Genomic DNA, 57,671 nt, shown 5'->3' with positions numbered 1-57,671 from the left:
TGTGCATCGCGAGCTCTGGTATCACGAGCAGGGCGACCGCTCGTGGCTGATCGTCACCCGCAACACGCTGACCCACGAGATCTTGGGCGCCGAGCTTGCAATTAACGCGGAGGGCGCGAAATGAGCCGTTTGTCTGGCGGTCTGGTGGACCGCAATGCGCCGCTGAATTTCCGCTTTGACGGGGCCGAGTATTCGGGGTTTCAGGGCGATACGCTGGCCTCGGCGCTTCTGGCCAATGGTGTGCAGCTTATGGGGCGCTCGTTCAAATATCACCGCCCGCGCGGTGTGGTGGCGGCAGGTTCGGAGGAACCCAATGCGCTGGTGACCCTGCGCACCGGCGCCTATGCCGAGCCCAATACCCGCGCCACCGTGGCAGAGCTTTATGATGGGCTGGAAGCGTCCTCGCAGAATTATGCAGGCGCGCTCGAGCGCGACTGGCTGGCGGTGAATGATCTCCTGTCGCCCTTCTTTGCGGCGGGGTTCTACTACAAGACCTTCATGTGGCCGCGCGCCTTCTGGGAGAAACTCTACGAGCCGATGATCCGCAAGGCGGCGGGGCTCGGGGCGCTGTCGGGCCTGCCCGACCCTGATGCCTATGATCGCGGATACCTGCATTGCGACCTTCTGGTGGTCGGTGGTGGTGCGGCGGGCCTGATGGCGGCGCTGACCGCGGGCCGTGCGGGGGCCAAGGTCATTCTGGCCGATGAAGATTTCGCTTTGGGCGGGCGGCTTCTGGCCGAAAGCCATACGCTGGATGACGCGCCCGCGACCGATTGGCTGCGCGCCACCGAGGCCGAGTTGCGCGCGATGCCCAATGTGCGGGTGATGACGCGGATGACGGTGTTCGGCACCTATGATCACGGCGTTTACGGCGCGGTCGAACGCGTGTCGGACCATCTGGCGGAGGCGGGCGGGAAAGTCCGCCAGACGCTCTGGCGGATCACCGCGCGGCGCACCGTGCTGGCCGCAGGTGCTACCGAGCGGCATATTCCCTTTGCCGATAATGACCGTCCGGGCATCATGCTGGCGGGCGCGATGCGCGCCTATGCCAACCGTTGGGCGGTGGCGCCCGTGCGGCAGGCGGGCGACGGGATCGCGATCTTCACAAATAATGACGATGGTCACCGGACGGCGCTCGATCTTCTGGCCAGAGGTGCCAAGGTGGCGGGCGTGGTGGATGTGCGCACCGATGCCAAGGCTCTGGGTGACTATCGCCTTTATGCCGGATCGGTGGTGACGGGCAGCAAGGGGCGGCTCGGGCTGAAGCGGATCGAGATCCGCTCGGGGCATAAGGCCGAGTGGCTCGATTGCGGCGCTTTGGGCGTGTCGGGCGGCTGGAACCCCAATGTGCATCTGGCCTCGCATCATCGCGGGCGTCCGGTCTGGAACGAGGATCTGCTGGCCTTCGTGCCGGGTGAGGGCGGGCCTGCGGGGCTGATCCCCGCAGGAGCCTGCAATGGTGAGGGCTCGACCGCGCAGGCGATGGCGTCTGGCGCGCGGGCGGCGGCGCGCGCGCTCCGCGATCTCGGGATCGCGGCTTCTGTGCCCGATCTGCCCAAGGCCGAGGATATACCGCTGGAGCAGGCGGCCTTCTGGCATGTGCCGGGCAAAAAACGGGCCTGGGTCGATTTCCAGAATGATGTGACGGTGAAGGACATCGCGCTGGCCCATAAGGAGAATATGCGCCCCGTCGAGCATCTCAAACGTTGGACGACGCTTGGCATGGCCACCGATCAGGGCAAGACGGCCAATGTCTCGGCGCTGGCGGTCATGGCTGAACTTACCGGCAAACCGATCCCAGAGACCGGCACCACCATCTTCCGCCCGCCCTATACCGGCGTGTCTCTGGGGGTGCTCGGCGGAGGCGATACGGGGCCGCATTTCCGCCCGACGCGGCTGACGCCCACGCATGAATGGGCCAAGGCGCGCGGGGCGAAATTTGTCGAGGTCGGGCAATGGATGCGCGCGCAATATTTCCCGCAAGGCGCGGAGACAAACTGGCGCGAGAGTGTGGACCGTGAAGTGCTGGCCGTGCGTGCGGGCGTTGGGCTATGCGACGTGACCACGCTCGGCAAGGTCGATGTGCAGGGTGCGGACGCGGGCGAGTTTTTGAACCGGATCTATGCCAATATGATGGGCACGCTGCCGGTGGGCCGTGTGCGATACGGGATCATGTTGCGCGAGGATGGCCATATCTATGATGACGGCACCTGCGCGCGGCTGGCCGAGGATCACTATGTGGTCACCACGACCACCGCCAATGCGGGGCTGTGCTACCGGCAGATGGAATTCGCGCGGCAATGTCTGTGGCCCGATCTGGATGTGCAACTGATCTCCACCACCGAGGCTTGGGCGCAGATTGCCGTGGCGGGGCCGAAATCGCGTGAGCTTCTGTCGCGGATCGTCGACGGGTTCGACTTGTCGAACGAGGCCTTCCCCTTCATGGGCTGTGCAGAGCTGACCATTTGCGGCGGCCTGCGGGCGCGGCTCTTCCGGATCTCTTTCTCGGGTGAATTGGCCTACGAGATCGCGGTGCCGGCACGTTTCGGCCATGCGCTGATGGAGCGGTTGATGGAGACGGGCGCCGATCTTGGTGTGACGCCCTATGGCACAGAGACGCTGGCTGTGCTGCGGATCGAGAAGGGCCATGCGGCGGGGGCGGAGCTGAATGGCCAGACCACCGCGCAGATGCTGGGTCTGGGCAGGATGGTCTCGGCCAAGAAAGACTCGATCGGTGCAATCATGTCGCGCCGCGAGGGGCTGGCTGCCGACAAGCGCCGCCTTGTGGGGCTGCAACCGCTCAACCCTGAGGAACGGATCTTTGCGGGCTCGCATTTGTTCACCCGTGGCGACCGTCGCACGATGGATACCGATCAGGGCTGGGTGACCTCGGCCTGCTACTCGCCCCATGTCAAAAGCCATATCGCGCTTGGTTTTGTGGAACATGGCGAGACGCGCATGGGTGAGGTGATTGTTGCCTATAATCCGTTGGAAAATCAGGGCTGTGATTGCCGCATCGTGCCTGCCCATTTTGTTGACCCAGAGGGGGAGCGCCTCCGTGACTAAGCCCGTGAAAGATCTGATTGCACTGACCGCTTTGGGGAACGACGCGCCCAAAACCGAAACTCTGGGCGCACTGACCCTGACCGAACGTCCAGATATCGCGCTGGCCTCGCTGGCCATGCGGCGCGGGCAGAGCTTGAGCGAGCTGGCAGGGATGGTCCTGCCCGCACCCGGCGCGCTCGTGCAGGGCGCAGGTCTGACCGCCTTCTGGGCGGGGCAGGGACAGTGGATGATCGAAGGGCTATCCCGCGCGCATGAGGATTTCGCCGCATGGGTCAAAACGCAGGCCGAGGGCGCCTCGGTGACCGAGCAGACCGATGGCTGGGCGGCGTTTGACGTAACGGGCGAGGATGTCGAGGCGCTCCTCGAGCGGCTGGTCAACCTGCCTGACGCGGCCAAGGCCACCGGCATGGCAACCCGCACCGGCCTGCACCATATGTCGGTCTTTCTGTTGCGGCTTGCGCCCGATCACTGCCGGATCTGGGGTATGCGCTCCTATGCCGGCAGTCTCTGGCATACGCTTCATGAGGCCGCTGCGCGCCTTGGCTGATGTTTTAGGGTAGTGTCCCTGCCTCTTCTCTTCCTGCGGCCGATCGGTCATATCTGATCGGGCGAAAGATTTCTGGATATAGTCATGACCAAATATTGCCTGACCGTCACCTGCCCCACCAAACGCGGGATTGTCGCTGCCATTTCCGGTTTTCTGGCCGATAAAGGGTGTAATATCACCGATAGCGCCCAGTTCGACGATCTGGAGACGGGCAATTTCTTCATGCGGGTGAGTTTTGCCTCGGAGACCGGCAATGATGCCGACAGCCTGCGCGCCGAGTTCGCCCCCGTGGCCTCCGGCTTCGGGATGGATTTTGCCTTCCATGACGAGGCGACCAAGATGAAGGTCGTCATCATGGTCTCGCGCTTCGGGCATTGCCTGAACGATCTGCTGTATCGTGCCCGTATCGGGGCGCTGCCGGTAGAGATCGTGGCCGTGATCTCGAACCATATGGATTACCAGAAGGTCGTGGTGAACCACGATATTCCCTTCCATTGCATCAAGGTGACCAAAGAAAACAAGCCCGAGGCCGAGGCCCGCATCATGCAGGTGGTCGAGGAGGCAGGCGCCGAGCTGATCGTTCTGGCACGCTACATGCAGATCCTCTCGGACGAGATGTGCCAGAAGATGTCGGGGCGGATCATCAATATCCACCATTCCTTCCTGCCGTCGTTCAAGGGCGCGAACCCCTATAAGCAGGCCTTTGCCCGCGGGGTGAAGCTGATCGGGGCGACCTCGCATTATGTGACCGCCGATCTCGATGAGGGCCCGATCATCGAGCAGGACACGGTGCGCGTGACCCATGCGCAATCGCCCGAGGATTATGTCTCGCTGGGGCGCGATGTGGAAAGCGCGGTTCTGGCGCGGGCGATCCATGCCCATGCCCATCGTCGGGTCTTTATCAACGGCTCGAAAACGGTGGTCTTCCCCGCCTCTCCGGGCTCGTTCTCCTCCGAGCGTATGGGCTGAGCGGTAAGAGCTTCCTCCTAGATATAGTGGTGTGCATCTTCCATGGCCGTCCCCCGGGGCGGCCATCGGGCATTTGAGGCGTGATGTTGACGTAGGGGACAGGCGAGCGGATCCGTGCTAGGCTCGTGCTCTGGGCGACCGGTCCTGTGGACGAATCCGCGCCCGCGATTCGAGTTGCAGAACCCCCGTCTTTCGTCCAGCCCAACAATTATTTTTTTCGGTCTTTGCTTCCGGCGGTCTTCTTTGTAGCCAGAGCTCCAACGATTCAGGCGGTTGCGCGCTGTCGGGGATGCGGGGTATTCCGCCCCTAGGGAAGCGCGGGGAATGGCTAAAAACCTCTGGACTTCAGACGCAATTCAGCTACTATATATAGCGCATCAGATGGAACCGGATACCATATCCGCTCCGTGTAGAGGTCCGGAAGTCAAGCCGGACCCTCCGTAGGGTGAGTTGCTTTTCAGGTCCTGGGGGACTGTTGTGGCACTAGACGGAGAATAGAGCGGGCCTTATGGGCGCCTCCTGCGGATCTGATGAGTGATAATGTCCACGGGCGGTATGTCCGGGGGGAGTTTGGCAGAAATGCGATCCACCTTCCGAATGTCCGCCCCTTTGCTTCGGGGTCGAGAGCCTATGTCTATTACGGTTTATTCCAAACCTGCCTGCGTCCAATGCACTGCCACCATTCGCGCGCTCAATGCCCGCGGGATCGAGCATGATGTGATCGACCTGACGCTGGATGCGGAGGCGATGGAAAAAGTGACCGGCCTTGGCTACCGTCAGGCCCCAGTTGTGGTGACCGACGCTGATCATTGGGCAGGTTTCCGTCCGGATCGTATCGCGACCCTCGTCGCCTGATCGCAAGCCGATGACCGGACTGGCCTATTTTTCCTCGGCCACCGGAAACACGCATCGCTTCGTCACCCGGCTCGGTCTGCCTGCTATACGCATCGGGGGCACCGAAGATCGCTCGGCCAGTTTGGCCGAGCTGCCTTTTGTGCTGATATGCCCGTCTTATAGCGATGGCGAGGGCCGGGGAGCGGTTCCGAAACCCGTGATCCATGCTTTGAACAACCCCGAGATACGCAAGAATATCAGGGGTGTGATCGGCACTGGAAACACCAATTTCGGGATCTACTATGGCTATGCGGGCAAAGTGATCGCCGAGAAATGCAAGATCCCGCTGCTCTACCGGTTCGAGTTGAGCGGCACCGACCTAGATATTGCCCGCGTCAGAGACGGGCTCGAGAAATTCTGGAGAGCACAATGCTTGACAAAGCAGACGCCGTAAAAGGGCTCGATCACCACGCGCTGAACGCGCTGTTGAACCTTTACGATGCGGATGGGAAAATCCGTTTCGAGGCAGACCGTCAGGCCGCGCGCGCCTATTTCCTCAACCATGTGAACCAGAACACCGTGTTCTTCCATTCGCTGGACGAGAAGCTCGATTACCTCGTTGACGAGGGCTATTACGATGCCGCCGTGCTGGAGCTCTATGATCGCGACTTCTGCCGCCAGATCTGGGATGCCGCCTATAAGAAGAAGTTCCGCTTCCCGACCTTCCTTGGCGCATTCAAATATTACACCGCCTATACGCTGAAGACCCGCGACGGCCAGCGCTACCTCGAGCGTTACGAGGACCGTGTGGTGATGGTCGCGCTGGCGCTGGCGCGCGGTGACCGCAAGATGGCGCTGTCGCTGACCGAAGAGATGCTGGCGGGCCGCTTCCAGCCGGCAACGCCGACCTTCCTCAACGCGGGCAAGAAGAGCCGCGGCGAGCTGGTGTCCTGCTTCCTGCTGCGTCTCGAAGACAACATGGAATCGATCGGTCGCTCGATCAATTCGGCGCTGCAGCTGTCGAAGCGCGGCGGTGGTGTGGCCTTGATGCTCACCAACCTGCGCGAAGCAGGCGCGCCGATCAAGGGCATCGAGAACCAGTCCTCGGGCGTCATTCCGGTGATGAAACTGCTCGAAGACAGCTTCTCCTATGCCAACCAGCTGGGCGCGCGTCAGGGGGCAGGGGCCGTTTACCTCAACGCCCACCACCCGGACATCCTGAAATTCCTCGACACCAAGCGCGAGAATGCCGACGAGAAGATCCGCATCAAGACGCTGTCGCTGGGCGTGGTGATCCCCGATATCACCTTCGAGCTGGCCAAGCGCGATGCCGAGATGTATCTCTTCTCGCCGCATGATATCCAGAAAGTCTATGGCTGCGCCTTCTCCGAGATCTCGGTCACCGAGAAATATGACGAGCTGGTGGCCGATGCCCGTATCCGCAAGACCAAGATGCGTGCACGCCGCTTCTTCGAGATTCTTGCCGAGATCCAGTTCGAATCCGGTTACCCCTATCTGATGTTCGAAGACACGGTGAACCGCGCCAACCCGATCGACGGGCGCATCACCATGTCGAACCTCTGCTCCGAGATCCTGCAGGTGGCCGAGCCCTCGACTTTCCACGAGGATCTGAGCTACGACCATATGGGCACCGATATCTCGTGTAACCTCGGCTCGCTCAACATCGCGCGCGCGATGGATGGCGGCGATCTGGGCGCGACCGTGGAGGCCGCGATCCGCGCGCTGACGGCTGTGTCGGAAATGTCGGCGATTGATGCAGTGCCCTCGATCCGCAAGGGTAATGACCAGAGCCACGCGATTGGTCTGGGCCAGATGAACCTGCACGGGTTCCTTGCGCGCGAGCGCATTCATTACGGCTCGGAAGAGGGGATCGATTTTACCTCGGCCTATTTCGCGGCTGTGGCCTATCACGCACTGCGGGCCTCGAACCTGATCGCCCGCGAGAAGGGCGAGAGCTTCGTGAATTTCGAGAAGTCGGATTATGCCAATGGCAGCTTCTTCGAGAAATATGTGACCCGCGACTGGCTGCCGGAAACCGAGACCGTCACGGCGCTCTTCGAGAAATTCGGCATCACCCTGCCGACCCGCGCCGATTGGGCCGAGCTGCGTGAGGCGGTGATGGCACATGGGCTCTATAACCGTAACCTGCAGGCCGTGCCGCCGACCGGTTCGATCAGCTATATCAACAATGCGACCGCCTCGATCCACCCGATCACCGCGCGCATCGAGATCCGCAAAGAAGGCAAGATCGGCCGCGTCTACTATCCGGCGCCCTATATGTCGAATGACAACCTTGAATATTACAAGGATGCCTACGAGATCGGTCCCGAAAAGCTGATCGACACCTATGCGGCGGCCACCGAGCATGTCGATCAGGGCCTGTCGCTCACGCTGTTCTTCCCCGATAGCGCGACGACCCGCGATATCAACCGTGCACAGATCCGTGCATGGAAATCTGGGATTAAGACCATCTATTACATCCGGCTCCGCCAAGCCGTGCTCGAAGGCACGGAAGTGCAGGGCTGCGTCTCCTGCAGCCTGTAACTGTCGGGAAAGGAAAGAGTTTCATGCTTGACCAAATGAAGAAAGCGCCGCTCAAGGCGGTGAATTGGAACCGGCTTCAGGATGATAAGGATCTTGAGGTCTGGAACCGTCTGACGTCGAATTTCTGGCTGCCGGAAAAGGTGCCGCTGTCCAATGACGTGCCCTCCTGGGCCAATCTGACGCAACACGAGCGCCAGCTGACAATCCGTGTGTTCACGGGTCTGACGCTTCTGGATACCGTCCAGAACACCGTCGGTGCGCCGACGCTGATGGAAGATGCGGTCACGCCCCATGAAGAGGCGGTTCTGTCGAATATCGCCTTCATGGAAGCCGTGCATGCGCGGAGCTATTCCTCGATCTTCTCGACGCTGTGCATGACCGCAGAGGTGGACGAGGCCTTCCGCTGGGCTGAGGAAAACCCGCATCTGCAGCGCAAGGCAAACCTGATCCTCAAGGAATACAAGGCCGAGGATCCGCTGCGCAAGAAAGTGGCCTCGGTCTTCCTCGAGAGCTTCCTGTTCTATTCGGGCTTCTATCTGCCGATGTGGTGGTCGAGCCGCGCCAAGCTGACCAACACCGCCGATATGATCCGCCTTATCATCCGCGACGAGGCGGTGCATGGTTATTACATCGGCTACAAGTTCCAGCGCGCTCTGGAGAAGGTCTCCGAAGAGGAACGTGCGGCCGTCAAGGATTTCGCCTTCGCGCTGATGTTCGACCTCTACGAGGTGGAAACGCAGTATACGGCGGAGCTTTATGACGATATCGGCCTGACCGAGGATGTCCGCCACTTCCTGCATTACAACGCCAATAAGGCGCTGATGAATCTGGGATACGAGCCGCTCTTCCCGCCGGAAGCCTGTGAGGTGAACCCCGCGATCATGGCGGCCCTCTCGCCCGATAGCGAGAACCACGACTTCTTCTCGGGCTCCGGTTCAAGCTATGTCATCGGTAAGGCCGTGGCCACCGAAGACGAAGACTGGGATTTCTGATCCTCGCGCCTCGCTCCACCAGAGCGGGGCGTTTTATAGACCCCGCGTAAAACAAAGCCCCTGACGACCTGTCGGGGGCTGATGCGTTTGAAGGTAGGGGAGGGGTGATCCCGACCAGGGCCCGAGCCAGAGGCGCAATCGCCATATGCCGGGGCCGGTCGTATCATCTGCCCGATCCGGAGGCCGGATCGTGGCGATCAGATCGCGCCGAAGCGCTGGAATTGACGGTATTTTGCCGTCGCCGCATAAGCATAGGAACGGATCCGGTCCGCCATTCCCTTGCGGGCAGATACGGGGGCCACGAAGGTATCCGCCAAGGTCCAGTCATGACCGGCTGCGGCGTTTTCGGGTTTGATCCGCACATAATACTGGCCGTTTTCGACGGTCAGGTGGAAAGGTTGGCCATCAAGCTCGCCTGTGGCGTGATGGTTCGTCAGTTCAGTCAGTTTAAGTCCCATTCGGGTATCCTTTATTCTTGTGAGACACGGGGCATTGTGTCAGTCAGGTGCGCCCCTGGGTTGCGTTCATCATGTGAACTTCACGGAGTATGCGCTGGGAATCTTTCCAACTCGGAAACAGATCCATGACATTTCCATGAAATTTCCAGCCCGATCGGCACAGGGCCGACCTGCATACCAGGCAAAAACCGGATATGCGGCACCACCTACAGGAGCAGCTGTAGCGTGGTAGGTCACTTCTGACCGGAAATCGTAACGCCGTTCGGTGGGCGTGATCGGGGATATCCCCGATGGATCGAGAGCAGCCATAGGCTTCCCACTATCCTCTCTAGCATCTGGTATTTTTGATCCTTAAGTCAAGATTTATCTCCGAAATATTCACCATTATCCTGCTCACGGCAAAATTTTGAAAAATCCCGAAACCCAAGCGGAGGCAGACGCGTTGACCGGGTATACCCGCGGGTCGCGGGAAGTTTTCTTATATTATAAGAGGTTGTAGCATGACAGATGATGTGTTTCTGGGGCTTGAACATGTGGCGCTGACCGTTCCCGATATTACCGAAGCCGAGGTGTTTTTCGAGAAGGCCTTTGGCGCGACAATCCTGTTCCGTGCCAAAACCAAAGACGAGGATCCGATTACCGGTCCTGAAATGAACCCGATCAACGATCTGGCGATGGAAAGTGCCGTGAAGGCGATCACCATGATTCGGATTGGATCCGGTCCGAATATCGAGCTGTTCGAGGTAGAGAATACCGGCCGTAAGGACCAGCCTCGCTTCGAGGATCAGGGCTATCATCATATCTGCATCTATTGCCGTGACATGCAGGAGGCGATTGCCAAATTGAAGGCCGCTGGTGCCGAGATCCTGAAAGGCCCGATTGACGGGGGAGGGCCGGAAGAGGGGCCCGGAAACCAGTCCCAATTCTGCAAAACGCCTTGGGGATTGATCATCGAGTTCAATCACATGCCGTCGCCGATGCACTACGCGAAAGAAGCGACGCAGACCCGCTATTTCCCGGACTAAAAAAGAAAGATATCAATGCTCCCTTTCCAATCACAGGAAAGGGAGCATGTCGTGATTTCTTAAGGCAAACGTCACAAAACCTTTTCATTGGCTCATTAACTCCTCGCTCATCAAGTGAAACGAGGAACGCCAAAATGACGAAGCTGCCTCCGCATAAGATGCCCGCCGATGAGTGGGATGAGCTGCATTTTCCCCGCCCCGAAGAGAACGAATTCGACCGTGTGGTCGAGCGCGCCATCTCGCGCCGTGGCTTCCTGAGTGGCCTCGTGGCCTTCGGTTCCGGCGCGGTTGCAATGGGCACCGGCCTTCTGAACTCGACCTCGGCGCAGGCCCAGGCCGCCTCGCGTTTCCCCTTCACCCCGATCGACGCACAGACCGATATGACGGTGCATGTGCCCGAGGGCTGGAACTGGAAAACCATGGTCAGCTGGGGCGACCCGCTCTTCGATAATGTGGCCGATTTCGATGCCACCAACGGTGTGACCGCGGCGGATTCGGACAAGGTCTTCGGCGAGAATACCGACGGGATGGAGACGTTCCAGATCGGATCGCACGAGATCATCGCGATCAACAATGAATATGTGAATTCCGAGATCAACCTCCCCCATACCCCCGATGGCGTTCCGCAATCGGCCGAGGATGTGCGCACGCTCCAGAACTTCCAGGGCGTGACGGTGATGGAGATCGCCGAGGGCGAGAACGGCTATGCACCGGTGAAGAACTCGCGCTTTAACCGCCGCCTGCACCATAATGCGGAGATGGCGATCTCGGGTCCGGCCGCAGGCCATGCGCTGATGCAGACCGCGGCAGACAGCACCGGCACCAAGGTATTGGGCACGATGGGCAATTGCGGCGCGGGCAAGACGCCGTGGGGCACCTATCTGACCTGCGAGGAAAACTTCAACGGCTATTTCGGCGGCATGGCGACCGGTATCTCCGATACGGTCAAGGCGGGGTATGACCGCTATGGTCTGGGCGACGAGAGCCAGTATGGCTACGAGAAATTCGATCCGCGCTTTGATCTGGGCCAGAACCCCAACGAGCCGCACCGCTTCGGCTGGGTGGTCGAGATCGACCCGACCAACCCCGAGAGTACGCCGGTCAAACGCACCGCTCTGGGCCGTTTCAAACACGAGAATGCCGAAGTCACGCTGGCGCCCGACGGGCGTGTGGTGGTCTATCTGGGCGATGACGAGCGCGGCGAGTTCCTCTACCGCTATGTCTCGACCAACCCCTATGTCGCGGGTCAGCCGACGGACGGTCTTCTGGATGACGGCATCCTTTATGTGGCCAAGTTCCACGATGACCAGACCGGCGAGTGGCTCGCCATGACCCCCGAGACCACCGGCATGGAGATGGCAGAGATGCTGATCTTCGCCCGTCAGGCGGCCTCGAAAGTGGGCGCGACCACGATGGACCGCCCCGAATGGATTGCCGTAAACCCCTATGCGGTCGAGGCCTATTGCTGCCTGACCAATAACAAGAACCGCGGCGTGAAGCCGAATGCCGGTGGCGATGACACCGCCGTCAACGGTCCGAACCCGCGCAATGCCAATAACTACGGCCAGATCGTGCGCTGGTATCCGAGCGACGACAACCATGCCGGAGAGACGTTCAAATGGGATCTCTTCGTGATGGCGGGCAATCCGGAGGTGCATTCGGATGCCTATGCAGGCTCGAAGAATGTCACCGGCGGCAATATGTTCAACTCGCCCGATGGCATGACTTTCGATAGCGCGGGCCTGTTGTGGATCCAGACCGATGGCGAGGATAGCAACGAGGGCGATTATGCCGGTATGGGCAATAACCAGCAGCTCGCGGGCGACCCGACCACCGGCGAGATCGCGCGCTTCCTGACCGGCCCTAATGGCTGCGAGATCACCGGCCTTTGCTGGTCGGCGGACCGCCGCACCATGTTCGTGGGCATCCAGCACCCGGGCGGGAGCTGGCCTGCCGAGAGCGGTCTGCCGCGCTCGAGCGTGATCGCGGTGAAACGCGATGACGGTCAGCTGGTCGGCTGAGCCACCCGCTCAATACCGAACCCTCCGGCCTGCGCCGGAGGGTTTTTCCATGGCCGATCAGGCCGCCAGAACGGGGCGCAGCGCAAGTGCGGGGGCACCGCCAATGATATCGAGCAGGCGGTCGATATTGGGGTGCGAGCCGCGATGGGATTTCGCCTCCTCGCCATGTTCGGCAAACACAGCCACCGCATGTGCCGCCGCCTTGGCATCCAGCGCCTCGAAGGTGCCTGCGATATAGTTGTAGACGGCCAGAGAGCCTTTCCGGCCCGCTTCGTTCTCGATCGTGTCCACCACCGTGCCGGTAGCATCGAGCAGCTCGATCCGTGCGAGTGCGTCGATCGGCGGCAGCTGTTGCAGATTGTCTTTGAAGGAGGCGCTTGGCTGGATCATGGGGTCATCCTTTCGGGTTGGTTTGCGCGGGCTTATCAGGTTGGCGTGCGCGCGCCTAGAGACCCGAAAGCAAGATCACACCCGCCACCAGAATAGCGCAGCCCGCAAGCCGCCCCGCGCCCACCGGCTCCTTCAGGAGCACCATGCCCAGAAGTGCGCCCACCATCATCGAGCTTTCGCGCAACGGCGCCACATGGCTGAGCGGCGCGCCCTGCGAGATGGCGGTCAGCACAAGAATATAGGCCAGCGGAGAAAATAGCCCGATCAGGGCGGCGCGCCCCCAATGCCCCTGCATCCTCGCCCGCATATGGTCGGGGTGGCGCAGCACGGCCGGTGCCAGAAGCCCCACCCGCATCAGGTTACACACCCAGTCGAGCATCACGGGCGCAATGCCCAATAGCTTCACGGCAGAGGCATCGGTCACGGTATAACAGGCGATCAGACTTCCGGTCGCCAGCCCCCAGAGGAGACCGGTCTTGCCGCCGGGTCTCGTGAAGACCGCGAGACGGCCTTGGGTGGCGATCAGGAAGATCCCCGCGACCACACAGAGCATTCCCGCGACCCCGCCTGCCGTAGGTTGCTCCCCTAGCAGCAAGAACGCCCCGAGCACCGACAGGAGCGGGCCTGTGCCGCGCGCCACCGGATAGACGACCGAGAGATCGGCCTTCGCATAGCCCTGTTGCAGGCAGAGATTATAGCCCAGATGGATAACGCCGCTTGCGACCATCACGGCAAGCCCCAAGGCGCTCCATGTGAAGGTGCCATCGGCCATGATCCAGAACACCCATGGCGCATAGAAAAGGCAGGCAAAGCCCGAGTAGACAAACACGAAAACCGGCCCGACTTTGGCGCTTCGTTTGGCAATCAGGTTCCAGCTGGCATGGAGGAGGGCGGCGCAAAGCACCATCAGGACGGAAGATACAGTCATAGAGACCCCCTTTGAGCGCCCCGGAACGGGACGTTGGTTGATCTCGACGTCTCCTCCTCTGGGATTTTCCCCCTCGGGTGCAGCCACGGAAGGAAGCCCGTGGTCTCTGCAACGCTCGGTCGCTGGCAGCGCGATACGCCCGGAACCCTAGTTGCCACTCTGTCGATCGCGCCGAGGCTATCGCGGTTACATTTGGGTGACAAGAGGGGGCTTGCGTCCTTGGTTGGAGTATGATTGTTATAGTATAACATAACTGGATATGGCACAAAAGGAATGACCCATCATGTCAGTCGAAGACAGCCGCTTGCCGGTCACCGTGCTCTCGGGATTTCTGGGGGCCGGAAAAACCACCTTGCTGAATTCCATCCTCAATAACCGCGAGGGCCGCCGCGTTGCGGTGATCGTCAATGATATGTCCGAGGTGAATATCGATGCCGATCTCGTCCGTTCTGGCGGGGCCGCGCTGAGCCAGGCCGAGGAAAAACTGGTCGAGATGACCAATGGCTGCATCTGCTGCACCCTGCGCGACGATCTTCTGGCCGAGGTGCGCCGTCTGGCCGCCGAGAAGCGCTTCGATTATCTGCTGATCGAGGGCACGGGCATTGCCGAGCCGCTTCCGGTGGCCGCGACCTTCGAGTTCCGCGACGAGGACGGGCAGAGCCTCTCGGATGTCGCGCGACTCGATACGATGGTGACGGTGGTCGATACCGCGAACCTGCTCAATGATTATTCGAGCCATGATTTCATTGCCGATCGCGGCGAGAGCATGGGGGAGGGCGATGAGCGCCGGATCGTCGATCTGCTTGTTGAGCAGATCGAGTTTGCCGATGTCGTGGTGCTCAACAAGGTCAGCGATGCGGGGCCTTCCAAGGTCGATGCGGCCCGCAAGATCGTCACATCGCTCAATCCCGATGCACAGATCATCGAGACCGACCATTCCAAGGTCGCGCCCGAGCGGATTCTCGATACCGGCCTCTTTGATTTCGACACCGCGCATGAGCATCCGCTCTGGGCCAAGGAGCTTTATGGTTTTGCCGATCATGTGCCGGAAACCGAGGAATATGGCGTGTCGTCCTTCGTCTATCGCGCGCGCCTGCCTTTCCATCCGCAGCGTATCCACGATGTGCTGAACGGGCCGCTGCGCGGGGTGATCCGCGCCAAGGGCCATTTCTGGCTGGCGACCCGTCCCGACTGGCTGGCGGAGTTCTCGCTGGCAGGGGCGCTGTCGGCGGTGAAGCCGATGGGGATCTGGTGGGCCTCGCTGCCGCAGGAACGCTGGCCGGACCATCCGTCGGCACGCAGCTATCTGGAGCAGCACTGGCAGGAACCCTATGGCGACCGGCGTCAGGAGCTGGTGTTTATCGGGGCGGGGCTGGACGAGGCGGGGATCACCCGCGCACTCGATAGCGCCCTGATCGATCCCGAAGAGATCCCGCCGCACAGCTGGGCGGATCTGCCCGATCCCTTCCCGCGCTGGTGTCAGCCTGAAGCGGCCTGAGCCCCCCGGATTTCCGCGTCGCCCCTGCCCGTGACGACGGGCGGTGCGGATCTGGAACGCCTCCGTCCCTTCCCGAGACGGGGGCGTTCTGCTGTTGTCAGAAGTCAGATCGCGATGGCCAGAATGACCGCGCCGAGCACCATTTCGAAGAACCGTCCCGCGATGCCGAGCCACGGGCGGTCGGGCCTGCGGGCGAAGCGGCTGCCCATATGGCCTGCCGCCAGCGCGATGGCCAGCGTCACGACCGCCGTGCCAACCCCCATCGCCAGAACCGCCCAGGCGCCCGCCCATGGGGCACCGATCAGCCATGCCAGCAGCATGACGAACAGCCCGCCCGTGCAGGGCCGGAACGCGACCGACCCGATCAGCAGAAGGGCCTGGGGCAGGCTTGCGCGGGCCGATTTTTCGGGATCGGGTGCATGGGCATGGCTGCAACCGCAGCCTTCGTGATGATGGTGGAGTTGGGTGCGGGGTTTGCGTAGGCTCCGCCAGAGCCCCACAAGAGCGCGCGCCATCAGATAGGCCCCGAGCGCCCCGATCAGGATATTGCTGAGCTGCGTCACCGGCCCTTCGGCGAGTTCGGTCAGTGCCTGCCGCCCAAGCCCCAGAACCGAGGCGCCGATCACCACGATCCCGATGGCGCAGAGCGATTGCGCAAGGCTTGCGGTCAGCGTGATCCCCGCCACCCTCGCAAGCCGCGCCTTGGAGGCAAAGGCCCAGCTGCCCAGCACCATCTTGCCATGGCCGGGCCCTGCGGCATGGACCACACCGTAGAGGAAACTCAGCCAGATCAGGCTCGCGCGCGCCCCCGGATGATCGGCCTTGAGCGCGCGCATCGCCCGCGCCAATACGCTCTGGAAACTACGCTGTATGTCCAGAAGCGCGAAGTGCAGCCCCTGGAATACGCCCAACCCCCAAAGCGCCGCAAACCCCAGGATCACCGCACAGGCGGCCAGCATTACCCACCGCATGTAATCTCCACGGTCTGGGCGAAATACTGGCCGACATTGGGGAGCCCCGCCTGCTCGGGCGTCTGGTCGGCGGGCAGATTGGCGATGGCCGCGGCGGTCTTGGCCGAGATCTGGTGCGGCTTGGGCTGCACGATCTTGGCCTTGCAGTCGTTGCGGCCCTCGAAAGTGGGGGTCTTCGTTACCTCGTAATCGACGTAGAAATAGGGGTCGTAATTCTGCAGGACGATCCCTTTGGACACATCGAGCGGGGTCTCCAGCTTGACCGTATGGATGGAGACCGCGCGCCCGTCATGCCATTCGGCGGCCCAATCGGTGGGGCCGTCCAGCGCCTGATCCTTGCCATCGGCATGGATGACCAGATCACCGCCGAAATCGGGCGGCCAGTTGGCATCCCAGAGCCGGAAGGCCTCCAGCTCGTCGCCGGTGACATCACCATCGCCATTGGTGTCGTATTTGCCGTCCTCCACCATCAGCATGGTGAACATCTCGTCATAATCCCATGTCACCCGCACAGCCGTCAGGCGGCCCTGATCATCGAAGATCAGCTTGTGCGAGGCATCGACAAAGATATGCGGATGGGCCTCGGCCCATTGCGGCAGGGCCATGAGAAGGCCCAATGTGAGAAGGATCTTGCGCATGGTCCCACCTAGCCGCGCGGATGGGGTTTTGGCAATGCCCGCCCGCTTACGGGCGAACACAAAGCCGTATCCTCAGCCCAGATGGATCTCGCCCTTGGGATAGCGCAGCCGTGGCACCGAATGGGTGGCAAGGAAGAAGCCCAGTGTCAGCGGCCCGACACGCCCGAGGAACATCACGGCAATGATCACTGCGCGCCCGAACTCGTTCAGATGGCTGGTATAGTCGCGCGAGAGCCCGACGGTGCCGAAGGCGCTCGAGACCTCGAAGGCCACATCGAGGAACCGCCCGTCATGGGTGATCAGGATCAGGAAGGTGGCCACGAACACCAGAACGGTGCTGATCGCGGTCAGCGCCATCACCTTCAGCACGGCCTCGAACCCAATCGAGCGGCCGAAGGCGTTGAGCTGGGTCTGGCGGCGGAAAAAGGCCACCGTGGCCAGCAGCATGACCACGAAGGTCGTCACCTTGATGCCGCCTGCGGTCGAGGCCGGCCCCCCGCCGATCAGCATGAGCGAGATGAACATCAGCGAGGTGCTGTCATGCATGGCCGCGATATCGGTGGTGTTGAAGCCCGCCGTGCGGGTCGTTACCCCCTGGAACCAGCTGATCATCAGCTTGGCCCAGACGGTATGGCCGCCCAGCGTGCCGGGATTGGTCCATTCGAGCGCGGCAAACATCACCACCGACCACGGGATCAGGATGGCCGTGCCCAGAAGCACGATCTTGGTCGAGAGGCTGAAGCGTTTCCAGCCCTTGCCCGAGCCCAGCTCGCGCAGCACCGTATAGCCGATCCCGCCGATGATGAAGAGGGCAGGGATCACCAGATTGATGATCGGATCGGTCGCATAGCCGATCAGCCCGTTGGAAAAGGTCGAGAAGCCCGCATTGTTGAAGGCCGAGACGGAATGGAAGATCGCCTGCCAGACCCCGTCGCGCAGCCCGAGCCGTGGCACGAAGCTGAAGCAGAGGGCGACGGCACCGATCGCCTCGCAGATCAGCACGGCCTTAAGGATCACGCGCACCAGCTGCATCAGGCGGTGCATGGAGTTCTGGTTGAGGTCCTCGCGCAGATAGATCTGTCCGGTCAGTCCGATCGGCAGGCCCAAAGCCCCCAGCACCAGCACGGCAAAGGTCATCAGCCCGAGCCCGCCCAGCTGGATCAGGAAGGCCAGCACCATCTGTCCGAAGAGGCTCAGGCTGGTGCCGATATCGAAGACCACGAGCCCCGTCACTGTCACTGCCGAGGTGGCGGTGAAGAGCGCATCCGACCAGCTGATCTGGGCATGGCGCGAGAAGGGCAGCATCAGTGCGCAGGCGCCCAGAAGGATCGCCGAGGCATAGAGCACGGCCAGCAGGAGCGGCGGTGGCATATGCGTCAGGCGGCGCTGGCATTTGTGCCAGAGCATACGCGTCGAGGGTTTCACAACGCATCCCCGAAGCTGCGCAGATCGGGCCTGCGGCCCAGCACAAGAAGCTTGTCCTGGGGTGCAAGCTCCAGCCCCTCGGTCTCGCAGGGATGGAACTCTGTGCCCCGCATCAAGCCCAGAAGCCGCAGATCGTAATGTTCGAAATCCAGCGAGGAGAGCAGACGCCCCTTCAGCCTCTCGGGCACGGCCATGGTCACCACGCTGAACCCGTTGCCGAGGTTGACGTAATCCTGCACCACGGGATTGTTCAGGCGCTGCGCCACATGACGGCCCATCTCCTGCTCGGGCAGGATGATCCGGTCGGCGCCGAGCTTGGACAGGATGCGGTGATGGGTCTTGTTGATCGCCTTCACCCAGAGCTGGTCCACGCCCAGCACGCGCACATTCATCGTGGCCAGAATGCTCGATTCGATATCATGGCCGATGGCCACGAGTGCCACGTCATAGCGGTCGACGCCCGCCTCGCGCAGGGCCTGCTCGTCGGTGGCGTCCAGAATAACGGTAGAGGTCAGTGCATCGGCCAGTTTGGCCACGCGGGCCTCGTCCTGATCGATGCCCATGACGGTGTTGCCAAATCTCGCCAGTTCGCTTGCTACCGCAGAGCCGAAGGCTCCGAGGCCGATAATCGCGAAGGTGCGGGTTTCTTTGGGCATGTTGGTTCCGTAAGCCGTTTCAGATCCGCCAGAGGTTGGCGCGAATTTGCGGAAAGTCAATCTGTTACGCGACTTGCCCGAAACGTGGGCACTCGGCGCGCGTGATAATTAGACTTTGCTGTCGTTTGCGCGGCAGTGTCGCATATAAACAAGTCAGGTCGCTCAGGGATTTGACAGGGGCTGCGGGGCGGATTTGCCTTGGGATAGCCCGCATAGGTTGCGGCTACCGGAGGATTCCCATGCGCGACGACCCTTTATTGCAGCCTTTCACGCTCAAACATCTGACCCTGAAAAACCGGATTTTCATCAGCTCGCACGAGCCTGCCTATGCCGAGAACGGGATGCCGACCGAGCGCTACCGCGCCTATCATCTCGAGCGCGCCCGCGCGGGGATCGCGATGACCATGACCGCGGGTTCGGCCAGCGTCGCCGCCGACAGCCCGCCCGCTTTCAACAATATCCTCGCCTATAAGGACGAGATCGTGGGCCATATGGGCAAGCTTGCGCAGGAATGTCATGACGAGGGCTGCGCGGTGATGATCCAGCTGACCCATCTGGGCCGCCGCACCCGCTGGGACCGTGGCGACTGGCTGCCCACCGTCGCCCCCGGCACCGTCCGCGAGCCTGCCCACCGCGCGATGCCCAAGCTGATCGAGGATTGGGACATCACCCGCATCATCACCGATTATGCGGATGCCGCCGAGCGGATGAAACATGCAGGGCTCGACGGGATCGAGCTGGAGGCTTACGGCCATCTGATGGACCAGTTCTGGTCGCCGCAATGGAACGAGCTGGACGGCCCCTATGGCGCGCAGAGCCTTGAAAGCCGCATGAAATTCTCGATGGAGGTGCTTCAGGCGATCCGTGACCGCGTGGGGCCCGAATTCATCGTGGGGGTGCGCGGTGTGGTCGATGAGGACCTGCCGCAGGGGATCAATGCGGGTGAGGGGCGCGAGATTGCCAAGCGCCTGACCGAAAGCGGGCTGATCGATTTCTTCAACGTTATCCGTGGCCATATCGACACCGATGCGGGTCTTACCGATGTGATCCCGATCCAGGGCTCGCGCTCGGCCCCGCATCTGGATCTTGCGGGCGAGGTGAAGGCGCAGGTCCGGCTGCCGGTGCTGCATGCCGCGCGCATCCCCGATCTGTCGACCGCGCGCCATGCCATTGCCTCGGGCAAGCTGGATATGGTCGGCATGACCCGCGCCCATATCGCCGATCCGCATCTGGTGGCCAAGTTGGTGGCGGGTCAAGAAGAGCGTATCCGGCCCTGTGTCGGCGCGAATTTCTGTATCGATCGCATCTATCAGGCGGGCGGGGCGCTATGTATGCACAATCCCTCCTCGGGCCGCGAGATCGAGCTGCCGCACCGGATCGATCCTGCCGAGGCACCCTTGCGGGTGACGGTTGTGGGGGCAGGGCCTGCGGGGCTTGAGGCCGCACGGGTCGCGGCGCTGCGTGGCCATAAGGTCACCGTTCTGGAAGCCGCCAACGAGGCGGGCGGCCAGATCCGGCTGACCGCACAGGACCCACGCCGCCGCGAGATGCTCGCGGTCACCGAATGGCGGATGAGCGAATGCGATACGCTGGGGGTCAGCTTCAAATTCAACTGTTTCGCCGAAGGCGAGGATGTGCTGGCGCAGGAGCCGCAGGTGGTCGTTGTGGCGACAGGCGGTCTGCCGCGCACAGATCTGGGCCAGCCCGGCGCGGATCTGGCGATCAGCGCATGGGATATCCTCTCGGGGGATGTGACGCCGGCCTCCGAGGTGCTGATCTTCGATGAGGCGGGCGATCATGCAGGGCTGATGGCGGCCGAGAGGATTACCGCGGCTGGTGGCAAGGTCGAACTGGTCTCGGCGGATCGGGCCTTGGCGCCCGAGGTCATGGCGATGAACCTCACCCCCTATATCCGCGCGCTGCAGGGGCGCGATTTCAGGACCACGCTGACATGGCGGCTGAAGGCGGCCACGCGCGAGGGCAACCGGATCAAGGTCACGCTGGGTTCGGATTACGGGCCGGAGGAGGAGGAACGTCTGGTCGATCAGCTGGTGGTGAATTCCGGCACGCTGCCGCTCGATGATCTCTATTTCGATCTCAAGGGGCAGTCCTCCAATCTGGGGCAGGTCGATTACGAGGCGTTGATCGCGGGCCGCCCGCAGACGCTTGCCCCCAATGCGGATGGGAGGTTCAAGCTGTTCCGCATCGGGGATGCGGTCTCGGCGCGCAACACTCATGCGGCGGTGCTGGACGGGATGCGCCTGATGCGGGCGATGTAAGGGCTCAGTTCTTGCGGGTGCCGGCCCTGTCGGCCTGCGGAGGCGTGCCGAACCGCGCGTGATAGCGGGTGGTGAAATGCGCCTGCGAGGAAAACCCCGTCATCTGGGCGATTTCGGCCAGAGGCTGGGCGCTGCGCTGCACCAGTGCGCGGGCCACATCGAGGCGCATCTGGCGGTAGATCTCCATCACCGGCGCACCGAGGGCCGCGTTGAACTGGCGTTGCAGCTGGCGCTCGGAGAGCCCCGCCAGCTGGGCCAGCTGCGCGGGGCTGAGCGGGTCGGCGATATGCGCCTCCATCAGTTCCAGCGCCGCCTCCACCATCGGTGGCAGAACCCCGTAACGGGCGCTGATCGACCCTTTCTGGGGTGTTTCGGAGGGGCGCACCTGCGCCTGGATGAACCAGTCGGAAATCTCGTGCGCGAAATGTGCCCCGTGATCGCGCGCGATCAGCATATGGATCATGTCGAGCGGGGCCGATCCCCCTGCGCAGGTATAGCGGTCGCGGTCGATCACGAAGAGCCGGCGCTCCAGCAGGAGCGTCGGGTCGATCTCCTCGATATCGCTGTAATGATGCCAATGCACGGTGAAGCGCCGCCCCGACAGGAGCCCCGCCCGCGCCAGCAGCACCGCGCCCCCCGAGATCCCGCCCAGCTCGATCCCCGCCCGATCCGCGCGGCGTAGCCATGTGTCGATATCGGGGCGGCGCAACCGCATCGGGTCGCCCCCCGCCACCACAAAGACCAGATCGAATTCCATCCCCGCCTGCGCCAGAGGCACCGCATCGAACCGCCCGCCTAGTGACGAGGTCGCGACATGGCCTTCGGGCGTCAGCAGGGTGATCTCGTAGAGTGTGCGTCCCGCGAAACTATTGGCAGCGCGCAGCGGATCGAGCGCGGCGGCCGTCGACAGCATCGCGTATCCGTCGATCAGCAGGAAACCGATACGTCTGATCATGATGGCCCTATAATGAAAAGAAATGTCTTTATAATGAAAGTAACAGCGTTTGGCGGGCGCTACTATCCCCCTCGTTCCAGTGGCAATGCAGGCCGATCAAGTGCCTGTATAAGTAAGGAGATTGCCCCGATGACCCACGCTGACACCCAAGACCGTCACGCAGCCCGGATGGCCCGTGAGACCCGTATCGGGACAACCACCCTGTCGGAGCGCTCCGATATGGCGCTGGTCTCGCTTGGTGTGAAGCGGGGCGCGCAGGTGCCGGTGCCTATGGGGGTCTCCCTGCCTGGGCCGGGCAACTGGCATGGCGGGCGCGGGCTTGGCGCGTTCTGGACGGGGCCGGGCCAATGGATGCTCGAGGCCGAGAACGTCTCCGAAGCCGACATGACCCGTAATCTGCGGCACGGGATGCCGGGCCTGTCGATCAGCGCGCAGGGGGCGAGCCGGGTCATGCTTGAACTGGTGGCCTGCGATGCCAGCACGATCGAGGATCTAATAATTCGCCTGACCGATCTCGATGTGGCAAGCTTCGCGCCCGGATCGGCCCGCTCGGCCCGTATTGGCGGAGCCGAGATCTTTGCCATTCGCCGTAGTTTCAACCGGCTGGCGCTTCTGGTGCCGCGTCATGACAGCGGGCATATCTGGCAGGTGGTGAACCGCGCGATGGTGGCGCGTGCTGCCGCCCCCCGTTGTGTCGCGAACGCGCTGGAACCGGCTCTGTAACGGGACGGTCCGGCAGGGTGGCTACCTGCCGGACCGTAACCTCAGGCTCTGGCGCGAGTGCGCCAGAAGGGTTTGGTCTGCGTGCTATAATAGCCGCTGTAGTAGAATTCCTGACGGTTTTTCGGGTCGATCCGGTTCAGGATCACCCCTCCCAGCTTGCGCCCCGATGTATGTAGCGCCCCGATGCCGTCGCGGACCTGCTGTTTTGTGGTCATGTTCCAGTTGACCACAAACAGCGCGCGGTCGCAGCCTTGCAAGATGATGCGTGTGTCGGGCACGCAAAGCACGGGGGGCGTGTCGATGATGATGTAATCATACTGCTCGCGCGCCTCGTCCAGCAGTGCCAGAAAGGCATTCGACGCGAAGATATCCGCCGGATTGCCGGGGGGCTTCGCCCCTACCAGCACATCGATCCCGCTATAGGGATCAGCACAAACGGCGCCTTGCAGGGATGTCTCGCCGGTCAGAGCGCCCAACAGGGTCTGTGGGCATTTGAGCCCCAGATACTCCATGAAGACCCTACGGCGCAGATCGCCCTCGATCACCAGCACGCGTTTGCCAAGGCTCGCCATCTGCCGCGCCAGCCCCAGAGAAAGCGTTGTTTTGCCCTCCTGCGGATTGGCGGAGGTAATCGCGATAATCTTCTGACCCAGCAGCAGCTGGTCGAGCACGATATTGGTGCGCAGCGCGCGCAGTGCTTCGGCGGCGGGGCTGTCGGGATGGTCATGGAGATAGGCAAGCCCGCTCTGGCCACGGCGCTGGGGCAGGCGCGGCAGCTGTCCAATCACCTTCTGGCCGGTCAGATCCTGCAGATCCTGCGCCGAGCGCACGGTCTGGCGCAGCGCCTGCCACAAGAGCAGTAGGGTCAGGCCAACTGCGGCTCCCGCCATCGCACTCATCGACAGGACAAGGGGCGCGCGGGGCAGATAGGGCATGGAGGGCATGACCGCCGGTGCCAGAAGACGGCTATCGGCCAGTTGCCGCCCCTCGCGCGCGATGGTGTCTTTCAGCCGAGTCAGAAAATGCCCATAGACCAAGAGATCGGTCTCGTTCTGTTGTTCCAGCAGTTTCTGGCGGGTTGCGGATTCGGTCTCGTCACGCAGCCCCGCCTCGAGATCGCGATATTGCCGCTCGAGATTGCGCAACGTGGCGGCATCGATCGAGACCTGCGCGGCACGGCTCTCATGCGCGGCCTCGGAGGCGGTGGCGGGGAGGGTCTCGAGCGCCTTGCGCGAGGCGTCGAGCGCCGCGCGCGCCTGCGTCAGATCACCGTCAAGTTTTTGTAACCGGCGGGTCTGGACCAGCGTGCGCGTGGTTTCCGCATTGGTGGTGTCGAGTTTCGACAATTCGGCATTCGAAGTTTCGATCTGGTGCTGCAGGTCGCTCACCCGTTGGCCCAGCCAGCGGATCGCCTCATCGCTTTCCGCCCGCTTGCGGGTGATCTGCTCGCGGATGTAATTCTGGGCAAGCTGATCGGCGATACGGGTGGATTTCTCCGCTTCGCTGGTGACCGCGCTCAGTTCGAACACCAGACTGGGGGCCAGATTTCGGATCGAGATAGAATTCGCGAGCAGCGAGATCGCGGTTTCACGCGCCTCTGTCGCGCCTTTTTCCCGATCGGTTTTCTCGAGCGGGATCAGGGATTTGATCCGCGCGGACGCACTTTCAGGGCGTAACGCGGGATTGAATTCCGGGTCCCCGACCAGTCGCAGATCATCGACCACGGTGCCCAGAAGAGGGCGGCCGCGCAGGATTTCGACCTCGGTCCGGCGGATGGTCTCGTCGATGGGCTGCATGCGTTCGGTAACCGGATTGGGGTCGGTGAACTGTTCTGTTCGTGGGTCGAGCAGGATGCTGGCGGTCGCTTTGTAAAGCGGCCTAGCCATCGTGCTCAGCCAGAGCTGCGCGAGACCCAACGCGACCAGCGTGGCCGCGAGGATCAGCCATCGCCCGCCCCAAACCATCCGCAGCAGGGCAATGATCTGCCCGTCCTCGACTATGGCCGTCTCCTGAACGGCGCTAAGCGTCAGATGTGGCTGGGTGGTGCGGAAATTCGGTTGCACGCTCATGGCAGGTCTCCCCCATCATGAACAGGGCGCGATGCGCGGATATAAGCCAAGCAATCCATCAACAAAATATCTACCATTCAAGCCCCGTAAAACGTCGTCAGATGCGGGTTGACCATAAGTTAGTCTTAGGAATGGCGGGGCTCAGTTAATTCGTGCTTAATGCCGTTAGGGTAAATGAATCGCATTCGATCTATCTGTCACGAGTCCCATGTCCCGTTCCTTTCTCTATATCCATGTTCCTAAATGCGGCGGCACCAGTTTCGGTGCGGCCCTGCGCCTTGCCTATTGGCCCTCGCAGGCCACGATCGATATCGACAGGACAAGACGTCTGGCTCAGGCGCTCGCGCCAGAGGCAACGGGAACGGAGCTGATTCTGGCTGATTATGCGCAGCGCCGCGTGGAACTGGCGCAGATGCTCGACCGGCGGGTGCGCTGTATTTCGGCCCATGTCCGGTTTAGCGACACGGTGCTCTCGACGCTCGATCCGGCGCGGGCCTGCGTGACCTTGCTGCGCGATCCGGTGGCGCGGTTCCTGTCGCATTACGCCTATGTCCAGCGCCACCACCCCGATCCATCGCGTGCCGGAACGCTCGATGCCTTTCTCGGGACGGAGGCGGCCCAGCGTTTCGGCTCGCAATATCTGTTCTATTTTGCCGAGACCTATCAACATCATAGTGCCGATGTCGCGGGTGACACGCAGCGCGCCTGTCGCGCGTTGGAGCGGTTCTCGCTGGTGGGGTTTCTGGAGGAGGGGGCCGCTTTCCGCCGCGCGCTGCAGCGTCTGGCGGGCCGTCCTCTTGTGCCACTCTCACGCAACCGCCGCCCCGATCCTGCACCGGAGCTGCCTGCCGCGTTGCGGGCACGGGTCGAGGCGGTTTGCGCGCCCGATCTGGACATCTATCACCATATCCGTTCCGCCGCGACCGCCGGCTTCTATCAGGGCGGGGTCTGAGCCATGTCGAAGGGCCTCTGGTCACTGGTTCTGCAAATGTCGCGTCTGGGCGGAAACGTGGTGTTTTTCCTTGCTATGGCGCGACTTTTGCCGGTGGCGGATCTCGGGGCCTTCGCAACGGGACTTGCGCTTTTCCGCTGGATGCAGGTTGTCCATAAGGGGGGGATTGCCGATGCGGTCGTCCTGACTGCACCCGGCGATATGCGCCGCATGGACGCGCTCTTCTGGCTCGCGCAACTGATGACACTGGGCATCTGTCTGCTGGCGCTGGGGCTGATGGTGCTTGCGGCGTGGGGGATCGGGGCGCTGGCGGGAATGGGACCGGTGATCGCCACGTTGATGCTGGTGCCACTGTTCCAGGGGCTGAGTGCCGTGCAGGAGGCGCAATTGCGGCAGGCTTTGCGACTGAAGGCGCTCGCCTGCCGCACGGCCTTCGTGCAGCTGGTCTCGGCACTGGGGGGATTTGCGCTCTATGCGCTGGGGGCCGGGCTGTGGTCGCTCGTGGGGTTTGCGGTGCTCAACGCGGCGCTCTCGGCGGTCCTGTCATGGCGGATGGCCCGCTGGTGGCCGCAGGCAGGACCGGATCGCGGGGCCATCCGCGCGATCGCGCCCGAGGTTTTTGCCATCGCGGGGCGCGGGCTGGTGGCGGGGGCCGCGTTGCCCTTGCTCCAACTGGCGCTGGGGCTCGTCTATGGCGGGGCCGTGGCGGGGGGCTTCCAGATCGCGCAGCGGATCTTCCAGCTTCTGGACGCCGTCACCCTTGCGCCGATCCGGTTTCTGGTGCTGCCGATGCTCTGGCGGGCCAAAGGGCAGGGCCCTGCGCTGGTCCGGCGGGTGATCGGGGCGGCGGCGTCCCTGTCCGCTCCGTTCTATGTGATGGCGGCGCTCTGGGCCCAGCCTGTGCTGGTCTGGCTTCTGGGGCGTCCGGCGGGAGAGATGGCGGCGCCGATGGTGCAGATCATGGCCGCTCTGGGGCCGGTGGCAAGCCTCGTGCTGGCGCTCGATCAGGCGCTTGTCGCGCAGAAATCGGCTGGACGGGCGCTCTGGCGGGCCTGTCTGACGCTGGCATTTACCGTGGTCTTCGTGGCGCTGGCCCTGCCGGTCTCGGCCTATGCCGGCATTGGCAGCTATGTTCTGGCCGCTTATCTTGCGCTGGCGGTCACGCTGGGGCGAAGCCTGCGGCTGATCGGCGTCAGGCCGCAGGATGTGGCGCGGGCTTTGGCGCTACCCTATATACTATCGGCGGGGCTCGGGGTCTGCCTGTGGCGTCTGGGCACGCTCGTGGCGGAGTGGCCGCTGCTGTGGCAGCTCATGGGGCAGGGGGCGCTGATGCTTGTGGCCTGCCTGCCGTTCTGGGCGGTGGTGCTCCGGCGCTCGCGCGGGCGGTCTATGCCGCCACACGCTTGACAAGAAGATCCGCCAGCGCCGCGCCCGAGGCTTCCCATGTGAACCGGCAGGCGCGGTTATGGCCCTCCATCACCATGGCATCGCGTGCTTTGGCGGACAGCCGGAGGAATCTCGTGATCGTCTGCGCGATCGCCCCGCTATCTTCGGGATTGAAGTAAAGCGGTGCATGTTCGAGCACTTCGGGCATGGCGGTGGTGTTGGATGACAGCACCGGCGTGCCGAAGCGCATCGCCTCCAGAGGCGGTATCCCGAATCCCTCGCGCAGCGGCGGCCAGATGAAGGCCCGCGCGCCTGCATAAAGCGCGGCGAGCGTCGCGTCATCAATCCGTCCCAGAAAACGGACATGTTCCGGCGGGCAGGGACCTTTCGGCCCCGTATCTGTTGCAAGCCCCGCAGCACTGGCCCCCGCTACGACCAGCGGCACCGGATGACCGGCCTCGGCCATCGCCGCGATCAGTCGCGCGAGATTCTTGTTGGGCGAGAGATTGCCCACCGCCAGAAAGAAGCCGTTCTTGGTCAGACCCAGATCACGCATCACCTTCGCGGTATTTTCGGGCGGTGGAAGGTGGTCGGAGCCGTTGGGGATTACGCGGAACCTGAGTTCGGGCTGTGCCAGAACCTCGGCCAGCTCGCTTGCCGAGAACTGGCTGACGGTGCCCAGATCGCGCGCGCGCCGTGCCAGACAGGGCCGGACCGTTTTATGGAAGGTGCGGTAGCGGCGCGAGAAGGCTTCGGGGAGTTTCCAGACATTGGCATCATGGATCACCAGAAGCTGCTCGGCATGGCTGAGCGGACCCGAGCCCGTCAGGTTGAGCAGATAGGCTCCCTTGCAGGCGCGTGGTAGGGTGATCTGTTCCCATAGATGCCCCGCGAACGGCCATGGGCTGCTTAGGGGCATGAGCCGGATATGACGCCAGTCAGGGCGGATCTGCAGCCGCGCGCCTGCCGGATAATAGGCGGTAACAGGTCCGATGGCCTCGGCCAGCGCGCCCTGTCCGAGTTTCTGGTCCAATGCGCTCAGCAGATTGAACGCATAGCGCTGCACGCCAGATTGGGCCTGGGTCAGGAAGCGGGCATTGACCGCACAGCGGTTCGGCAGATGTGTCATTGAATGACCCCTTTTGCCAGATGGGCCGCAGCGCGGCGCTGGTGGCGGGCCTGACGGGCCTGCCATGCCAGCACGCTCTGGCGGGTGCTCTCGCGCCCCAGCCGGTCGAGCGCCCAGTTCGATAGATCGGTCTCTTGCGCGCCTTGCGCGAGACGCGCCAGATGCGCGGGCCCGTCCAGCAGCGCATCGATCATGCCGATCATTGCGGGCAGGTCATCGGGTGGGGCGATCAGCCCGTTCACCCCATCGGTGAGGACCTCGCGAAGTGCGGGCAGATCGGTCGAGACCACCGGACACCCCCCCGCCAGCGATTGCACGATCACCCGTGGCAGCCCTTCATTGGTCGAGCAGAGGATACTCAGATCGGCGCGCGCGATCAGCGCCTCCGGATCGGGGCGATGGCCCAACATCAACACATGATCCCCGAGCCCCATCCGCGCGATCTGCGCGCGGATCGCGGCCTCTTCGGGACCTTTGCCGGCGAAACACAGGCGCAGATCGGGGTGGCGGGCCAGAAGCGGCGGGAGCGCCTCGAGAAAGGCGGCATGGCGCTTGCGGGGCTCGAAGGCCGCCAGCATCACGATCATCGGCCCGTCAGAGGGCAGATCCGGCGCCGGACCTGCCGTGGTGAAACGTGCCAGATCCATCCCCGAATGGATGGTTGTAACCTCGCGGGCAATACCCGCCTGCAGATAGGCGCGGCCGGTCGCATCTGAGACGGCGACGAAGCGGTCGCTGAAGCGTGCCGCTATATGTTCGAGCCCGAGAAACAGCCCGCGTTTCGGCCATGACGATGTCTGGAAGGACACGATATGCAGCCCGCGCAGCACCGCCATATGCGGGCAGGCGGGGGCGGCCAGTGCCCCTAGCACGCCCGCCTTGCTCTGATGGGTATGCAGCACATCCGGATCGAGTTTGCGCAGCAGCCCGCGCAGCGCGAGGACCGCCCGCAGATCGGTCAGCGGGGCCACCGGATGGACCATATCGGGCAGCGTATGGAAGGCCATCAGATGCCCGTATTCGGCTGCCCAGCCCCGATCGGGATCGGGGCCGTGGATGATATGGACCTCGTGCCCGTGTTGGGCCTGCCACAGGGCAGTCGACAGGGTGTTCTCTTCCGAACCCGCGCGAAGCAGGCGTGTCAGGATATGGGCAATTCGCATTATCTGGCTCTTTGCAGTGGCGTGATCGCGGGGCGACCAGCGTTCTGCTGGCTCAGGTGGCAGGCGCGTCCCAGAAAGGCGGTCAGCGCAAGACCCGTAACGAAATTTACATTGGTGAAATACTGGACATGGGTAGAGAGCATAAAGCCCGCCGCGAGATGGGCATAAAGTGTGGCCGCCGTCAGCCCGAAATGCCCGCGATGGAACGCGATGGCCGTTGCAATGGCGAAGACCGCCAGCAGCACCAGCGCACCGGCGATGCCGAAATCGACATAGGGCGTGGTCAGCATCGACCATTCGCCACCGCCGCGCACCACCTCGATCCGTTCCAGCCGTTCCGGTATCAGGCCATCAACCGCATCGCGGCTCTGGGTCAGGATCAGCAGGAAATGGAAGCTGAAATATCCCAGCATGTGGTCGAACTCTTGCGTGAACGGCAGCAGAGAATTGAGGAAGTCATTCGAGATATAGAAGACCAGCTTCTGCAGGCCGATCTCGAGGGCGGAATGATTGTCGATCGTAGGATTTGTCACAGCCTCGCGCAGCACCCATGTCGTCAGGAATAGCGTGGCCCCCAGGATCAGCTGTGGCAGCGCCACGATGCGCTGATGGACCATGCACAGCCCGAAATAGGAGGCCAGCATGAGGTGCAAAAGCAGGATACGCTGTGACATCACGATCGGCAGAAGGGCCAGCGCCACCAAATCCGATATCAGCACGAGGATCAGGATCCGGCGCGCGAAGGGCGACATCGTCCCGAATTTCCGGCCAGCGGCCAGCATGACACAGGCCATGGCTCCGATGGCCGGCAGGGCACCGTAAAACAACCGCATCCCGCTGAACAGTTTGTTCTCCAGCATCTGGTCGCGCAGGCTGCTGGCATCGCTCTGGGCGCTCTCGATCAGCGCGCCGATTCCGCCCATCTGCACCGCACTGCTGAGCACCCAGACCAGCGTGATCCCGAGACAGACGAGATTGGCACGGAAGATCCGCCGTGCCATACGCTCGAAATCGGTCAGGGCGCGGGTGTCGGGCAGGTCCCTGGCGCGCAGGAGCGTCAGAGCGTTGAGCGCCACAAAGAAAAGAAGTGCCGCGGCGATCCATGCAAGCCCCATCAGGGTGATCGCCTCTGCACCCAGTTCCTCGCGCGAGAGGAAATAGAGTGCGAGCGAGAAACTGTCGGGATAGAGAAAGGGCAGCACGCCGATCCCGAGCGTCAGAACCCAGGCAAGTCCCAACAGCGAGATCGGCGAGAGCAGCCAGAGTTTCGGTCTCATGGGTGGGGGCCGTGCAGAGAGGGATCGTGCATGCAAGAGAGCTGCGCCAGCGGATCCTCCGCGCCATTGGCGGCAGGCATTCCGCTCCGTTGATCCGCCATCCGCCCGTTCTCCACCTGACGGTGGATCCCCGGAAGCACCGAGAGCAGCCGGTCGGTCAGGCGGGACCAGTCCTCGATCTCGGGATCACCCGCCACACGGCGCAGCCCAGCCACGCGTTCGGTCGCCAGGCGGATGCTGTCGGGATCATGGGCATCATAGCCTGCGCCATGCAGCGCGATGCCGCCAAAGACGCGATGCGGCCCGAGGATCGGTAGCCCGAAATACCGGTAAAGCAGCATACGGTTGCTGTGATGGGCCTGATATTCCGCGCCTGCCTTGTCCTGATAGAGCGCCAACCCGATATCGGCAAAGCGGATATAGGCGGCGGAGACCTCGTAAGGCACCTCGCCATGCAGGATCAGGTTCGCCGGCAGATCGGCGGGCACATCCGCGATGCGTCCCAGAATATGGAAGCGCCAGTCAGGGCGGGCCTCGGCCATGATCCGCGCCGTCGCCAGATCGATCTGGGTCGTGCCCGCACAGACCGCCTGTTTGCCGAATTTGCCCAGAAACGGATTGATCATCGGCGCTTCGAGCACGGCGCGTGGCACGCCGATCGGGTCGATCTCGGTTTGGGGATGCTCGTCGAAACGCGCCGCGATCTGCGGCCCCGCAATACTGATGCGGTCGAACAGATGCGCCTGTGCCATTTCGGCGCGGCGCACGATCTGCGGCAGGCCGAGCGCCTTCACATCATCGCTGATGCGGTAGATGAACTTGGCATGGGGCGCGGCCGATTTGGCGATATCGGCCAGCAGCACCGGAGGGCCGCTTTCGATGATGACCAGATCGGCCTGCGCCAGCAGCGCGGGCAGCCGTCGGGCCCAAAAGTGCCGGAATAGCGTCATCAACGGCGCGGCCAGCGTGTCGAGCTTGCGGTTGCGCAGGCTGAACGGGTGGATCGGTGCATAGCCGAAATAGGCGTCGAAACTAGGAGTGATCCGGCGGTAGCCCTCGGGCACCGGCCCGTCCACCTGCATCAGGCGGCGGTCCTTGCGCCATTTCGAGATCCAGCTATAGCCCACGCTGACCATGGTCACATGACCGCCGCGTTTCTGCACATCCTCGCAGAACCACTGCATCGAGGCCTTACGCTTCTGGAGCGGCAGATGGCCCGTGATCAGCACCACTCTGAGCCCGCGCGCATGCACATGGCGCAGGGTCTTGGCGGTTTTGGCGAGTTTGGGAGAGAAGGCGTTCATAATGTGTCTCTTGGCGCAAGGGGCTGGGGAGGGGCGTTACTCGCCGGTTCCGCGCAGCACCACTGCGACGGTCAGAAGGATCAGGCCGATATCCATGAAAAGGGAGCATTTCTGCAGATAGGCCATGTCCATCTCGACGCGCAGCGCATAGGGCAGATCGGAGCGGCCCAGCACCTGCCAGAAACCGGTGACACCGGGACGCTGGCTGAGATAGGCCTGACGGCGATGGCGGTAGAGGGTCAGTTCGTCCTCTGTGACGGGGCGCGCGCCCACAAAGCTCATCTCGCCGCGCAGGATGTTCCAGATCTGGGGCAACTCGTCGAGAGATGTCTTGCGCAGGAACCGGCCCAGCCGGGTCACGCGCGGGTCGTTTTTCAACTTGCGCGACAGTTCCCACTCGATGGCGGCATCGGCATCGGTGGCCAGCAACAAGGCCAGTCTGCGCTCGGCATCGGGCACCATCGTGCGGATCTTCCAGCAGCGGAAGGGGCGGCCATCCTTCCCGATACGGGTATGGCCATAGAAACCGGAGCCCCCGTCCAGACGGGCCAGCGCCCAGAACACGGCGATGACGGGCATGAGGACGGGGGCAAGAGCGAGCGCCAGACACAGGTCGAAAACCGGTTTCATCCGGCGGTGATAGATACGGCGCTTGGAAATCTGCACGATCGCGTCATCGCCAAGCGCCTTGGATAGGGAAACCGAATGCTGCATCTGGAGCCTGAAAAAAATGAACTCGTAACGTCTCCGCCCTGTCGAGCGGATGAGTGCAGATTTGGCCGATAACCGATAACGTTCGGTAAATGCCGTTAAGTTACATCTTGTGGGTGTATTTGGCAGGCTGCCGCCCCCGCCTGCAGTTGCCGTTTGGGAAGGTGTGTCCCTCAAGGCGCGAATTTTATACGGATTTTCGTGCCACGGTAGTGGTAGGGATTAGCGCTATTACGAATCAGAAAGGCGCCCGATAAGGACGCCTTTCCATGGATCTGGTATCGGGACGCGGTCTCATGCTCAGAGGAAGGGGATCGTCACCCCGAAGAACTCCGCCAGCAGCACGAAGTTCAGCGTCAGGACCAGCAACGCGCCCAGAATGGAAAGGCAGCGGGTCAGCATGGACGTCGCGAATTCGCCCATGATATCGCGTCGCGACACGAAGATGACGAGTGCGATCATCGGCACCGGCAGCGAGATCGAGAGCACGACCTGCGACCAGATCAGCGCCTGTGTCGGGTTCACCCCCAAAGCCACTACGGCAAAGGCAGGCGCCATCGTGACCAGACGGCGCAGCCAGATCGGCACGCGGAAGTGCAGGAAGCCCTGCATGATCATCTGTCCTGCCATTGTGCCCACGACCGAGCTGGAGATCCCCGAGCAGATCAGCGAGGTCAGGAACATCCCCGCCGCCGCCGCTCCCAGCAAGGGCGTCAGCGTGTGATAGGCGGTCTCGATCTCGGCCACCTGCGAATGGCCCTCGTGGAAGGCACTCGCCGCCATCATCACCATCGCCATATTGATCATGCCCGCCACAGCCAGCGCCAGCACGACCTCGACATTGGAAAACCGCACAAGGCGTCGTTTATGTTCGATCTTCTGGGTGGGCATACGGTTCTGGGTCAGGCCGGAATGCAGATAGATCGCATGTGGCATAACGGTCGCGCCGATAATCCCCACCGCAATCGCCAGCGCTGCGGTATCGGGCATATCGGGCGTGACCAGCCCGCGGGCCGTGGCGCTCCAGTCTACGGGTGCGATCAGCACCTCGGCCAGATAGCACAGCCCGATCACCCCGACAAAGGCCCCGATAATCAGCTCCATCGGGCGGTAGCCACGGCCCTCGAACAGTAACAGACCATAGGTGATGATTGCGGTGATGATCATCCCCACGAAAAGCGGCAGGTCGAACAGAAGCGCCAGACCGATCGCCCCGCCGAGGAATTCGGCCAGATCAGTGGCCATTGCCGCGATCTCGGAAACCACCCACATCACCCAGACGACAGGACGGGGAAAATTGTCGCGCGACAGCTCGGCCAGATTTTTGCCGGTGACAATTCCCAGACGGGCCGAAAGCGCCTGAAACAGCATCGCGATCAGATTGGCCAGCAACACGACCCACAGAAGCTTGTAGCCATAGCCCGCGCCCGCCTGGATATTGGTCGCGTAATTGCCCGGATCCATATAGGCGACCGAGGCGATAACCGCAGGGCCCAGAAACATCAGACGCGCCTTCCAGCCGATCGTGGGGCTCGATAGCACCTCGTCGATCCGGCTTTGCGCTTTGCTGGCGAGAGAACTCATGGAATGGCCTTCATTGACAGGGGCGAATGGAGGGGAGGCCCCGATATTGCACTTTGTCAGAAATATAGCCTGTGCTAACTTTCTTGCAAGGGTAAATATGTAATGCTCAGGCTGGCTCCGTTCTGCACCATGTGGTATCTGGGGCGCTCGCACGCGGCGTCGATGCCCAAGACGCGCAGCGCCCCAAGAAGGAGAGACCCGTGCCGCAGGATCAGACGCCCCCCGAAGAGATGGCCGACCGTTTCACGCGCGCGCGCGAGGTGCAGGCGAAGGCCCTTCTCGAGGATTATGTCGAGCTGATCGGGGATCTGATCGCCGAGATGGGCGAGGCGCGCGTGGCCGATATCGCAGCGCGGATGGGGGTGGCACAGCCCACCGCCACCAAGGCGATCTCGCGGCTCAAACGCGAGGGGCTGGCCACCGCGCGGCCCTATCGCGGGGTGTTCCTGACCGATGAGGGGGCCGCTCTGGCCGACCGTGTCCGGGCGCGCCACCGGACGGTGGTGGCGCTCCTGATGGCGGTAGGGGTGCCGGAGGCTGTGGCCGAGCTCGATGCCGAAGGGATCGAACATCATGTCTGTGACGAGACGCTGAGCGCTTTTGAAGCCTTTCTGGCGGCCTGCGGTTAGGTCAGCACATTCAGGGGCTTACCCTCCATGAACCCCTCGATCACCTGACAGAGCTGCGCGGCCAGCGCTGATTGGGCGGCCTCCGATGCCCATGCCACATGCGGCGTGACGATGACGCGCGGATCCTTTGCCAGCTGCATCAGCAGATCATCGGCGGGGGGTGGCTCCTGATCGGCCACATCAATCCCCGCGCCCGAAATCCGCCCCGCCTCCAGCGCGCCAGAGAGCGCCGCCAGATCGATCAACCCGCCACGACCGGTATTGAGGATCACCGGTTTGCGCGCCATTTTGGCAAAGGCATCAGGCCCCAGCAGCCCCCGCGTCTCGGGCGTCAGCGGACAATGGAGCGAGATCACATCGGCGCGCTCGAGCATCTCGTCGAAACCGATCCGCTCATCCTGCGCCACCTGTCCGGGACGGGCGGCAAAACAGACCTCCATCCCGAAAGCGCGGGCAAGCATTGCCACCTTCTGTCCGATCTGTCCGCGCCCGACGATGCCCATCGTGCTGCCTGCCAGATCCTGGATCGGATGGTCGAAGAAGCAAAACTGTCCGCTCTCCTGCCAGCGGCCCGCGCCAACATCGCGCGCATAGGGGATCAGGTTGCGCCGGAGCGCCAGCAGCAGCGCCATGACATGTTCGGGCACGGTATTGACCGAATATCCACGGATATTGCACACGGTCACGCCGCGCGCACGGGCCGCCTCCAGATCGACGCAATCGAAGCCTGTCGCGGCAATCGCCACCAGCTTCAGCTCGGGGCAGGCCGCCAGCACCTCGGCGGTGATCCTCACCTTGTTGGTGATCGCGATCATGGCCCCTGCCAGCCGCGAGGTGACCTCCTCGGGGCGGGTGCGGTCATATTGCACCCAATCCACATCGCCCACTGGTCGTGGCACGGTGATCTGCGGCGCGATGGTCGCGCGGTCGAGGAAAACGATACGGGTCATGGAGGCTCCTTAAGGGGCGGGGGTCAGATGCAGGCGCTGGCCGCCCAGATCGCGGAAGGCACGCTGGCGGCAGGTGAGGACGATGACCTGCAGATCGCCCGCCTGACGGTTGAGCGCATCGAACATCTTCTCGATGCGCTCGTCATCAGTATAGACCAGCGCATCATCGAGGATCACCGGTGCCCCGCGCCCCGCCTCCTGCAACAGTCGTGCGAACGCCAGACGCACCATCAGCGCGATCTGCTCCTGCGTGCCGCCCGAGAGAATGTCGATAGGCTCGGACTGGCCTGCGCGCACCAGCGCCTCGGGCAACAGCTTGTCCTGCGCCCATTCCAGCTGGGCTTCCGGCCACAGAAGCCCCAGAAGCGGGCGCAGCGCCTTGGCGACAGGGGCGAAATACTGCTCGCGGGCGGCGCTGCGCGCGGCCTCGAGCGCGGCCTGCAGCCGGTGCAGCACCGCGACCTCATGGGTCAGGCGTGCTTCGGTCGCGCGGGCCGCCTCGAGCGCATCGCGGGTCTCGGCCAGCTTTTCCTCGATGGCCTGACCGTTGGCCGCCGTAATGCGCTCGTCGAGGCGGGCAAGCTCGGTCGAAAGTTCTGTGGCTTCCCTTTGCGCGGTCTCGATGACCGCTCTGGCACGTTTGAACGCCGCCTCGGCCCCCGCCAGATCGGGCGCCTTCCGGCGCAGATCGTCATGCAGGGCGCGGCTCGCGCTCAGGGCCTGGGCCGCATGGGTCAGCTCGGCCTGAAGGCTGTTTTCATCGCCCATCCGCGCGCTTTCCGCAAGCCTGTCCTCGGCCCGTTGCAGCCGCTCGCGGGCGGCGTCAGACAGGCCTCGCAGCCGCCCCGTCTCGAGCCGTGCCTCGGTGGCTTTTTCCTCCGCGAGCCGCGCTTGCGGCGCCAGTTCGGCGGCTTTGGCTTGCGCGGCCTCCAGCAGGGACTTCACCTCGGCCAGCGGGGGCAGGTCGGGGTCTTCAATCGGGGCGGGGATCGCGGCATGGTCGCGGCGCAGCGCCTCGATCCCTTGTGGAGCGTTGATCTTCAGCTCCGCCTGCGCATCGCGGGCGGCGGCCTCCCGCTCGGCACGCCGGTGGGCGCTGCGGCGGGCGGCGGCCATATCGGGCAGACCATGGCGCTCGAGCGCCTGTATCAACCGTATGTGCGCGGCCTGTGCGGCCCCCGCTTTGGCCCGTTCGCCCGGATCGATGGTCAACTGCCCGAGGCCCGGCAGGTCCAGATCGGCCCGTGCATAAAGCGGTGTGGCCGTGTCGGTCAGCGGGGTGCCGTCGAGCCGGATCTCCTGCGCGCCCGAGGGGACGAAGCTCAGCTGCACCGCTCCCGCCGCCGCGAGCCGCGCCTCGGTGATCCATGCCTGTTCGAGGCTTTGCAGTGTCTCCAGATCCTTGGAGGCAAGGAGAAAGCCAGCTTCGGCCTGCGCTTCCTCGTGGCGCGTGCGGGCCGCTTCGGCCTGTTCGATCCGTGTAGCGATCTCGGCTTTACGGGCGGCCCCCTGCCGCGCGGCCTCGGCCAGACTGGCGCGGGCGTGACGCCCGGCCTGCTGGCGCTCGGCCTCGCGGGCGGCCTCAAGCGCGGCCGCCAGCTCCTTGGCCTGCGCGCGGGTGCGGGCCTCGGTCTCTGCCGCGGCCTCCGCCAGAGGCATCGCCGCCTCGAGCCCGGTCTTTGCCTCGGTAGCTTCCTTCCGCAGGCTGCGCATCTGCCCCAGCCGCTCCTCGGCGCGGGTCACGGCCAGCCCGTCCGATTGCAGTTGGCGGGCGGCAGCGGCCACCTGCTCGGCATGGCGGAGCGCCTCCGAATGCGCGGTCTCCGCCTGGGCCAGACGCGTCTCGCGGGCGCCTCTTTCCTCGGGATCCTCGAGATCGGTCAGGGTCTTTCGGTGGCGCTTGCGCGTCTCGAGGTCGCGGTGAAGGGCCTCCACGCGGGCCTGCTGCTCGGCCTGCGCCGCCTCCAGCCGCTGGATCTCGTCGAGCACATCGCCCAGAGGGCCGTTCTTCCTGGGCTTGCCGCTGGCGGTCACATAGCGGGCCAGTTCTCCGTCCACCCGCCTGAGCGCCATATCCATCCGCCGGCCGCCGGTCATCGCCTCGACCTCTTCTGTCACGCTCGACATCAGATCGCGGCGCGAGGCGAGCGCCGCCTCGTTCTCCGCCTTCACCGGCCCTTCCAGCTCGGTCATGCCCTGACGGACCCAGATCAAACCCGCCGGACCGCCATCCCCCGCGCCCAGAAGCCGCGCGATCCAGTCCTCGGCAGCATCCGATTGTGCGATAACCCGCCCGTTCTGGCGCACCTCGGCCATAGGTTTGGAAAACCACCGTTTCGCCAGTGTGAACCGGCCCTGAGCGGTTTCGATCTCGACCTCGATCTCGGGGGCACCGCCCGCATGGGGCCTGAGCGCGCCCACCTCTTTCTTTTTCGAGCTGTGACGCTCGAAAAACAGCGCCTTCAGCGCATCAAAGAGGGTGGATTTGCCATATTCATTGGGTTCGGACAGCACGTTGAGCCCGTCACCAATGCCGGTGATCTCGACCTGGGCGGTGAAGCGGCGGACATCTTTCATCCGGATTGCGCGCAGCTTCATGGCATATCCTCCCGCATATAGCCGTAAAGCCGCGCCAGCGCGTCTCCGGCAATCGCCCGTTCGCTCTGGGCCAGCCGGTCATCGTCGAACTCGGATTTCAGCGCCTCGGCAGCCTGACGCAGCGCCCCGCCATGGTCGATCTCATCGAGGTCATCACTCGCATATTGCACCGAGAGCCCGTCCTCGCGCAGGACGAAATGGGCAAATTCGGGGCTCTGGGCCTTGGCCATTTCCCCCAGCGCGAACTGACCGGGCAGGGTGGTCCAGCCGCGTGCGGTAACGCGCACCAGAATATCGCGCCGCCCTTGGGGCGGCAGACAGGCGGCCAGCGCGGCGGCGCTGTCTTGCTGGGCAGTCAGATCCAGCTCCAGATCCTGCCACAGAAACTGTCCCGTCTCGATCTCGCGCACATCGGGCGCCCCATCAAGCGTGACGCTTAGACAGAGTCCGCGGCGGTCATGTTTGAACCGGTCCTGTTCGGGGGTGCCGCTGTAATGGGTGCGCGCGCTGACAGCCATCCGCCCGTGCCAGTCGCCGAGCGCCAGATAGTCGAGCCCCGCGCGGGTGTCGCGGTCCGGCGCGATCGCCCCGCCCTCATCGGTAAAATCGGTGATCCCGCCATGTGCGAGCCCGATGCGGGTGGCGCCTTCAGGAGTGGCCATCACATCCAGCACGGTTGACGGATCCTCGACCTGCGCCCGCCACTGGATAGGCGCCGGCAGAAGGAATACGCCCGCCGCCATCTGCCGGGGCGTGGCCTCGGTCAGCGCGCGCAGATTGGCGGGGGCCTCGCGGGTGAGGGTCTCCCACAGGGGCTCGGCCTCGCGCAGATTGTCATGGTTACCGGGCAGGAGCCACCATGTGATGTCATCCGCGTCTTTCATCGCACCGACCGCCTGCCGCAAAAGGGCAGCCGTTGGCGTGGGGGTGTCGAATGTATCGCCTGCCAGAACCACATGGACCGCGCCCTGATCGCGGGCGGCCTGTGCCAGCCGCGCGAGGCTCATATGGCGCGCCTCCATCAGCCGCCCGCGCAGATTGGTATCGGGGCCTTCGGGGATATTTGCGAAACGGCGACCGATATGCAGGTCAGAGGCATGGATAAAACGGAATGTCATGTCTTCTACTGAAAAGGGAGAATGATGATCTGGCTGCTCATGATCTGACAGGTCATCGTGATCGAAGACAAGGGGGGCTGTGGACATTGTTCGCGGCGGATGCGCGCGGATGCCTGTAAAACAGGGCGAATGCGCTTGAATCTCGCCCAAAGTTTCTATCTATCCCCACGCAACCGTGACCCTATTGTCAGAACCGCATGGACGAAGTGAGATGAGCACAGACGAAGAGAAGGCCCAAGGGGCCGCGATCCGTTTCGAGGCGGTCAGCAAGTCCTATACCAAACCGGGCGGCGGTCGTTTTGACGCGCTGTCGGATGTGTCTCTGGAGGTCGAGCCGGGCACGATCACCGGTATTATCGGGCGTTCGGGCGCCGGTAAATCGACCCTGCTGCGGATGGTCAACGGTCTCGAGGTGCCGAGTTCGGGACGCGTGGTCGTGGCAGGCCATGATGTGGGGGCCGCTCGTGGGGCGGACCTGCGTGGCATCCGCCGCGAGGTCGGCATGATTTTCCAGCATTTCAATCTGCTGGCCTCGCGCAGCGTACGTGACAATATCGCACTGCCTCTCGAGGTGGCGGGAATGCCCAAAGCGCGGATCAAGCCGCGCGTGGACGAGCTGATCGAGCGGGTCGGGCTGGGCGTGCAGGCAGACCGCTATCCGGCAGAGCTGTCGGGCGGTCAGAAGCAACGCGTGGGGATCGCGCGGGCGCTGGCCACCAACCCCAAGGTGCTTCTGTCGGACGAGGCGACCTCGGCACTCGATCCCGAAACGACGCAGACAGTGTTGCAGCTTCTGCGCGACATCAACCGCGATCTGGGCCTGACCGTCCTGCTGATCACCCACGAGATGGCTGTCGTGCGCGATATCGCGAGCCATGTGGCGGTGATCGATGCGGGCCGGATCGTGGAGGCGGGCGAGACCTATGATGTGTTCGTGCGGCCCGGGCATCCCACGACCCGCAGCTTCCTGTCGGGGGTGACCGGCGTGACCCTGCCCGAGTTCGTGGCCTCGCGCCTGCAATCCGCGCCGGGCGATGGCGCGGATCAGGAGGTAATCCGCGTGACCTTCGCCGGAACCCATGCGACCGACCCGATGCTGGCGCTTCTGGGGCGCGATCTGGGCGTCTCGGTCAATATCCTTGCCGGTGCGGTCGAGGAAATCAGCGGGCGGCCTTTCGGTAACCTGCTGGTCTCGCTGCCCGCCGGACGCGGGGCGGAGGCGCGGGCCTATCTCGAACGCCATAACCTGTTTACGGAGGTGCTGGGCTATGTCGGCTAACCTTATCCATCTGTTGATCGAGGCCACCGGACAGACGCTGTATATGGTGGCGATCTCGGCGCTTCTGGGCACCGTGTTCGGGCTGCCGCTGGGCACGTTCCTTGCCTGCTCGCAAAAGGGCGAGCTGCTCTCGGCACCTTTGGTCAACAAGGTGCTGGGGCTGGTGGTCAATGCCACGCGCTCCGTTCCCTTCATCATTCTGGTGGTCGCGATCATCCCGTTCACCCGCGCGATCGCGGGCACCTCGATCGGGACGACTGCCGCCATCGTGCCGCTGACCATTGCCGCCGTTCCCTTCATCGCGCGGCTGATCGAGAACGCCATCCGCGAGGTTGATGGCGGGCTGATCGAGGCGGCGCGCTCGATGGGGGCAACACCCATGCAGATCATCCGTAAGGTGCTGATCCCCGAGGCCGCGCCCTCGATCACGCTGGGGCTCACGCTCGCGGTCGTCTCGCTTATCGGCTATTCAGCCATGGTGGGCGCGGTCGGTGGCGAGGGTCTGGGTGATCTCGGTATCCGCTACGGCTACCAGCGCTTCATGCCCGAAGTCATGCTGGCGGTGGTCGTCATTCTCATTGTGCTCGTGCAGCTGGTCCAGTCTATCGGGGAATGGACCGCGGCACGGGTGGACAAACGCGCTCCCAAGAGCCGCGGACAGTAATCACAGACGAAGGAGCATCATCATGCTGCGCATTCTTACCCTCACCTCCGCGATTGCCCTCTCGGCAGCGGCAGCCATGGCCGAAGAGATCAAGGTCGGTGTCTCGCCTGGCGAACATGCCGAGATCATGGAAGAGGTCAAAAAGGTCGCCGAGCCGATGGGTCTCGATATCGATATCGTCGAATTCTCGGATTACGTCGTGCCGAACCAGGCGCTGGCCGATGGCGATATTCAGGCCAACTCCTTCCAGCACAAGCCTTATCTGGATAACCAGATCAAGGATCGTGGCTTCGATCTTGTGCCGGTGGCCGATACGATCACCACGCCGATGGGTATCTATTCCAACAAGATCAAGGATATGAAGGATCTGGCAGACGGCTCGAAGGTCGCGATCCCGAATGATCCGACCAATGGTGGCCGTGCGCTCTTGCTGCTGCAGGATCTGGGGTTGATCAAGCTCGCCGATGGCACGGGCCTCGTTCCGTCCACGCTGGATGTGGTCGAGAATCCCAAGGACCTGTCCTTCCTCGAGCTGGATGCCGCGCAACTGCCGCGCTCGCTGGCCGATACCGATATCGCGATCATCAACACCAACTATGCCATCGCCTCGGGCCTGAACCCCAAGACCGATTCCATCGCGATGGAAAAGGCCGACAGCCCCTATGTGAACATCATCGTGGTCAAGAAGGGCGATGAGGATCAGCCGTGGGTCAAGACCCTCGTTGACGCCTATCACTCGGATGACGTGAAGAAGTTCATCGAGGACAGCTATCACGGCACGGTGCTGACCTCCTGGTAAGCGCGTAAGACAAGGTCTGGACCCTGTCGCCCTTCCCGGGGCGGCAGGGTTTTCCCTTGCCTACGCGTGCTCTAGCGCAGTTGCCGTTTTGCCAGCTTGCGGGCCAATGTGCGGCGGTGCATCCCGAGCTGGCGTGCGGCCTCCGAGATGTTGAAATCGGTGGCGCGCAAGACCTCCTGAATGCGTTCCCATTCATTGACGCGCATCCCGCCCGAGGCTTGCCCCAGCGCCAGATCGGTCTCGCCCTCGCCGCGCTCGAAGGCAGCCTCGATCTCGGCGGCGGTTGCGGGTTTGGCCAGATAATGGCCCGCGCCGAGCTTGATCGCCTCGACGGCGGTGGCAATCGAGGCAAAGCCCGTCAGCACCACGATCCGTGGCGGCGGATCTAGCGCGGCCAGTTCGCGCACGCATTCCAGCCCGTTCCGTCCCGGAAGTTTCAGATCGACCAGCGCGAGATCGGGCACCTCTTGCGCCACCATCTCGCTCGCCTCCTCGGCAGATCCGGCATGGCGCACGGCAAATCCGCGCCGCGTCATCGCCTCGCTCAGGGTCTCTCCCAAGGCGGTGTCATCCTCGACGATCAGCAATTTATGCCCCCTATCCTTCATGCGGTCTCCTCCTTCAACGGCAGGTGCACGCGGACCACGGCCCCACCTGTCGCGGCATTTGCCACCGACCAGTCCCCCCCCAGACGGCGCACGGCATTCGAGACCAGATAGAGCCCGAAGCCCCGCCCCGGATCCCCTTTGCCCGCCGCCATCGGCCGCACGGGGTTGTCCAGCACCGTCTGCGGGAAGCCCGGCCCGTCATCGGTAAACACGAGGGTCAGGGAGGCGGTTCCGGCCTCGACGGTGATCGATGTGCGATGGGCACCGGCCTGCTGGGCGTTGGTCAGGATATTTCGGAACGCCTGTTCCAGCATCGAATCCGCGATGATCTGCGCCCCGAGGATCGCAGCCTTGGGCAGGACCACCTCCATTTCGCCGCCATCCTCGCGCCAATCGGCGATGACCTCCTCGAGGAACTCGCCCACCGGCAGCGCCTCGGCCACGTCCAGCCGGTCGAGCCCCGCGGCAAAGAGCATTCCACTGACAATCCTGCGGCAGCGCGCCAGTTCGCCCTGCATACGGGTCAGCACCGTCTCGCGGCGCGGGCTGTCGGGGATGCCGCTCTCGTGCCATTCATCGAGCGTCACGGCGATGGTGGTCAGCGGTGTGCCCAGATCATGCGCCGTGCTGGAGGCCATGACGCCCAAGCGGACGAAATGCTCGTCCTCGACCACCTTCTGGCGCAGCGCCATGATCTGGGCATCGCGCGCCATCAGGTTGCGCCTGAGCCCCGAGACGAACCATGTCATCAGCCCTGCGGCCAGCACGAAGCTCAGAAACATCCCCAACAGATGCAGGCTGAAGAAACCGCCCCCCGTCAGCGAGCCCACCATGCCGTCCCGCATCATCGGCAGGCCCAACGGGCGGCCATGGTCGATCAGCCAGAAATGCGCCGCCGCCGCCGCCGTCAGGATAAAGATCACCTGTGGCATGGGCGCCAGCAACAGTCCCAGCATCACCTGCAGGATAAACAGCGTGACAAAGGGGTTGGTTGCGCCGCCACTATAGTAGAGAAGCAGCGTGAGCGCCGCGATATCGATCAGCAGCTCGACCGTGATCACCCAGTCGGGGACGCCCCAGCCCTTGCGACAGCGCCAGAGCGCGAAGAGATTGAGCGCCACGAGGAGGCCGATCACCGCGATCATGTTGAAGACCGGCAGATCCGCGCCCAGATAGAGCACGGTGATCACGATCGCCAAAGCCTGCCCCGCCAGCGCGATCCAGCGCAGCCGGATCAACAGCGCCAGATTGCGCCGCCCCGTATCCTCGGAGAGCACGCGGATCGCATCCAGCTGATCGGTGTTCTGACCGGCGGGTTGGGGCGAGGGGATGGGCAGTTTCATGGCGGGTCTCCGGCGCGCGGGCGTCCGGCCTATCGGGCCGGGGCGCTATTGCCTTCCAGCATAACCACTTTCTGGGCAAGGGCGAGCACTTGCGCGTGGTGGGTCACGATCAGCATCATCCGGCCTTTGCCCAGTTGGGCCAGACCGTCGATGACCTGTGCCTGTGTCGCTCGGTCGAGCCCCTCGGTCGGCTCGTCGAGGAGCAGAAGCGGCGCATCCTGCAGCGCGGCGCGCGCCACCGACAGCCTGCGCGCCTGACCCCCCGAAAGCCGCGCCCCCAGCTCGCCCAGACGGGTCCCGAGCCCCTCGGGCATCGCCTCGACCTCCGCCCGCAGCGCGGCCAGATCCAGCGCCTGCCAGAGCGCCGCATCATCGGCTCCGGGGGCGGCAAGGCGCAGGTTCTCGGCGATGGTGCCGTTGAACAGATGCACAGTCTGGTCCACAACCGCGATCTGGGCGCGTAGATCATGGTCCGACAGATCCCGCAGATCGACGCCCGCAAGCATGATCCGGCCCGCACGCGGGTCCCAGAACCGCTGCACCAGATTGAGGATGCTGGTCTTTCCCGCGCCACTCGGGCCGGTCAGGGCAAGGCTCTCGCCCGAGCGCAGCGACAGGCTGAGACCCGACACCACATCCGGCCCGTCGCCATAGCCGAAACTGACACGCTCGAGCACCAGCCCGGGCGTTTGCGGGGCTTGGGGAGAGGGGCTCGGCGCCACTTGCGGCGGGCGGTCGGCCAGCTCGAAAATCCGCCGTGCCGAGGCCATGGTGCTATCCCAGTTGGACACGGCCGCGGGCAGGCCCGCAACGGTTTCCATCGCGGCCATTACCGCCAGAACGATCATCGCCATATCCGGCGCCGAAAGGCTCTGGCCCTCGACCTGCGGGATCAGCAGCAGCAGCGCGCCCAGCACCATGATCTGCCCCGTCAGCGTGCCGAGCGCCATGAAAAGCGCCGCGATCCATGCCTGACGGCGCTGCGCCGCGACCATACGCGCGCTTGCGCGGGTCACGCGGGCGGCCTGACGGGCGACCGCACCAAAGACCTGAAGCTCGGCCAATCCCCGCGTCAGATCGGTGCTCTCGCTTTGCAGGGCCGCGCGGGCCTGTGTGATCTGGCCTCCGGTTTTGCGCACCAAGGCCCGCTGGATTAGCGGCAGGATCATCCCCGCGAGCGCCAGCCCGATCGCCACCAGCAGCGCCAGCGAGGCCGAATTGAGCCCCAGCCAGAGCACGATCAGCACCGAGGCCACCGCCGCCGAGATCACCGGCCCCAGAATCCGCAGATGGAAGTTCTCGAGCGCATCCACATCGCTGCGCATCCGCGCCAGAAGATCACCATGGCGCAGCCCGCGCAGGCCTGCAGGCGCCAGCGGCACCAATCGCGCGTAAAGCCATGGCCGTAGGCGGGCGATAAAGGAAAGCGTGGCCTCATGGGTCACCAGCCGCTCCAGATAGCGCGCGCCCGCCCGCAACAGCGCCAGCCCGCGGATGGCTGCGGCAGGCGTGAAGAATTCGAGCATCAGCTGCCCCAGACCCGCCAGCGCCATCGCGGTAATGAACCATCCCGACACCGCCATCAGCGCCACATTCGACAGCATGACCGTGACAGAGAGCACCACGCCAAGCGCGATCCGCCAGCCGAAAGGCCGGCACAGTTTGAGAAGACGCAGGAACTCACGCATGGGGCATCTCCTTGGTGGAGCCATGATAGGTGACGCGGCCCGCCTCCAGCATGATCACCCGATCGGCAAGTGCTGCACAGGTGGGGTCATGGGTGATGATGAGCCGCGCCGCATCGGGCGTGGCTGCCAATACGGCCTCCATCAGTGCCTGCGCGCCCGCAGCATCAAGGGCGGCGGTGGGCTCGTCGAGGATCAGGAGATCGGGCTCGGACAGAAGCGCCCGCGCCATGGCCACACGGCGGATCTGCCCACCCGAAAGACCCGCCCCGCCTTCGCCCAATACGGTTTTATATCCCGAAGTGCTGGCCGTAATGAAGTCATGCGCTTGCGCGATGCGGGCGCAGGCTTCGATTTTCGCCATACTGGCTGTCGGTTGGCCGAGTGCGATATTCTCGGCGATGGTGCCGGCAAAGAGACGCGGTGTCTGCGGCAGCCAGCCGGTGCCTTCCTGCAGCGTCTTCGGGTCGGTCTCGTGACCATCTAGCAGGATGTGCCCCGATTGCGGCGGTAGCTGGCCAAGGATCAGCCGTGCCAGCGTCGTCTTGCCCGCGCCCGAAGGGCCCATGATCGCCAGCGTGCGCCCGCGTTTGAGGGTGAAGGAGAGGGGCTCGATACTGTCACCCCCCTCATGGGTAAAGGCGAGCCCCTCGACCGAGAGTATCCGCCAGTTGCCTGCGGTATCCGGTGTTTCGGGGGCGGGCGCATCGGGGCCGATCAGCCCGATCATCGCCTCGGCGGCGCCGATGGCGGCCATGCGGGCGTGGTAATGCTGGCCCATCTCGCGCAGCGGGCGGAAGAATTCGGGCGCGATCAGCAGGGCAAAGAGCCCCGGAAGGAAGGTGATATCGCCATAATAGAGCCGGAAGCCCACATAGACGGCCACCATGGCCACGGCGATGGTCGAGAAGAACTCCAGCACCAGCGAGGACAGGAAGGCAAGGCGCAGCACCCTCATAGTGGCGCCGCGATAGCCTTCGGACATGGCGGCAACCAAGGCCGCCTCACGTTGGGCGGCCCCCAGCTGGCGCAGGGTCACCAGACCCGCGATCCGGTCGAACAGATGCGCGCCCATCACCATCAGGCGCTGCCATTGGCGGCGGTTGAGCGCCTCGGCGCCCTTGCCCACAACCACCATGAAGACCGGAATAATCGGCGCGGTGATGGCGAGAATAAGGGCCGTGACCCAATCAAACGGAATGACACAGACGAGCACCAGCGCGGGGATGAGTGCTGCGATCATGCGTTGGGGAAGGAAGGCTGCGAAATATTCCTGAACGGCTTCGACACCGTCGGAGACGAGCCCTGCAACTTCGCCCGAAGGGGGGAGGTCGTGGATGCGGGCCGCGCCGACACGCCCAAGGATCACCTCGCGCAGACGGGTACGGATCGCGGCGCCTGCCTCGAAGGCCAGCCCCTGCCGCAGCGTGTCGAAGGCGGCGCGCAGGATCATGGCCAGCACGAACAGGATGATCTGGGCGTGCATTCCGCCCAGACCGGTTTTATCGACAGTGACGCCCGCGATCATCGCAGCGACCGCATAGGCCTGCACGATGACCATCGCTCCCGACCCCAGAGCCGCGGCAATAGCCAGAGCGGCAGCCCGTTTGCCTGCCAGTCCGAAGCTTTTCAGCCAACGCTCGATGCGCTTTGCGGCTTCGCCATGGACGGGGCGCGGTGTGAGGGGGCGGGAGGATTGGGACATGCGTTACTCAGTGATGTTCATAGGCGACCAGTTTGGAGATCCGCGCACGGAACACCCAGATCTGGTACCAGTTATACATGACCATCACCGGAAGGAAGCCACCCATGGTCATGGTGAAGGTGATCAGCGAGACCTGCGGGCTGGCGCCCTCGCGGATGGTCCAGGTGCCCGGAACAAGCCATGGATGCAGCGTGATCAGCATGCCCAGACCCAAGATCAGCACAGCGCCGTTATACCACAGGATCGCGGCAAGGTCGCGGTCCTTGAGCGTGTCGCGACGGACCTGTTCGATGCACCACAGTGCCACAAGGCCGAAGATACCCCAGAGCCAGAAATGCGGGCCGAACCACGTCGAACGCGCCCAGTCGAAGATCGCCGCACTCCAGACCAGTGTAATCAGCACGGAGCCAATCGCCAGCCAGAAGATCGTTGCCGTCCAGCGGGCCGCGTCCTGACGGATGCGCTCGGTTTTCTCGAAGCGGGCGCGCACGAAAAGCACCCCCGACAGCGTCACCGCCACACAGGCCGCGATGCCGGTCCAGATCGAGAAGGCCGACACGAAGTCGAACGCGCCACCTGCGTAGTAGGGCAGCTTGCCCTCCTCATGCACCAGCGGGAAGCCCTGCAGCAGCGCACCCACGCTCATGCCGCCGAAGAAGGTGACGGTCAGCGAGGAGAGGCCAAACACCCAATCGGTGAAGCGCTGCCATTTTTCCGAAGCCAGATGGCGGAATTCGATCGCCACGGCGCGCGACATCACGCCCCAGAGCACGAAGGCCATTGGCACCATCAGATAATGGAAGGCCGAGCCATAGACGAAGGGGAAGGTTCCGAAGAGAATGCCCCCCGCCACGATGAGCCAGGTCTCGTTGGCATCCCAAGTGCCGGCCATCGCCGCCATGATCGCGCCGCGTTCGTCATGGTCGCCCACGACAAGCCCGAAGATACCCGCGCCCAGATCCGCCCCATCGAGGATGATATAGAGGAGCATCGCCACGCCCAGACCAAGCCACCAGGCATTGGCCAGGAAATATTGCATGTCATCAAGTTGTGTCATCTGATTTTCCTATGGCTCAGACCGGACGGATATATTCGGGGTGATCGGCATGGCCTGCCGAGGAGGGCAGATCCAGCTCGCCCAGATGCTCGTCACCATCGCCCGCGACGGGGCTCGTGAGATCGGGCCCGTTGCGGCAGACCTTCAGCAGGAAGTAGATCGTGCCGAGAACGACGGCGGTTTCGAAGATCGCGAACCCGATCAGCCAGAAGGTCGCCAGACCGACCGAGAGTTTCGACATGCCGTCCTCGACGCGCATCATGCCATAGACGATCCACGGCTGACGGCCGATCTCGCGCGTCCACCAACCGGCGATCACGGCGATATAGGGCAGCACGACCATCCCGGTGCAGGCCATCAGGAACAGGCGGTTAGCCGAGGCCAGACCTTCGGTCATGCGGCCACGCCAGCTGAGCCAGCATCCCCAGAGCGCCACCAGAAGGATCGCCCCACCAATCGCGGCCATGGCGCGGAAGGTGTAGAAGGGCAGGATGACGGGCGGGCGTTCGTCTTCGGGGAAGGAGTTCAGACCCTCGACCGCGCCGTTCCAGGTTTTGGTTTCAATGAGTGATAGCGCATGCGGGATCTTGATCGACCACGCAAGGCCGGTGTTGTCCTTATTGGGCCAGCCGATGACATTCCATGCGTTATTGACGTTGCCGTTTTCGTCATAGGTGTCGTATTGGCCTTCCATCGCGGCCAAGGCGGCTGGTTTGTGCTCGAGCACGTTCTCGCCCAGCACATCGCCCATATAGATCTGCACGGCGGCCACAGCGGCCAGAGCCACCAACGTATAGCGCAGCGGGCGCGCGAACAGTTGCACCTCGCGGCGTTTGAATACGAACCATGCACAGACCGCTACCACGAAGCATAGCGACAGCTCGACCGCTGCCAGCAGCATATGCGGGAAGGCGGCGAAGACATTGGGATTCAACAGTGCCTGCAGCCAGTTGGTGACCTGGAACATGCCGTTCTTGAACTCGACACCACTGGGTGTCTGCATCCAGCTATTGGCCACAAGGATCCACATCGCGGAAAGGGTCGAAGACAGTGCCACGTTGAAAGTGGCAAAGAGGTGCATCTTGCGGCTGATCTTGCCCCAGCCGAAGATCATCAGGCCGATGAAGCCCGCCTCATACATGAAGGCGGTGATGGTCTCGTAGCCCAGCACCTGCCCGAAGAACGGGCCAGCGGCTTGGCTGAACGGCCCGTAGAGAATGCCGAAGGCCATTTCCATGGTTACGCCGGTGGCCACGCCCGCACCGAAATTCACGATAAAAAGTTTTTCGAAGAACCGGCACAGACGGTACCAGCGTTCATCATTGGTGCGAAACCACGCGAGTTCGAAACCGAACAGGATGATCGCAAGGCCGATTGTGAGCGGGGGGAAGAGGATGTGCACCGAGGAGATCAGGCCGAAATCAATCCGCGAGATCAGGATGCTAAGTGGATCTGGTTGCATCGCAATGCCTTTTGCTGAGGCAGCGCATAGATGGTCCGGAAGATCCGAGGGGAGGACGGGTGTCTGGAACAGCGCTGCATTTGCTGACGCGGTGGGGTGTAAACCTACATCTGACATTCCGGCATTGGACAAATTGTCCAACCCGGATACATCTTTCCACGGGAGGAGTTTTAAAAAAATATAATATATATTACAATTATTTATGGGATATGATGCGCGGTGTGTAGAGATCACGGGTGGTCACGCCGGTGGACGGGGATGTGCAGCGGCCGCGCCGATTCTCCTGCGGGGTGCCGCGGGTCAGGGGACCACGCGGCAACAGGCGTCATCAAGGAGGATCACTTCCGCCATCGCCATGCCCGCTGCAAGATCGGGGCGGGGCAGGCGCATGGCATCGCGCGGCACGAGGGCTGCCATCTCGTAGGCGGTCTCGGGAGAGAGGCCCATGTGGTGCACGGCATTGTAAAGGCAATGCGCCAGATCGGTATGCGCGCCTGCAAGCGCCCCTTCGGCATTGACCAGCGCGCCGTTTTCCAGATGGATCGTCTGGCCGTAGAGCTCGAAATGCTCCGGCCCGCCGATGGTCGCCATTGCATCGGAGATCATGAACATCCGCCCCGTTTCGGGCCGCGCACGGCAGGCGATCGCGGCCATGGTGTAATCGACATGATGCCCGTCGAGGATGATGCCCGCATAGGCGTCCGAGGCGATCGCTGCGCCCAAGAGGTTCGGGCTACGCGAGCCCATGGCGGGCATGGCGTTGTAAAGATGGGTAAAGCAGCGCAGACCCGCCGCGAGGGCAGCCTGCGTCCGTGACGCATCGGCCATCGTATGCCCGCCTGACACCACTACGCCCATCTCGGCCAGTTCCGCAATCACCGACAGATCCACGCATTCGGGGGCAAGCGTCAGCATCACCGGAATGCCTTTTGCGCGCAGGCGCCGCAGATCCGTCATTGTCCGCTCGTCGAAGGGTCGGATGAACCCTGCCTGATGGGTGCCGCGCTTGGCGGGGTTGATATGCGGGCCCTCGATATGGAGCCCGATAAACCCGTCCATCCCGAAGGCTTCGATCGCGGCATCGGTGGCGCGGGTCAGGCGCTCGGGTTCGCAGGTGATGAGTGTAGGCATGGCCCAGCCGGTGCCACGGGCGCGCAGCGTGTCGATGATGGTCGCGATCCCCGAGGCATCGGGTTGCGAGTTCAACATCACCCCGCCCGCGCCATTGACCTGCAGATCGGTCAGGGCAGGGCCGGCAAAGGCAACCTCCAGATCGCCGCGCGCGCCCGCGGCCGTGCGCCAGCCGAGGAGCCGCCCGTTTTCCACCTCCAGCCGTAGCGGCCCGCAGAACTGTCCCGCAACCCAGCCACGCTTGGCGATGATGATCATGACGCTATCCTCTTGCCGCTTGCTGCACGGCCAGAATGGCGGCGCCGCGTGCGCCCGAACTATCCCCATGGGCGGCCAGCCGCAAGACGGGCAGGGCCATCGGGCCCAGTCTGCGCGTGGCAAAGGCGCGCGTCAGATGGCGGGTGACATCGGGCAGCTGCGACAGTCCGCCGCCAAGGATGATGCAATCGGGATCAAGGGTGATTTGCAGGGTCAGGAGCAGCTCTGCCATCAGCTCGGCCCAGATCTGGAGCACGCTCTGCGCGGCCGGATCGCCCGCCTCCGCCGCCTGCCCGAGATCCTTCGGCGCGATCGGGTGGCCGAGTTTGAGCCGGCAGATCTCGCTGAGGCCGGGGCCGGAGAGATAGGTCTCGAAGCAGCCTTTCTTGCCGCAGCCGCAGGAGCGCAGGGGCAGATCGACCCGCGCCAGCAGATGGGCCGGGATCCCGAGATGCCCCGCTTCGATCCCCGCGATGTTGCGCCGGTAGGGGGGCGCGCCGCCGAGCACATGGCCCGCGCCAATCCCCGTGCCCATGATGAGCCCCAGAACCGATTGCGCCCCGAGACCCGCGCCGCCATGCGCCTCGGACAGGGCGAAAGCCTGCCCGTCATTGATCAGCGGTAGCGCGCGCCCGAAGGTCCGTGTGAGCGCGGCAGGCAGGTCCACACCGGTGATCGGGATATTGGCGGCCATCGCCTCGCCCGTCTCGCCATTGATGATGCCCGGGAGGCCGATGCCGATGGGCAGCTTGCCCCCGCGCCCCGATTGCGCCTCGAGCCAGTGGATCTGCTTGGCGAGCGCGCGCAGAAAGCTGTCGAAACTGCCGCGCGGGGTCGGGATGCGCAGACTGTCGATGCTCTGGTAGCCCGGACCGAAGAGACGGGCCTCGATCTTGGTGCCGCCCAGATCGATTCCGCCTGAAATTGCCGCAAGATCGGTCATAGGGCTCCTCCGTGTTTGCACTTGCAGAATAGCTGTAACGGCATTTGATCGCCAGTGCCGGAATTTACTTCACATTCCGCAAGGGCATGCGTTATACGCGCCTGCATCAGCAGGTCTTCATCGGATAATCCGGCCAAAGGGTGGCAGGAACCCGCGCAATCCGTAGCGTCAAGCTTCACAGACCCCTGTCCATAGTGTCATGAGGGGGACAAACATCAATATGGGCGATATCCGAGTCGAAGCTCTAAAATCACGCCCTGATAAATGAGGAGCAGTTTCGTCGTGGCGAAAGACGATATCCGTAGTCGGGCCGAGGGGCCCGCAGCACAGGCCGTAGCGCAGGCACGGCCCTTCCATTTCCGCGGCAGGTTCCTGACCGCGATTGCGCTGCGTATGGAATCCGATACGCCGGACGAGGCTTTTTATGCCGCCCTTGACCAGCAGCTCGAGAAAACGCCGCAGCTTCTGGTCGGCTCGCCCATGGTGATCGATTTCGCCGATGTACCGGGCTTTGCCAACCCCACCGATATTCAAGACCTCGTGCGCCACATGCGGGCGCGCAACCTGTCGGTCTTTGGCGTGCAGAATGCCAGCAAGGTGCAGCTCGACACCGCAGACCAGCTTGGCCTGATTCCCGTGATCTCGGGGCGCGACGGCCCCGTGCACGAGCCGCGCAAGCCGCTCAACCCCAAGGGTCGCAACGGCGCCCACCAGCTAGGCAGGAATGCCACCGCCGAGGAGCCTGCCGAGCAACAGGCGGAGGCCGAGGCCGAACAGCGCAGCAGTGGCGCGCAGACCATGACCATCCGCAATCCCGTCCGTTCGGGCCAGCAGATCGTGGCAGAACATGGCGACCTGATCGTGCTGGGATCGGTCGCCTCGGGCGCCGAGCTGGTGGCGGCGGGCAATATCCACGTCTATGGCGCGCTGCGCGGACGTGCGATGGCAGGGGTGTTCGGCGACGAGAGCTGCCGGATCTTCTGCCGCGATCTGGATGCCGAACTTCTGGCCGTGGCGGGCCTATACCGTACCAGTGAAACCATCGGAGACGACCTGCGCCATCGTGCTGTGCAGGCATGGCTCGAAGATGACAGACTTTGCATGGAGAGCTTTGCATGAGCACCCAAACCACAGATAAGGCCAAGGAAGAGCTGAAGGAAAAGCCGCCGCTCGGTCGGGTGATCGTCATCACCTCCGGTAAGGGGGGCGTCGGCAAGACGACCTCCGCTGCGGCGATTTCGGCAGGGCTTGCCAAGCGCGGTCACAAGACCGTCGTCATCGATTTCGATGTGGGCCTGCGCAACCTCGATATGATCATGGGCTGCGAACGCCGTGTGGTCTTCGATTTTATCAACGTTATTCAGGGCGATGCGCGCCTGAAACAGGCGCTGATCAAGGACAAGCGCGTCGAGACGCTGCAGATCCTGCCGACCTCGCAGACCCGCGACAAGGATGCGCTGACGCAAGAAGGCGTCGAGGCGGTTCTCAACGAGCTGAAGCAGGAATTCGACTATATCGTCTGCGACAGCCCCGCAGGGATCGAGCGCGGTGCGCAGCTGGCGATGTATTTCGCTGATGAAGCCGTGGTCGTGACCAACCCCGAAGTGTCCTCGGTGCGCGATAGTGACCGCGTTCTGGGCCTTCTGGCGTCGAAGACCCAGCGGGCCGAGAAAGATGGCACCGGCGTGAAGGCGCAGGTGCTGCTGACCCGTCATGATCAGGCCCGGATCGACAAGGGCGAGATGATGACCGTCGAAGACGTGCTGGAGATTCTGGCCGTGCCGCTTCTGGGGATCGTGCCCGAAAGCCCTGCCGTCCTGCGCGCCTCGAATGTGGGCACGCCGGTGACGCTGGATGATCCGTCCTCGGCAGGCCGTGCCTATGAGGATGCCGTGGCGCGCCTGCTGGGCGAGAAGGTCGAAATGAAAATCGAAGGAGAGAAGAAACCGGGTCTGTTGGGCCGTATCTTCGGACGGACGGCATGAGCTTATTCGGATTCTCTCTCAAACCCCGCAAGAAGCAGACCGCCAATGCTGCCAAGGAGCGCCTGCAGATCCTGCTGGCGCATGAACGCGGCAGCAATTCCTCGGGCGGGGATTATCTGCCCCAGCTGCAACGCGACATCATTGCGGTGATCCGCAAATATGTCGAAGTGGCCGATGAGGAAGTCGATATCCGCATGGAACGCGGTGACGATATCGAGAGCCTCGAGATCAATATCGAGATGCCCTCGAAACCTGCCAAAGCGGCAAAAGCCTGACACCGGACCGGGGCCAATGGCCCCGGTTTCCATTTGGACCGCCAAGTTTCTGGGCAAAGGCCGGTTTTTCGGGCGGTTTTTGCGGCTAGGGCTTGCGCGGGCGGCACCTGCTATCCTAACCGGAGACAGAGACCGGAAAGGAAGGCTTTCTTGCGGCACCAGTTCATCGCGCCCGAGCGCCGCGACTACAACCAATGGGCGGCCAACGAGACGCTGGAGGATTTCGCGCTGCGCTTCACCGCGCGCAGGGCGCGGCTGACACCGTCCCGCGTGGCCCATACCGCTGTCGGAGCACTGGCCTTTCTGGCCTGCGAGGCCATCGGCGGCTCGCTGACGCTGGCGCATGGCACACGCGATACGCTGGCAGCCATCGGCGGGTTGATCGTGCTGGCCCTGCTGATCGGTTGGCCGATTACCCGCAATGCGGCGCGCTCGGGGCTCGATATCGACCTGCTCACGCGGGGGGCAGGCTTTGGCTATATCGGCTCGACCATCACCTCTCTGGTCTATGCGTCTTTCACCTTTGTGCTCTTTGCCATCGAGGCCTCGATCATGTCGGTGGCGCTCAATCTGGCGCTCGGGGTGCCGCTCTGGCTGGGGCATCTGGTCTCGGCGCTGGTGGTGCTGCCGATTGCGGCTTTCGGGATCCGAAGGATCTCCAAAATGCAACGGCTGAGCCAGCCGGTTTGGCTGGTGTTCCAGATCGCACCGCTCCTCGTGCTTGTCATGGCAGGGCAGGGGGGAACCGCGCCCGGTGCGGGCGCATGGCTGGGCTTTGGCGGGTCTGCCTCGGGATTCGATCTGATCCAGATCGGGGCAGGGATCTCTCTGTTGCTGTCGCTCCTGCCGCAGATCGGCGAACAGGTCGACTATCTGCGCTTCCTGCCCGAACGCGATGGCTGGCGCAGGCGTCTGGCGCTGGGGCTTGCAGGGCCCGGCTGGGTGCTGATCGCGGGCGCCAAGATCGCGCTCGGCTCGTGGCTGACGGTCATGGCGATCCGCGCGGGTGTCCCGCCCGATCTGGCCGCCCAGCCTGCTGTGGCCTTCGATCTGGCCTTCCGCACCGTCTTCGGAAATCCGCTGATCGCGCTGGTTGTGATGGGGGTTTTCGTCTGTGTCGCGCAGGTAAAGATCAATGTGACCAATGCCTATGCGGGCTCTATCGCTTGGTCGAATTTCTTCTCGCGCCTTACCCATAACCATCCGGGTCGTGTGGTCTGGCTGGTCTTTAACACCGCCCTTGCGCTGATGCTCATGGAATTGGGCGTGTTCGGGGCGCTCGAGAGTATCCTCGATCTCTACGGTATTCTGGCGGTGGGCTGGCTCGGGGCCGTGGCGGGCGATCTGGCGATTGCCAAGCCGCTGGGGCTCTCACCAAAGCTGATCGAGTTCAAGCGCGCCCATCTTTACGACATCAATCCCGTAGGCTGCGGGGCAATGGCGCTGTCGGTGCTGGTCTCGATCCTGTGTCTGACGGGGCTCGCGGGCGAGATGGCGCAGGCCTTCTGTGTGCCGGTCGGGCTGCTGGTCGCGTTTCTGGCCGCGCCCTGTCTGGCCTATGCCACGGGCGGGCGGTTCTATATCGCGCGCCAGTCGCAGACGCCTGCCGATGCGGAGGGGCTGTGCCAATGCGGCATCTGCGCCAACCGCTTCGATCCCGAGGACATGGCCCAATGTCCGGCTTACGGCGTGCCGATCTGCTCGCTGTGCTGCTCGCTCGAGGGGCGCTGCCGCGATCTGTGCAAGCCCGATGCACGGCTCTCGCAGCAGATCCGCACCCTGTCGCAGCGGTTGTTGCCCGCACGTCTCTCGGCGCGCAGGCGGGCGCGGATCGGGCAGGTGGCGGGGCTGGGGCTGGTCTTCATCCTGACCATGGCGGGGCTTCTGGGAGCCGTGCGCCATCAGGTGACCCGCGATATGGAAGAGATCCCCGCACAGGCCGTGGGCACCGCCTTCTGGGTCATCTTCGTCGCGCTGGCGATCCTGTCGGGGTTGATGGCGTGGTTCTTCGTGCTGGCCCATGAGAACCGCCGGCAGGTCGAGGATGAATTCGAGCGTCAGGCCGAGGATCTGCGCCGCGAGGTCTCGGCCCGCGAGGAGGCCGAGGCCGAGGCGCGCAAGGCCCGCGAGGTGGCCGAGGCCGCAAACTTTGCCAAATCGCGGTTTCTTACGGGGCTGAGCCATGAGATCCGCTCGCCGCTCAATGCGATCTACGGCTATGCCCAGCTGATGGAGCGCGATATCTCGGCCGCGCCTTCGGCGGTGGGCGTGATCCGCCGCTCGGCCGAGCATCTGGGCGATCTGGTGGACGGGTTGCAGGATATTTCCCGTGTCGAGAGCGGCACGCTCGTGCTGGCGCGCGACCGCGTGGCGCTTCCCGAGCTACTGGACCAGCTGGCCGAGATCTTCCGTTTCCAGGCCGAGGCGAAGGGGCTCGAGTTTGTCTATGACCGCCAGGGCTGGCTGCCGCGACAGGTTCTGGTGGACCGCAAGCGGCTGCGACAGGTGCTGATCAATCTGCTCTCCAATGCGGTGAAATTCACCGAAGCCGGGCAAGTGGGGATGCGCCTGCGCTATCGCAGCCATATCCTCGAGGTCGAGGTGTTCGATACCGGCATGGGGATCGCGCCCGAGGATCTTGGCCGTATCTTCGATCCGTTCGATCGC

At 63.5% G+C, this 57,671-nt stretch carries 49 protein-coding genes (2 of these 49 running past the window's edge); 23 read left to right on the top strand and 26 right to left on the bottom strand.

Annotated elements, in window-relative coordinates; all coding sequences use genetic code 11:
* The 8 genes from ABEB22_RS18055 to nrdF form a co-directional block, all read left to right on the top strand.
* On the top strand, positions 1–124 hold the end of the coding sequence (locus ABEB22_RS18055) for a sarcosine oxidase subunit delta (protein WP_349295197.1). The gene continues 146 nt to the left of window position 1, outside the view; the window shows 124 of its 270 coding nt (coding positions 147–270); its start codon lies beyond the left edge, outside the window; the stop codon is at positions 122–124.
* Positions 121–3,066 (top strand): sarcosine oxidase subunit alpha family protein, encoded by a 2,946-nt coding sequence (locus ABEB22_RS18050; RefSeq protein ID WP_349295196.1) that lies wholly within the window; start codon positions 121–123, stop codon positions 3,064–3,066. The genes ABEB22_RS18055 and ABEB22_RS18050 overlap by 4 nt, the downstream gene beginning before the upstream one ends.
* The gene (locus ABEB22_RS18045) at positions 3,059–3,613 is read left to right on the top strand and encodes a sarcosine oxidase subunit gamma (RefSeq protein ID WP_349295195.1); all 555 of its coding nucleotides are present in this window, start codon (positions 3,059–3,061) and stop codon (positions 3,611–3,613) included. The genes ABEB22_RS18050 and ABEB22_RS18045 overlap by 8 nt, the downstream gene beginning before the upstream one ends.
* A gap of 84 nt (positions 3,614–3,697) precedes the next feature.
* Complete coding sequence (gene purU, locus ABEB22_RS18040; RefSeq protein WP_349295194.1) at positions 3,698–4,582, top strand: formyltetrahydrofolate deformylase; 885 nt, start codon at positions 3,698–3,700, stop codon at positions 4,580–4,582.
* Between the two features lie 630 nt (positions 4,583–5,212).
* Entirely contained in the window at positions 5,213–5,437 is a 225-nt protein-coding gene (nrdH, locus tag ABEB22_RS18035) for a glutaredoxin-like protein NrdH (RefSeq protein ID WP_349295193.1), read from the top strand.
* A gap of 10 nt (positions 5,438–5,447) precedes the next feature.
* A complete protein-coding gene (nrdI, locus tag ABEB22_RS18030) occupies positions 5,448–5,870 on the top strand; it encodes a class Ib ribonucleoside-diphosphate reductase assembly flavoprotein NrdI (protein ID WP_339115309.1) in 423 nt (140 codons plus the stop codon).
* Positions 5,846–7,981: a class 1b ribonucleoside-diphosphate reductase subunit alpha gene (gene nrdE / locus ABEB22_RS18025; RefSeq protein ID WP_349295192.1), complete on the top strand. Its 2,136-nt coding sequence runs from the start codon at positions 5,846–5,848 to the stop codon at positions 7,979–7,981. Before nrdI ends, nrdE begins: the two co-directional genes overlap by 25 nt.
* Before the next feature lie 23 nt (positions 7,982–8,004).
* Positions 8,005–8,973, top strand: coding sequence for a class 1b ribonucleoside-diphosphate reductase subunit beta (nrdF, locus tag ABEB22_RS18020; protein ID WP_349295191.1), 969 nt, complete (start codon positions 8,005–8,007; stop codon positions 8,971–8,973).
* Positions 8,974–9,170: 197 nt separating this feature from the next.
* Here nrdF and ABEB22_RS18015 read toward each other — a convergent pair whose 3' ends face one another.
* Entirely contained in the window at positions 9,171–9,431 is a 261-nt protein-coding gene (locus tag ABEB22_RS18015; RefSeq protein WP_349295190.1) for a hypothetical protein, read from the bottom strand.
* 500 nt (positions 9,432–9,931) lie between these two features.
* Between ABEB22_RS18015 and ABEB22_RS18010 the strand changes: the two genes are divergently transcribed.
* Positions 9,932–10,456, top strand: coding sequence for a VOC family protein (locus ABEB22_RS18010; RefSeq protein ID WP_339115305.1), 525 nt, complete (start codon positions 9,932–9,934; stop codon positions 10,454–10,456).
* A 134-nt stretch (positions 10,457–10,590) separates the two neighbouring features.
* Positions 10,591–12,477, top strand: coding sequence for a PhoX family phosphatase (locus tag ABEB22_RS18005; RefSeq protein WP_349295189.1), 1,887 nt, complete (start codon positions 10,591–10,593; stop codon positions 12,475–12,477).
* 57 nt (positions 12,478–12,534) lie between these two features.
* Here the strand turns inward: ABEB22_RS18005 and ABEB22_RS18000 are convergent, their stop codons facing one another.
* Together ABEB22_RS18000 and ABEB22_RS17995 are read right to left on the bottom strand one after the other, a co-directional pair.
* A complete protein-coding gene (locus tag ABEB22_RS18000) occupies positions 12,535–12,867 on the bottom strand; it encodes a DUF2322 family protein (RefSeq protein WP_339115303.1) in 333 nt (110 codons plus the stop codon).
* A gap of 55 nt (positions 12,868–12,922) precedes the next feature.
* The gene (locus tag ABEB22_RS17995) at positions 12,923–13,795 is read right to left on the bottom strand and encodes a DMT family transporter (protein ID WP_349295188.1); all 873 of its coding nucleotides are present in this window, start codon (positions 13,793–13,795) and stop codon (positions 12,923–12,925) included.
* A 283-nt stretch (positions 13,796–14,078) separates the two neighbouring features.
* Between ABEB22_RS17995 and ABEB22_RS17990 the strand changes: the two genes are divergently transcribed.
* A complete protein-coding gene (locus tag ABEB22_RS17990; RefSeq protein WP_349295187.1) occupies positions 14,079–15,293 on the top strand; it encodes a GTP-binding protein in 1,215 nt (404 codons plus the stop codon).
* 104 nt (positions 15,294–15,397) lie between these two features.
* Here ABEB22_RS17990 and ABEB22_RS17985 read toward each other — a convergent pair whose 3' ends face one another.
* The 4 genes from ABEB22_RS17985 to ABEB22_RS17970 all read right to left on the bottom strand — a co-directional run bounded on the left by ABEB22_RS17985 (position 15,398) and on the right by ABEB22_RS17970 (position 18,983).
* The gene (locus ABEB22_RS17985; protein WP_349295186.1) at positions 15,398–16,264 is read right to left on the bottom strand and encodes a sulfite exporter TauE/SafE family protein; all 867 of its coding nucleotides are present in this window, start codon (positions 16,262–16,264) and stop codon (positions 15,398–15,400) included.
* Positions 16,252–16,902 (bottom strand): DUF1007 family protein, encoded by a 651-nt coding sequence (locus tag ABEB22_RS17980; protein WP_349295185.1) that lies wholly within the window; start codon positions 16,900–16,902, stop codon positions 16,252–16,254. The genes ABEB22_RS17985 and ABEB22_RS17980 overlap by 13 nt, the downstream gene beginning before the upstream one ends.
* Positions 16,903–16,974: 72 nt before the next feature.
* Complete coding sequence (locus ABEB22_RS17975; RefSeq protein ID WP_349295314.1) at positions 16,975–18,273, bottom strand: TrkH family potassium uptake protein; 1,299 nt, start codon at positions 18,271–18,273, stop codon at positions 16,975–16,977.
* A 50-nt stretch (positions 18,274–18,323) separates the two neighbouring features.
* Positions 18,324–18,983 (bottom strand): TrkA family potassium uptake protein, encoded by a 660-nt coding sequence (locus ABEB22_RS17970; protein WP_339115298.1) that lies wholly within the window; start codon positions 18,981–18,983, stop codon positions 18,324–18,326.
* Between the two features lie 239 nt (positions 18,984–19,222).
* On the opposite strand from ABEB22_RS17970, the gene ABEB22_RS17965 reads away from it, so the two are divergent.
* A complete protein-coding gene (locus ABEB22_RS17965; RefSeq protein ID WP_349295184.1) occupies positions 19,223–21,262 on the top strand; it encodes an NADH:flavin oxidoreductase in 2,040 nt (679 codons plus the stop codon).
* Between the two features lie 4 nt (positions 21,263–21,266).
* Here ABEB22_RS17965 and ABEB22_RS17960 read toward each other — a convergent pair whose 3' ends face one another.
* Positions 21,267–22,217 carry a GlxA family transcriptional regulator gene (locus ABEB22_RS17960; protein WP_349295183.1) on the bottom strand — a complete coding sequence of 317 codons (951 nt, stop codon included), beginning with the start codon at positions 22,215–22,217 and terminating at the stop codon, positions 21,267–21,269.
* A 129-nt stretch (positions 22,218–22,346) separates the two neighbouring features.
* On the opposite strand from ABEB22_RS17960, the gene ABEB22_RS17955 reads away from it, so the two are divergent.
* Positions 22,347–22,940 (top strand): sarcosine oxidase subunit gamma, encoded by a 594-nt coding sequence (locus tag ABEB22_RS17955; protein WP_349295182.1) that lies wholly within the window; start codon positions 22,347–22,349, stop codon positions 22,938–22,940.
* 41 nt (positions 22,941–22,981) lie between these two features.
* Here ABEB22_RS17955 and ABEB22_RS17950 read toward each other — a convergent pair whose 3' ends face one another.
* Positions 22,982–25,009, bottom strand: coding sequence for a polysaccharide biosynthesis tyrosine autokinase (locus ABEB22_RS17950; protein WP_349295181.1), 2,028 nt, complete (start codon positions 25,007–25,009; stop codon positions 22,982–22,984).
* 208 nt (positions 25,010–25,217) lie between these two features.
* Between ABEB22_RS17950 and ABEB22_RS17945 the strand changes: the two genes are divergently transcribed.
* Positions 25,218–25,961: a sulfotransferase family 2 domain-containing protein gene (locus tag ABEB22_RS17945; protein ID WP_339115293.1), complete on the top strand. Its 744-nt coding sequence runs from the start codon at positions 25,218–25,220 to the stop codon at positions 25,959–25,961.
* A gap of 3 nt (positions 25,962–25,964) precedes the next feature.
* Positions 25,965–27,368, top strand: a complete 1,404-nt coding sequence (locus tag ABEB22_RS17940; protein WP_349295180.1) for an oligosaccharide flippase family protein — start codon at positions 25,965–25,967, stop codon at positions 27,366–27,368.
* Here ABEB22_RS17940 and ABEB22_RS17935 read toward each other — a convergent pair.
* From ABEB22_RS17935 to ABEB22_RS17910, 6 genes are all read right to left on the bottom strand, one after another.
* Positions 27,349–28,476, bottom strand: a complete 1,128-nt coding sequence (locus ABEB22_RS17935) for a glycosyltransferase family 1 protein (protein ID WP_349295179.1) — start codon at positions 28,474–28,476, stop codon at positions 27,349–27,351. The genes ABEB22_RS17940 and ABEB22_RS17935 overlap by 20 nt on opposite strands.
* Positions 28,473–29,639, bottom strand: coding sequence for a glycosyltransferase (locus ABEB22_RS17930; RefSeq protein WP_349295178.1), 1,167 nt, complete (start codon positions 29,637–29,639; stop codon positions 28,473–28,475). Before ABEB22_RS17930 ends, ABEB22_RS17935 begins: the two co-directional genes overlap by 4 nt.
* Positions 29,639–30,916: a hypothetical protein gene (locus ABEB22_RS17925; RefSeq protein ID WP_339115289.1), complete on the bottom strand. Its 1,278-nt coding sequence runs from the start codon at positions 30,914–30,916 to the stop codon at positions 29,639–29,641. Before ABEB22_RS17925 ends, ABEB22_RS17930 begins: the two co-directional genes overlap by 1 nt.
* The gene (locus ABEB22_RS17920; protein WP_339115288.1) at positions 30,913–32,220 is read right to left on the bottom strand and encodes a hypothetical protein; all 1,308 of its coding nucleotides are present in this window, start codon (positions 32,218–32,220) and stop codon (positions 30,913–30,915) included. The genes ABEB22_RS17925 and ABEB22_RS17920 overlap by 4 nt, the downstream gene beginning before the upstream one ends.
* A gap of 36 nt (positions 32,221–32,256) precedes the next feature.
* Complete coding sequence (locus ABEB22_RS17915; RefSeq protein WP_339115287.1) at positions 32,257–32,934, bottom strand: sugar transferase; 678 nt, start codon at positions 32,932–32,934, stop codon at positions 32,257–32,259.
* A 297-nt stretch (positions 32,935–33,231) separates the two neighbouring features.
* The gene (locus ABEB22_RS17910) at positions 33,232–34,515 is read right to left on the bottom strand and encodes an Nramp family divalent metal transporter (RefSeq protein WP_339115286.1); all 1,284 of its coding nucleotides are present in this window, start codon (positions 34,513–34,515) and stop codon (positions 33,232–33,234) included.
* A 200-nt stretch (positions 34,516–34,715) separates the two neighbouring features.
* Here ABEB22_RS17910 and mntR point away from each other — a divergent pair, with 200 nt between their 5' ends.
* Complete coding sequence (gene mntR, locus ABEB22_RS17905) at positions 34,716–35,144, top strand: manganese-binding transcriptional regulator MntR (RefSeq protein ID WP_349295177.1); 429 nt, start codon at positions 34,716–34,718, stop codon at positions 35,142–35,144.
* Here the strand turns inward: mntR and ABEB22_RS17900 are convergent.
* From ABEB22_RS17900 to ABEB22_RS17890, 3 genes are read right to left on the bottom strand one after another with little or no spacing between them, the layout of a single operon-like run.
* Positions 35,141–36,094 carry a D-2-hydroxyacid dehydrogenase gene (locus tag ABEB22_RS17900; protein WP_349295176.1) on the bottom strand — a complete coding sequence of 318 codons (954 nt, stop codon included), beginning with the start codon at positions 36,092–36,094 and terminating at the stop codon, positions 35,141–35,143. The two genes, mntR and ABEB22_RS17900, sit on opposite strands and share 4 nt — an antisense overlap.
* Positions 36,095–36,103: 9 nt before the next feature.
* Complete coding sequence (locus tag ABEB22_RS17895; RefSeq protein WP_349295175.1) at positions 36,104–38,692, bottom strand: chromosome segregation protein SMC; 2,589 nt, start codon at positions 38,690–38,692, stop codon at positions 36,104–36,106.
* Positions 38,689–39,810 carry a DNA repair exonuclease gene (locus ABEB22_RS17890; RefSeq protein ID WP_339115282.1) on the bottom strand — a complete coding sequence of 374 codons (1,122 nt, stop codon included), beginning with the start codon at positions 39,808–39,810 and terminating at the stop codon, positions 38,689–38,691. The genes ABEB22_RS17895 and ABEB22_RS17890 overlap by 4 nt, the downstream gene beginning before the upstream one ends.
* 211 nt (positions 39,811–40,021) lie before the next feature.
* Between ABEB22_RS17890 and ABEB22_RS17885 the strand changes: the two genes are divergently transcribed.
* The 3 genes from ABEB22_RS17885 to ABEB22_RS17875 are packed head-to-tail and all read left to right on the top strand — an operon-like array spanning position 40,022 to position 42,552.
* On the top strand, positions 40,022–41,089 hold the full coding sequence (locus ABEB22_RS17885) for a methionine ABC transporter ATP-binding protein (protein WP_339115281.1): 1,068 nt from the start codon (positions 40,022–40,024) through the stop codon (positions 41,087–41,089).
* Positions 41,079–41,753, top strand: a complete 675-nt coding sequence (locus tag ABEB22_RS17880; RefSeq protein WP_349295174.1) for a methionine ABC transporter permease — start codon at positions 41,079–41,081, stop codon at positions 41,751–41,753. Before ABEB22_RS17885 ends, ABEB22_RS17880 begins: the two co-directional genes overlap by 11 nt.
* A gap of 22 nt (positions 41,754–41,775) precedes the next feature.
* Positions 41,776–42,552 (top strand): MetQ/NlpA family ABC transporter substrate-binding protein, encoded by a 777-nt coding sequence (locus ABEB22_RS17875; protein ID WP_349295173.1) that lies wholly within the window; start codon positions 41,776–41,778, stop codon positions 42,550–42,552.
* 71 nt (positions 42,553–42,623) lie between these two features.
* Here ABEB22_RS17875 and ABEB22_RS17870 read toward each other — a convergent pair whose 3' ends face one another.
* From ABEB22_RS17870 to ABEB22_RS17835, 8 genes are all read right to left on the bottom strand, one after another.
* Positions 42,624–43,160: a response regulator gene (locus tag ABEB22_RS17870; protein WP_339115278.1), complete on the bottom strand. Its 537-nt coding sequence runs from the start codon at positions 43,158–43,160 to the stop codon at positions 42,624–42,626.
* Positions 43,157–44,503: an ATP-binding protein gene (locus ABEB22_RS17865; protein WP_349295172.1), complete on the bottom strand. Its 1,347-nt coding sequence runs from the start codon at positions 44,501–44,503 to the stop codon at positions 43,157–43,159. Before ABEB22_RS17865 ends, ABEB22_RS17870 begins: the two co-directional genes overlap by 4 nt.
* A gap of 29 nt (positions 44,504–44,532) precedes the next feature.
* Positions 44,533–46,191, bottom strand: a complete 1,659-nt coding sequence (cydC, locus tag ABEB22_RS17860; RefSeq protein ID WP_349295171.1) for a thiol reductant ABC exporter subunit CydC — start codon at positions 46,189–46,191, stop codon at positions 44,533–44,535.
* Positions 46,184–47,893, bottom strand: coding sequence for a thiol reductant ABC exporter subunit CydD (gene cydD, locus ABEB22_RS17855; RefSeq protein ID WP_349295170.1), 1,710 nt, complete (start codon positions 47,891–47,893; stop codon positions 46,184–46,186). The genes cydC and cydD overlap by 8 nt, the downstream gene beginning before the upstream one ends.
* A 7-nt stretch (positions 47,894–47,900) precedes the next feature.
* Positions 47,901–48,950, bottom strand: coding sequence for a cytochrome d ubiquinol oxidase subunit II (locus tag ABEB22_RS17850; RefSeq protein WP_339115274.1), 1,050 nt, complete (start codon positions 48,948–48,950; stop codon positions 47,901–47,903).
* A 16-nt stretch (positions 48,951–48,966) separates the two neighbouring features.
* Positions 48,967–50,412, bottom strand: a complete 1,446-nt coding sequence (locus tag ABEB22_RS17845) for a cytochrome ubiquinol oxidase subunit I (protein WP_339115273.1) — start codon at positions 50,410–50,412, stop codon at positions 48,967–48,969.
* 300 nt (positions 50,413–50,712) lie between these two features.
* Entirely contained in the window at positions 50,713–51,801 is a 1,089-nt protein-coding gene (locus ABEB22_RS17840) for an N-acetylglucosamine-6-phosphate deacetylase (protein ID WP_349295169.1), read from the bottom strand.
* 4 nt (positions 51,802–51,805) lie between these two features.
* Positions 51,806–52,744: an ROK family protein gene (locus ABEB22_RS17835; protein ID WP_349295168.1), complete on the bottom strand. Its 939-nt coding sequence runs from the start codon at positions 52,742–52,744 to the stop codon at positions 51,806–51,808.
* A gap of 282 nt (positions 52,745–53,026) precedes the next feature.
* Between ABEB22_RS17835 and minC the strand changes: the two genes are divergently transcribed.
* From minC to ABEB22_RS17815, 4 genes are all read left to right on the top strand, one after another.
* Positions 53,027–53,863, top strand: a complete 837-nt coding sequence (gene minC / locus ABEB22_RS17830; RefSeq protein ID WP_339115270.1) for a septum site-determining protein MinC — start codon at positions 53,027–53,029, stop codon at positions 53,861–53,863.
* Positions 53,860–54,729, top strand: a complete 870-nt coding sequence (gene minD, locus ABEB22_RS17825; RefSeq protein WP_339115269.1) for a septum site-determining protein MinD — start codon at positions 53,860–53,862, stop codon at positions 54,727–54,729. Before minC ends, minD begins: the two co-directional genes overlap by 4 nt.
* Complete coding sequence (minE, locus tag ABEB22_RS17820; protein WP_339115268.1) at positions 54,726–55,004, top strand: cell division topological specificity factor MinE; 279 nt, start codon at positions 54,726–54,728, stop codon at positions 55,002–55,004. The genes minD and minE overlap by 4 nt, the downstream gene beginning before the upstream one ends.
* A gap of 150 nt (positions 55,005–55,154) precedes the next feature.
* Positions 55,155–57,671, top strand: partial view of an ATP-binding protein gene (locus ABEB22_RS17815; protein ID WP_349295166.1) — the 5' portion only. The gene runs 786 nt beyond the window's last position; 2,517 of the gene's 3,303 nt are visible here — the first part of the coding sequence; its start codon is at positions 55,155–55,157; its stop codon lies beyond the right edge, outside the window.

It is taken from the genome of Thioclava sp. 'Guangxiensis', from assembly GCF_045348365.1.
Taxonomy (GTDB): domain Bacteria; phylum Pseudomonadota; class Alphaproteobacteria; order Rhodobacterales; family Rhodobacteraceae; genus Thioclava; species Thioclava kandeliae.
The sequence above is the reverse complement of the archived record's forward strand: the minus strand, read 5'-3'. Positions and strand labels throughout refer to the sequence as shown.

Coding starts and splice junctions, on each gene's coding strand:
- nrdF (WP_349295191.1), top strand. CDS start 8,005: ATGCTTGACCAAATGAAGAAAGCGCCGCTCAAGGCGGTGAATTGGAAC.
- cydD (WP_349295170.1), bottom strand. CDS start 47,893: ATGTCCCAATCCTCCCGCCCCCTCACACCGCGCCCCGTCCATGGCGAA.
- ABEB22_RS17900 (WP_349295176.1), bottom strand. CDS start 36,094: ATGACCCGTATCGTTTTCCTCGACCGCGCGACCATCGCGCCGCAGATC.
- ABEB22_RS17945 (WP_339115293.1), top strand. CDS start 25,218: ATGTCCCGTTCCTTTCTCTATATCCATGTTCCTAAATGCGGCGGCACC.
- nrdH (WP_349295193.1), top strand. CDS start 5,213: ATGTCTATTACGGTTTATTCCAAACCTGCCTGCGTCCAATGCACTGCC.
- ABEB22_RS17920 (WP_339115288.1), bottom strand. CDS start 32,220: ATGAACGCCTTCTCTCCCAAACTCGCCAAAACCGCCAAGACCCTGCGC.
- ABEB22_RS17990 (WP_349295187.1), top strand. CDS start 14,079: ATGTCAGTCGAAGACAGCCGCTTGCCGGTCACCGTGCTCTCGGGATTT.
- ABEB22_RS17845 (WP_339115273.1), bottom strand. CDS start 50,412: ATGCAACCAGATCCACTTAGCATCCTGATCTCGCGGATTGATTTCGGC.
- ABEB22_RS17865 (WP_349295172.1), bottom strand. CDS start 44,503: ATGAAACTGCCCATCCCCTCGCCCCAACCCGCCGGTCAGAACACCGAT.
- ABEB22_RS17965 (WP_349295184.1), top strand. CDS start 19,223: ATGCGCGACGACCCTTTATTGCAGCCTTTCACGCTCAAACATCTGACC.
- ABEB22_RS17880 (WP_349295174.1), top strand. CDS start 41,079: ATGTCGGCTAACCTTATCCATCTGTTGATCGAGGCCACCGGACAGACG.
- ABEB22_RS17840 (WP_349295169.1), bottom strand. CDS start 51,801: ATGATCATCATCGCCAAGCGTGGCTGGGTTGCGGGACAGTTCTGCGGG.
- purU (WP_349295194.1), top strand. CDS start 3,698: ATGACCAAATATTGCCTGACCGTCACCTGCCCCACCAAACGCGGGATT.
- ABEB22_RS18000 (WP_339115303.1), bottom strand. CDS start 12,867: ATGATCCAGCCAAGCGCCTCCTTCAAAGACAATCTGCAACAGCTGCCG.
- ABEB22_RS18010 (WP_339115305.1), top strand. CDS start 9,932: ATGACAGATGATGTGTTTCTGGGGCTTGAACATGTGGCGCTGACCGTT.
- nrdI (WP_339115309.1), top strand. CDS start 5,448: ATGACCGGACTGGCCTATTTTTCCTCGGCCACCGGAAACACGCATCGC.
- cydC (WP_349295171.1), bottom strand. CDS start 46,191: ATGCGTGAGTTCCTGCGTCTTCTCAAACTGTGCCGGCCTTTCGGCTGG.
- nrdE (WP_349295192.1), top strand. CDS start 5,846: ATGCTTGACAAAGCAGACGCCGTAAAAGGGCTCGATCACCACGCGCTG.
- ABEB22_RS17935 (WP_349295179.1), bottom strand. CDS start 28,476: ATGACACATCTGCCGAACCGCTGTGCGGTCAATGCCCGCTTCCTGACC.
- ABEB22_RS17970 (WP_339115298.1), bottom strand. CDS start 18,983: ATGCCCAAAGAAACCCGCACCTTCGCGATTATCGGCCTCGGAGCCTTC.
- ABEB22_RS17895 (WP_349295175.1), bottom strand. CDS start 38,692: ATGAAGCTGCGCGCAATCCGGATGAAAGATGTCCGCCGCTTCACCGCC.
- ABEB22_RS17850 (WP_339115274.1), bottom strand. CDS start 48,950: ATGACACAACTTGATGACATGCAATATTTCCTGGCCAATGCCTGGTGG.
- minD (WP_339115269.1), top strand. CDS start 53,860: ATGAGCACCCAAACCACAGATAAGGCCAAGGAAGAGCTGAAGGAAAAG.
- ABEB22_RS17890 (WP_339115282.1), bottom strand. CDS start 39,810: ATGACATTCCGTTTTATCCATGCCTCTGACCTGCATATCGGTCGCCGT.
- ABEB22_RS17870 (WP_339115278.1), bottom strand. CDS start 43,160: ATGAAGGATAGGGGGCATAAATTGCTGATCGTCGAGGATGACACCGCC.
- ABEB22_RS17955 (WP_349295182.1), top strand. CDS start 22,347: ATGACCCACGCTGACACCCAAGACCGTCACGCAGCCCGGATGGCCCGT.
- ABEB22_RS17915 (WP_339115287.1), bottom strand. CDS start 32,934: ATGCAGCATTCGGTTTCCCTATCCAAGGCGCTTGGCGATGACGCGATC.
- minE (WP_339115268.1), top strand. CDS start 54,726: ATGAGCTTATTCGGATTCTCTCTCAAACCCCGCAAGAAGCAGACCGCC.
- ABEB22_RS18015 (WP_349295190.1), bottom strand. CDS start 9,431: ATGGGACTTAAACTGACTGAACTGACGAACCATCACGCCACAGGCGAG.
- ABEB22_RS17950 (WP_349295181.1), bottom strand. CDS start 25,009: ATGAGCGTGCAACCGAATTTCCGCACCACCCAGCCACATCTGACGCTT.
- ABEB22_RS17940 (WP_349295180.1), top strand. CDS start 25,965: ATGTCGAAGGGCCTCTGGTCACTGGTTCTGCAAATGTCGCGTCTGGGC.
- ABEB22_RS17995 (WP_349295188.1), bottom strand. CDS start 13,795: ATGACTGTATCTTCCGTCCTGATGGTGCTTTGCGCCGCCCTCCTCCAT.
- ABEB22_RS17960 (WP_349295183.1), bottom strand. CDS start 22,217: ATGATCAGACGTATCGGTTTCCTGCTGATCGACGGATACGCGATGCTG.
- ABEB22_RS17910 (WP_339115286.1), bottom strand. CDS start 34,515: ATGAGTTCTCTCGCCAGCAAAGCGCAAAGCCGGATCGACGAGGTGCTA.
- ABEB22_RS17975 (WP_349295314.1), bottom strand. CDS start 18,273: ATGCCACCGCCGCTCCTGCTGGCCGTGCTCTATGCCTCGGCGATCCTT.
- ABEB22_RS17980 (WP_349295185.1), bottom strand. CDS start 16,902: ATGCGCAAGATCCTTCTCACATTGGGCCTTCTCATGGCCCTGCCGCAA.
- ABEB22_RS17835 (WP_349295168.1), bottom strand. CDS start 52,744: ATGACCGATCTTGCGGCAATTTCAGGCGGAATCGATCTGGGCGGCACC.
- ABEB22_RS17985 (WP_349295186.1), bottom strand. CDS start 16,264: ATGCGGTGGGTAATGCTGGCCGCCTGTGCGGTGATCCTGGGGTTTGCG.
- ABEB22_RS18050 (WP_349295196.1), top strand. CDS start 121: ATGAGCCGTTTGTCTGGCGGTCTGGTGGACCGCAATGCGCCGCTGAAT.
- ABEB22_RS18005 (WP_349295189.1), top strand. CDS start 10,591: ATGACGAAGCTGCCTCCGCATAAGATGCCCGCCGATGAGTGGGATGAG.
- ABEB22_RS17885 (WP_339115281.1), top strand. CDS start 40,022: ATGAGCACAGACGAAGAGAAGGCCCAAGGGGCCGCGATCCGTTTCGAG.
- ABEB22_RS17875 (WP_349295173.1), top strand. CDS start 41,776: ATGCTGCGCATTCTTACCCTCACCTCCGCGATTGCCCTCTCGGCAGCG.
- ABEB22_RS17925 (WP_339115289.1), bottom strand. CDS start 30,916: ATGAGACCGAAACTCTGGCTGCTCTCGCCGATCTCGCTGTTGGGACTT.
- ABEB22_RS17930 (WP_349295178.1), bottom strand. CDS start 29,639: ATGCGAATTGCCCATATCCTGACACGCCTGCTTCGCGCGGGTTCGGAA.